Raw genomic sequence first — 56,842 nt, 5'->3', positions numbered from 1 at the left:
CCAGCCGTGGCTGGCCGCGGTGTTCTTCTACTTCGCGGCGCCGCTGATGTTCTCGCACGCGGCCACCACCACCGCGTTCATGCCCCTCATGGTGCACCTCGGGCTGCCGGCGATCGCGCTGGTCGCCAGCTACCCGGCCGTCGCCAACTACTACCTGCTGCCGAACTACCCGACGACGGTCGCGGCCATGGAGATGGACGACACCGGCTCCACCCGAGTCGGCAAGTTCGTGCTCGCACACCCGTTCGTCATCCCTGGCACCGTCGCGATCATCGTCACCGTCGCGCTCGGCTTCCTGCTCGGGGCGGTCCTCATCTGAGCGAATCCGCGCCCAACGACCGGCCGCGAGAGTTCAGCGGCCGGCCAGGGAGCGCAACACCTTCGGTGCCGAGCGCCAACCGGTGACGGGGCGGAAGTCGAGTGCCGCGCGCGTGAGAGCAGCGACTTCGTCGTCGCGCAGCCGCAACTCGGCGGCGGCCACATTGCTCTCCAGCTGCTCGACGCTGGAGGCTCCGGGGATCGCGGCGACCTGCGGGTCGCGGATCACCCAGGCGAGAGCGACCTGCGCGGGCGTCGCGTCGTGGGCGTCGGCGATCTCACGCAGCGTCGCGAACAACGGCCGCGCGGCGTCGAGATTCTCGGGCAGGAACAGCGGGTTGGCCGACCGCACCCCGCCGACCCGTTCGCCCGAGGTGTGCCGCGCCGACAGCAGTCCCTGCGCGAGCGGTGAGTACGCGATGACCAGGCGCTTCTCCCGGCGCGCGAACGGCAGCAGCTCGTCCTCCGGCCCGCGGTGCACGAGGCTGTACTGCACCTGGTTGGCCAGCACGACGGGGGCCGGTCCGGCGAGCGAGGCAGTGTCGTGCGCTTGCCGGTGCGCGACCGCCAGCGCGGCGTCGGCCTGCTGCCAGCGCCGCAGCGAGTAGTTGCTCACGCCCGCGTGCCCGACGACGCCGAGCTGGATCAGCGCGTGCATCCCGCGCATCGTCGTCGCGTCGCTCACGGCGGGGTTCGGCTGATGCACCTGGTAGAGGTCGAGTCGGCGCACGCCGAGCCGGCGCGCGCTCGCGATCGCCCGCTGTTCGACGACCGGGGCCACCGGCAACAGTGGAAACAGCTTGCTCGCCAGGAAGATCGCGTCGGGGTCGGCGCCGGCGTCCCGCAGCGCGCTGCCGAGGATGCGCTCGCTGGCGCCGCGGCCGTAGATCTCAGCGGTGTCGAAGAGCGTGACGCCGAGCTCGAGGGCGCGGCGCACGATGGCGGCGGCCTCGTGGTCGTCGTAGTCGGGCCCGTAGCCCCACTCCCGACCGGACCCGAACTGCCAGGTGCCCAGTCCGATCTGCGAGACGGGAACGGCGGTGTCGACGTGTGCATGGCGCATGCCGCCATCACACGCCGCGGTGGCGCGTTCGGCAAGTCAGGGCACGTCGAGGTTCAGCTCGAGGTCGACGAGCGGGGCGTGCTGCTGGGCGCCGTACACGTCGGTCTCACCGAGGTCGCCGGCGACGAGCGCGCGACGCAGCGTGATCTTCAGGGCATGGGCCGGGTCGAAGGCGATGATGTGCAGCACGTCGTCTTCGCCGACCCGGTAGAGCCGGGCGATCAGCTCCGCGTCGATGAACCGGGAGTCGACGACCCGGCGGTACCAGGCGGGGTCGTCGAAGATGACGTCGAGGGTCAGCTCGTAGGGGCCGGCGTTCTTGGAGCGGATCACGCCGGCGATGTCGCGCAGCCGCACGCTCATCCCTCGCCTCCGATCGTCGTCAGCTCGACGGGAAAGAGCGCCGTGGGGTCGTCGACCGCCAGCAGGTGGAACAGCGAGAACCGGTACACCTCGCCGGTGCGCACGTCCGACGGCGAGTACGGGAACGCGAGGTTGCCGGCAGTGCTGCGCCGTCCTGGGTAGCCCAGGTGCAGCAGCGTGGAGCGGGCGAACGCGCAGACCGTGTCGGCCAGTTCCGGTGTGCGCGCGACCGCCTCGAAGACGATGCCGAGTTCGTGAGCGGGCTGCGTCGTGGTCTCCAGCGGGCCGAGCACCCCGTTCTTGCCGTACAGGTGCAGCTGGAGCCGGTAGGCCTGCGGGTCGACGCCGGCGAAGTTGTCGGCGACGGCCGCGTGCACCGCGTCGACGAGGTCGTCGACCTGCTCAATGAACACGGGGTCGCGGGCGCCGGCGATCGACAGCGTCCGGTAGCCGACCGGCGCAGCGCCCTCGACCTTCACCGCGTACGGAGTCGGGGCGAAGGTCGTGCCGCGCACCCGCACCACCCGATCGGTCTCCGGCTCGAAGACCGTTGCGGTGAGGTCGAGCACGCCGCCCGGTCCGGGGAGCCGGTAGGGGTCGGATTTCTCGTACAGCGTGTGGGCCGCCACCGAGGTCGTCGTGCACGCCCGGGCGGGATTCAGCGGTTCGACGAGAAAGTGGTCGGCGCGCAGGGTGCCGAGCATGCAGTCTCCGCCGGAGCCGGGGGTGGCGGCGATCGCGGCGCACTCCAGGATCTTGCCCAGGTGCAGGGCGAGGGCCGCGTCGAACCCCGAGCGGATGGGCACGGCGGCGAAAACCGCCGGGTCGTAGGCGCGCCCGGTGACGATGACGTCGGCGCCGGCGTCGAGGGCGGCGACGACCGGTTCGACCCCCATCTGGGCCACCGCGTGGGTGCTGTCGGTGATGTCGTCGTCCGTGGCGTCCGGCGCGGCCGGGACGGGGGTGAGCCGCCCTGCGGCGAGCGCCCGCCGCAGGGTGTCCTTGTCGATGTCGGCACCGATCACCGCGAGGCGGCAGCTCAGCGCGAGCTCGCGGGCGACGGCGCGCACGATGTCGACGGTCCAGTCCAGGTGCGGCCGCGCCCCGGCTCCACCGGCGGAGCCGATGATGACGGGGATGCCGAGTTCGCGGGCCCCGGCGAGCATGAGCCGCAGGTCGCGCGCGACGGCCTCCTTGTCGGTGAACGACTTTCCCGCGCCGAGGTAGTAGGGCCCGGGATCGGTGGAGCCGGCGTCGACCGCGATGACGTGCGGGTCGCGTTCCAGCCCGGCCCGCCACGACGCCTCCGGAAAGCCGTAGCCCAGGATCGCCGTCGGCGACAGGATGCGGATCTCGTCCTGCGTCACGTGCCTCACCTCCGTGGGATCCGCCCATACTGGCAGCCTGATGGTCTGAAACGCGGCGTGAACGCGGTCCCGGCACAGTGGGAGGAGACATCATGACGGCACCCGAGGAGCGGTCACTGCGACTCGTGACGACGGTCGTGCCCGCGGGCCCGGCGGTGGCGATCCGGCTGACGCCGCAGCAGGTGGCCGAGCTGGGGTCGACGAAGACGCCGCCGGTCACGGTGACGATCGGCGGGCACACCGAGCGGTTGCGGATCGCCTCGATGGGCGACGGGCCGCTCATCGGGTTCAACAAGCAGGTCCGGGCGGCGTTCGGGGTGGCCGCCGGTGACGAGGTGGAGGCGGTGATCGCGCTCGACGTGGCCGAGCGCACGGTCGACGTGCCGCCGCTGCTCGCCCAGGCCCTCGCGGCCGATCCCGCCGCGGCGGCGGCCTTCGAGAAGCTCAGCTTCACGCGGCGCAAGGAGATCGCCCGCGGCATCGCGGACGCCAAGCAGGAGGCCACGCGGCAGCGGCGCCTGGAGAAGGTGCTCGCCGAGCTCCGCGGCTGATCGTCGCGACGCCGTGCCGGGCGCCGGCGCGGCTGCCAGGATGCCGTCATGGCGCGCGAACCCGGAAGCCCCCTAGCCCGCTCCTCCCGCGACCTCGTCGAGGCTGCCGACCAGGTGGTGCCGCCGCTGCCATTGGCGGAGGCGGCGGCGCTGCTCGGCGACGAGAGCGTGCTGTTCGTCGACATCCGGGAGCCGAAGGAGCTCGACCGGCTCGGCATGATCCCCGGTGCGTACTCGGCGCCCCGCGGCATGCTCGAGTTCTGGGTCGACCCGGCGAGCCCCTACTACCGGCCCGATCTCGACTACGGCCGACGTCTCGTGCTCTACTGCGGTTCCGCGTGGCGCTCCGCGCTCGCCGCGGCCGCCTTGCACGACATGGGATTCCACGACGTCACCCACATCGAGGGCGGCTTCACCGCCTGGCAGGAGGCGGGCCACCCCGTCGTCGAGCGCCCGCGCCGCGGGGCCTGAGCCTGCTGGCGCTGGTCGTCAGACGTGGCCGCTGAGTTGGGCCATACGTCGTTCGAGCGTCGCGAGCTGGTCGTCGCTGCGCCGGCGGGGGCCGGTGCCGCCCTCGGTGGGCACACTCATCGGCAGCACGTCGATGGAGATGTGCGCGCCGCCGGCCAACGCCCGTAGCTCGTCGATCTTCTTGCCGAAGGCCGAGCCGCTGCCGGGGGAGTAGTAGGTCACCGCCTCCTCGATGCGGTCGGGGAAGAGGTCGGCTTTGGTGACGACGATGATCAGCCACACCGGTTGGCCCCGGCGCACGGCCATGCCCGCGATGCGGTGCGCGGTGATCGCCCAGTCCTCCAGCTCGGCGGCCAGCAGTTCCTCGTGGGTCGCGGTGGCGGCACCGCTCGTGCCGCCGGTGCGGCGCGGGGTGGCGTGGCCGTAGGCGACGACGTGCAGCACGCCGTCGACAGGCTCCTCGTGGAAGACCTCGTCGAGCGCCCACAACCGGGAGGCGGCGTTGTCGCCGGGTACGACCCGGATCCGGAACCCGCGGCCCTTGGACGTGCGGCGGGTGCGCCGCTCCATGACCGCGGAGCCCGCGTCGTCGACCTCCGCGGTCGAGCGGCGCGCGAGCCGGTCGACGAGCCGGGTCTTGCCGATGCCGGTCATGCCGGTCACCGCGACCGTCGGGAAGCGGTGCCGGAACAGGTGCGCCACCTGGCCGGGCGCCGCGGACAGGGCCGACAGCGCGCCGCCCAGGGTCGAGCCGATGGTGGCGGCGCCATGCCCGGCGCGGGAAGCGGGTCGGTTCATGCGGCGTACCTCGCGGAATCTACGGTCAGGTGTCCCCACCTCATCACAACGACCCGGGGTTCCGCGCGCGCACCCGGATCACCGCCGGACAGGCTGGGGTCCACGCGCCCAGTAGGCCAGGTGGGCGCGGTGAAGCCAGTCGTTGACCCACGCCAGGTCGGGCTCGGCCGGTAACGCGGAGTCGTCGCGCAGCGCCGTCAGCCGCTCCTGCGCCCGCTGCGTCTGCGCGATCACCTCGGGCAGCGGCACCTCCCCGCGCCGCACCCGGCGCAGGTATTCCCGCTGCAGCCGCGGCACGGGCAACGTGATGCGCCCCGTGGTGAGCAGCTCCTCGCCCTGCAGGCCGAGCCGCAGGGCGTGCATGGCGAACTTCGTGTCGTATCCGTGCTTTTCGACCAGCTCCGGCCGGTTGGTGTGGGCGGCGCGCTCGCCGCTCATCGCGGCGCGCTGTGAACGCAGGTAGCCCAGGAACCGCGCCGCCGCCCGGCGGGAGACGAACCGGTGGGCGTTGTCGACGAGCTCGGCGCCCCATTCGTCCCGGTAGACGACCTCGTCGTCCGGCACGAACAAGGCCAACAGCACGGTGGGGTTACCGTCGACCGCCAGGCGGCACCACTTGCGAGCGGTGTAGACGACGACGTCGAGGTCGCCGGCGCCCGAGCGGTTCGCGAGGCCGCCGGCCCGGTCCCAGGCGGTGTGGCGCTGATACTGCTCGAACGGGATCCGGGTGTCGGTGTCGATGCCGCGCGGCACCCTCGACAGTCCGGTGACGAACTCCGCCGGCTCCAGGCAGATGCCCATCTCGTCGCGGTCGTCCTGGCCCCCGATCGCCGTTCCGTGCACCCCCGAACCCACCTGCACGCGCAGCACCAGGCCCGACTCTGCCAGCGCCCGCGCCTGCGGGGAAGCGTGCGGATGATCGAAGGCGGGGGGCAGGGTGCGATCTCCGGGGATCACGGCGGCGCGGGGCATGCGTTTGACGTTACGGCCTCGTCGTTCGGCGGCGCCGCAACCGGAACCGGTGGTCCGCCACTCAGAGAGGGTTCAGCGGCCGTGCGAGACGGTGTGTTGCCCGAAACGACGGTGTTCGGGCGCGAAGGAGCCCGAGATGACACGACCCGACCCGCGTTCGGGAGCCGCCGCCGGTGCCGCCCTCGGGGTGGCGGGCCTGGCGGCGGTGGCGGTGCATGACCTGGTGCAGAAGAAGCACGCCGTGCTGCGCAACTACCCGGTGCTCGGGCACGCCCGCTTCCTGCTCGAAGACATTCGCCCCGAACTGCAGCAGTACTTCATCGAACGCAACTGGGACGGTAGGCCGTACGACCGCGACGTCCGCTCGATCATCTACGAACGCGCCAAGGGCATCCACGGCGAGCAGGCGTTCGGCACCGAGCGCGACGTCAACGAGATGGGCTACGAATACCTCGTGCACTCGGTCGCGCCCGTGCCGGAGCTGAAGGAGCCGCCGCGGGTGCGCATCGGCGGCCCCGACTGCACCCAGCCGTACGACATGTCGCTGCTCAACGTGTCGGCGATGAGCTTCGGGGCGTTGTCGGCCAACGCGATCCGCGCGCTGAACAAGGGGGCGGCCCTCGGTGGGTTCGCGCACGACACCGGCGAGGGCGGGCTGTCTCCGTATCACGAGGAGAACGGCGGCGACCTGATCTGGGAGCTGGGCACCGGCTACTTCGGCGCGCGCACCAAGGACGGCGACTTCGACCCCGACGAGTTCGCCGACAAGGCGGGCAAGGAGCAGGTCAAGTGCGTCTCGCTGAAGCTCAGCCAGGGCGCCAAGCCCGGAGTCGGTGGCGTGCTGCCCGGCGCGAAGGTCACCAAGGAGATCGCGAAGATCCGCGACGTGCCGCGCGGCGAGAAGTGCGTGAGCCCGTCTGCGCATCGGGTGTTCTCCACCCCCACCGAGCTCATCGAGTTCGTCGCCCGCATGCGTGACCTGTCCGGCGGCAAGCCCGCGGGTTTCAAGCTGTGCGTGGGTTCGCGCGTCGAGGTGCTGGCGATCTGCAAGGCGATCCTCGAGGTCGGCACCGCGCCGGACTTCATCATCGTCGACGGCTCCGAGGGCGGCACGGGCGCGGCGCCGCTGGAGTTCGAGGACCACGTCGGCATGCCGCTGACCCAGGGCCTCATGCTCGTGCACAACGCGCTGGTCGGCACCGGTCTGCGCGACCGCATCCGCATCGGGGCCTCCGGCAAGGTCGCGGCGAGCAACGACATCGTCAAGCGGCTCATCCAGGGCGCCGACTACACCAACGCGGCCCGCGCGATGATGATGGCCGTCGGCTGCATCCAGGCGCAGATGTGCAACAGATAAGTGCCCGGTCGGGGTCGCCACGCAGAACAGGCGGCGGGCCCGCGCCCTCGACGTCGGCGACAAGAGCCAGCGGGTGCAGCGCTTCCAGGAGGCGACGGTCACCGAGGCGACCAAGCTCATGGCGGCGATGGGCGTGCAGCACCCCTCGCAGCTGCGACCGTGGATGCTGCGCCGCAACGTGAGCCAGACCCAGACCGCCTCCTACGCCGAGCTGTTCGAGTGGCTGGAGCCGGGGCAGCTGCTGGCCGAGCCGCCGCAGACGTGGGCCGACGACTGGCGCACTGCCAGCGCCCACACCTTCCGCACGCCGGGCTGAGCCGCCCCGCGCCCGTCATCCGCAGTCGTACGCATGAGTCTCAGGAGTCGCCGCATGGTCACCGTCGCCGAATCCGTGGTCACCGCGCTCGCCGAGCACGGGGTCACCCAGATGTGGGGTGTCGTCGGTGACGCCCTCAACCCGGTCACCGACGCGATCCGCACCGACGGGCGCATCGAGTGGATCGGGGTGCGTCACGAGGAGGCCGCGGCCTTCGCCGTCAGCGCGCAGGCCCAGCTCACCGGGCGTATCGGGGTGTGCCTGGGCACGGTAGGTCCGGGGTCGATCCACCTGCTCAACGGGCTGTACGACGCGAAGAAGTCGCACGCGCCGGTGCTGGCGATCTGCGGGCAGGTGCCGAGTGAGGAGATCGGCAGCGACTTCTTCCAGGAGGTCGACAACGACCGGCTGTTCGCCGACGTCGCGGTGTTCGCCCGCACGGTGAGCAGCGCCGCGCAGATGCCGCTGCTGCTGGAGCAGGCCGTCAACGCGGCCTACGCGGCTCACGGGGTGGCGGTGCTCACGCTGCCCGGCGACCTGGGTGGCCAGGAGCTGCCCGAGGGCTCCCGCACGCCGCGGTTCGCGCCCGGGCCGCGGTTCGCGCCCGGGCCGCGGTGGGCGGCGGCGCCGCAGGATCAGGTCGCGAAGGCGGCACAGGTGCTCTCCGGTTCGGAGACGGTGACGCTGCTCGTCGGCAAAGGCGCCCGGGAGGCGCGGGCCGAGGTGCTGGAGCTCGCGCAGACCCTGCAGGCGCCGATGGTGATCACGCTCAAGGGCAAGGAGGGGCTGGAGCACGACAACCCGTACCAGGTGGGGCAGTCCGGCCTCATCGGCAACTCGGCCGCGGCGCACGCGATGGACGACGCCGACGTGCTGTTCCTCGTCGGCACCGACTTTCCGTATCGCGACTGGTATCCCAGCGGCAAGACCGTCATCCAGCTCGACGCGCGGCAGGCGCACATCGGGCGCCGGGTGGCGGTCGATCACGCGCTCGTTGGTGACGTCGGGCACACGCTTCGCGCGCTGCTGCCGCGGTTGTCGAACGCCTCGGACCGCGACAGCAAGCACCTGGAGAAGGCGACGCGGGCGTACGCGTCGTGGCGGGACCGGCAGCTCGCGCTCGTCGACCCCGATTACGAGAAGACGTCGCTGGTCGGCAAGGTGCGCGGCGTCTTCGACAACCCCGACGACCGGATCCGCCCGGAGGTGCTCGCCGCGGCCGTCGACAGCCTGGCCGCGCCCGACGCGATCCTCACCAGCGACACCGGGATGTCGACGGCGTGGCTGGCCCGGTTCGTCACCCTGTCGGGCACGCGCCGGCTCGTCGGCTCCTACAACCTGGGGTCGATGGCGAACGCGATGCCGCAGGCCCTCGGTGCGCAGGCGCTCGACCGGGAGCGGCAGGTCATCTCGTTCAGCGGCGACGGCGGACTGATGATGCTGCTCGGTGACCTGCGCACGGCGGTGACGTACCGGCTCCCGATCAAGGTCGTGGTGTTCGACAACGGTCGCCTGGGCATGGTCAAGCTCGAGCAGGAGCAGGGCGGGTTGCCGGAGTTCGGCACGGAGCTGGATAACCCCGATATCGCCGCGGTCGCGGCGGCGCTGGGCTGGCACGGGCGCCGCGTGACGAACCCCGGCGACGTGGAGGAGTCGGTGCGCTGGGCCCTGGAGACGCCCGGCCCGGTGCTGCTCGACGTCGTCACCAACCCCGACGAGGTGTCGGTGCCGCCGGAGCCGACGCTCGCGCAGGGTTGGGGTTTCGCGATCGCCAAGATGAAGGAGTCGATCGAGAGCCGGTAGGCGCGCTATTCGCGCGACGCCGGCCGGCCGGGTGCGCGGGGTCGGTTGCCGATGGGGGTTCCGTCGGCTCTGCTCCATCTGACCTCGCCGTCGATGACGACGCCGATGAATCCGTAGCGGTGGACGACGGTGTGGTGGTGTCGGCAGAGCAGGGCGGTGTTGTGGCGGTCGGTGGGGCCGCCCATGAGCCAGCTGATGAGGTGGTGGCCGTCGCACCAGGCGGGTGGCATTGAGCAGCCGGGGAAGGTGCATCCGCCGTCTCGCATGGCCAGGTAGGTGGCCAGTCCCGGTGAGATCAGCCGCTTCCCGCGGCCCAGATCCAAGGGTTCGGAGCCAGTGCCGAGGACGGCGGGGATGATCTGCGCATCGCAGGACAGCACCCGCACCTGGCCGGGGGTCAGGGGGTGCCCGAAGGCGGTGGTGCCGCAGTCGTGGTTGTGGTCGGTGCGGAACCCGTCGCCGCCGACGCGCTCGCGGTGCTTTCGCACGAGGTCGGCGAACACGCGGGGCAGGGCTTCGGATTCGAGGCCAGCGACGAGGTCGGCGAGTTTGATGGTTACGACGACCTTGGCTTTGGCGCCGGTGCCGGGGGTGTTCTTGTCCGGCACCGCGGCATGCGCGGCCAACGCCACCAGGGCGTCCGCGCGGCGTTCACCCGCGGTTCGCAGATCGGGCTCGGACTTACCGGCGGTCGCCGAGTCCGTCGCTTCGGCCGCGTCAGCCGCGTCAGCGGCCGCTGGCTTAGTGGGCCGCGGCGCGCTCAGGGCGTTGATCGCGGCGATCACCGTCGCGGCCGACGCGGCGTCGAGCCGCACGCGGCCTTCGTACATCCCCGTCCGCGGATTGAGCGTGAGTTCGGTGAAGTCGCGCCGGTCATACCGGCGCTCCCGCTCCAGGTATTCCTGCTCGGTGCCGTACTGCCCGATGATCTGCTCTTCCATCGCGGCCATTTCACGCCTGGTCACCCCGTGCGCGGCCAGGCCGATCAGGGCGTCCATCACGCCGTCCCAGGACTTCACCGCGATCGAACCCTGCAACCGCCGATAAGTCGAGGCGAGCAGCTCTGCGGACTCGACCGTCACCCGACCCTCGAGAACTGCCTCCCGCAGCGGCGCCGCGTCCTGGCGATCGCAGATCCGCGCCAGCGCGCCCAGTGCCCGGGCGCGGCTGGGCGACACCGGCACCCCGGCCTCGACGTGGGATTGCTGCACCCACGCCGGCACCCGCGGGTGATCCGACTCGGCGATGACCCCGCGTCCTCGGCCTCCAGGACGACGGCCGCCTGCGCGGCACACGCCGCCGCGACGGCACCGGCAGCCGCAGCGGCCAGCTCAGGCAACTCATCCGACCCGACCCGCGACAGCAGCCCCGGCAACCCCGACAACGCCGCGCGAGCCGCCTTCACCTGCTCCAGCAGCGCTTCCCCGACGGGCTGGGTTGCCCGCACCTGCGCCGGCAGCGTTTCCCCCACGAGCTGGGGCACCCCGCCTCCGGACAGGTCGACGTCACCGGCCGGTGCCGCAGCACCGTCGGAGATGTCGACGTCAGGGTGAAGTCCATGCGCACAGGATATCGAACGTATGTTTGTTCGACCAGCTGTCCTAATCCCGAATACGTCTGCGCAACAGCGACATTCAAACGGTTCATGACGAGAGGGAGATCGATTGCGGCACAGTAAAACTCGGCGCTCACCAGCTATGTGATCTGCATCACAGACAGGTTGAGGCTTCCGGACATTGCGCGAGACCGACCGCCCGGGGGGGCCTGACGACCAACGTGCCCCAGGCGGGGCCGTCACCACGGGCGAGAGGCAGCCATGGGCACCTGGACGGCGGAGGAGCTCGACAGCATCGGCGCGGCGAGGGAACTCGACATCGCGACCGAGCGCAGGGACGGAACGCTGCGCTCTTACCTGCCGATCTGGGTGGTCCGGATCGGCGACGACCTCTACGTGCGCGCCTACCGCGGCCGCGGCGGCAGCTGGTTCCGGCAGGTGCAGCGCCATCCGAGGGCGAGCATCCGTGCCGGGGGAGTCGAGCGGTCGGTCTCCTTCGTCGAGGCCGACGACGACCTGCGCGCGGCGATGGACGACGCGTATCGGGCCAAGTACGGCAGCGGCATGTACGTCGACGCGATGGTGGCGCCGTCCGCGGCCGAAGCCGCGCTGAAGATGGTGCCCTGATCCTCAGGGGTTTTCGAGGCCGACCAATCCCGGGAGCCAACCCGGCGCCTCGCGCCGGAACGTCTCGGGTGCCGATCGCGGCGCGCCCTCGGGGATCGCGCCGAGGAGCGGGACGCCGAGCGCGCCGAGGTGGTCGCGGTTGTCGAGGGCGATCGCGTCCGGCTCGCGCGGCCACGACCCGATGACGATGCCCGCGACCGCGAGGCCCCGCGCGCGTAGGGCCTCCAGCGTCAGCTCGGTGTGGTTGAGCGTGCCGAGCCCGGCGCGCGCCACGACAACGACGCGGGAGTCGAGAGCTCGGTGCTGCTGGAGGGCGTGCGCGAAGTCGGCAATCGTGCGGCCCGACTCGTCGAGTTGCACGAGCAGGCCGCCCGAGCCCTCGACGAGCACCGTGTCGGCGCCCCGGGCATCCTTCGCCAGCGCGGCGAGCGCAGTGATCCGGGCGACGTGCTCGGCGAGGGTCGGCAGCGTCGCCGGCGCACCCTCGCGGCGGGCGGCCTGCACCGGCGCCATCGGTTGCTTGAGCCGGGCGCCCACGCTGATGGCGACCGCCCCGGCCAGGCGCGCGATCTCCTCGACGTCGCCGGGCTCGCCGGGTCGCACGCCGGTCTGCACCGGCTTGTCGACCGCGACGGAGCCGGTGCGCCCGAGGGCGGCGGCGATCGCGGCCGTCGCGACGGTCTTGCCGACGTCGGTGTCGGTGCCGGTGACGACGAGCACCCGGTTCATCGCGAACCGCCCTGCCCGACAGGCTCACTGCGCCGCCGCACGAGCACGGTGCGCGGCGCCTGGAACGACAGCAATCGCAGCCAGTCCGGAGCCGGGCCGGCCGGCACCACCTCGGGCAGCCCGGCCGCCGTCTCGGCGAGCACGGTGGAGGCCTCCAGGGGCGCGAGCCGCGCTCCGAGGCAACGGTGCACGCCGAAACCGAAGGCGAGGCTGTCGTCGATGTCGCCGCGATCGTGGCGACACAGCTCGACGAGCACCGGCGTGCCGGCCGCCACAGCCCGACCGCCGATCGTGGTGTCGCGCACCGCGATCCGGCGCCAGGTCGGCACGGACGAGGTAGTAGTGAGCATCCGCCGCACGAGCTGCTCGGCCTCGCTCGCCGGGCCCTGGGGGCTCTGCGCGATCGAGCGCCACGCGCCGGAGGTGAGCGCCTCGTGCAGCGCGATGTCGGTGAGCATCGCGGTCGTCTCCTGGCCCCCGATGAGCAGGAAGAACGCCAGCGACCGCAGCCGCGGCTCATCAATACCCGCCTCCCGGAGGGCGGCGAACAGCGAGGGGCGGCCGGGCGCCCGGGTGTGGACCGCGTCGGTCAGCCACGCGAACAGCTCGGCGGCGCTGTCGGCGAGGTCGACCTGACGCTGCGGGTCCGGGTAGCCCCAGAAGAGCTCGAGGGAGTGCCGGCTCCAGCGGTGCAGCACCGGCGTCGACGGCATCGCGAGCCCGACGAGGTGCCCGAACACGGCCGGGGCGACGTGCGCCGAGACCGTCTCGGCGAGGTCGACGGCGCGGCCGTCCGCCAGCTCGCGGCGAGCGGCGTCCACGCGCTCGTGGGTTAGCTCCACGACGAGCGGGCGCACCGCCTCCACCTGTGCGGGCGTGAGGAATCGGGCGACGACCCGGCGAACCCGGCGGTGCTCCGGGCCGGAGGCCGACGCGAGCACCGGTGGCAGCGCGAACCGCGCACGGGCCAGGCGGCGCAGGGCGTCCGGGCCCAGCGGGGTGACGGCGGTCAGGGCGTTGTCGGGCGCGAAGTTCTCGACCCGGCGCAACACCTCGCGCACCGCCTGTGGCTCGTTGACGCGCAGGAGGTCGCCGGCCCGCGCGTCGAGCAGCGGCCGCATGGGGCATGTATCAGGTGATTGCGACAACGGGACGGCGGTCATGGCCGGGGCCCGGCCGGTTCGAGAACTGTCGCCTCGCCGCGGAACTCGACTCCCGACGCGCCGTCGGGTGCACCCCGTGTCGACTCCGTCGCTGGCGGGTTCGCCCTCCCGTGGGCGTCGGCCACCCGAGCGACCAACTCGGCGGCCCGCGTCACCGCCTCGACGTCGAGACCGGCGTCGGCGCACAGCCGCAGCCGCGAGACGCCGTCGGGCACGCTCGGCGGGCGGAAGCAGCCGACGAGCACGCCGCGGGCCTCCAACTCGGCGGTCGCCGCGACCGCGGCCTCCGGGCTGCGCATCGGCAGCGACTGCACGGCCCCGGCCGCCTGCGGCACCCCGCACGTCTGCGCGACGATCCCCGCCCGCCGGGCGATTCCGGCCACCCGCTCGGGCTCGTCGGCGATGATGCGGCAGGCCCGGGCGGCGGCGGCCGCCGAGGCCGGAGCCAGCCCGGTGTCGAAGATGAACGCGCGCGCCACGTCGACGAGATGCCTTCGGAGTCGGGCCGGCCCGAGCACCGCCCCGCCCTGAGCGCCCACCGCTTTCGACAGCGTCGCGGTGAGGATGACGTGGTCGTGCCCGGCCAGACCCGCGGCGTGCACGCCGCCGCGTCCGTCGCCGACGACGCCGATCCCATGGGCCTCGTCGACGAGCAGCAGCGCGTCGTGGCGGGCGCACACCGCCGCCAGTGCGGGCAGGTCGGCGGCGTCGCCGAGCACCGAGTAGATCGACTCGACGACGACCAGCGCCCGCGGCTCGGCGCGTGCCGCGAGGGCCGCCTCGACGGCCTCGACGTCGCCGTGCGGGGTGGTGACCCGCGGGCTGCGGGAGAGGCGGGCCGCGTCGTGCACCGACGCGTGGATGTGCTCGTCGGTGACGAGCAGCGTGCCCGGGCCGCCGAGGGCGGTGACGACCGCGATGTTCGCGGCGTAGCCGGAGGCGAGCACGAGCGCGCTCTCCTGGCCGGTCAGCTCGCACAGCGCGCGCTCGGCCTCCTCGTGCGGCGGCAGCGTGCCGGTGACGACCCGCGAGGCCCGGGCACCGGCTCCGTAGGTGCGCAGCGCGGACAGGCCCGCCGCGACCACCCGCGGGTCGCGGGCCATCCCGAGGTAGTCGTTGGAGGCCAGGTCAACGAGCCCGCCGAGGCCGTCGGAGCCCGCGGAACCGTCAAGGCCGCCGGTGCCCTCGACCCGCACGCGAGCGGTCCGCGCCAGGCCCCGGGACTCCCGCGCCGCGCGCGTTGTCTCAAGCCATTGCCACATCGCGGTCATGCGGGGCGTCCTTCGTGCACCGCCTCGATGGCGCCGACGACCGCCGCCCCGATCGTCGCGAGGTCCGCCTCCGTGCTGACGTACGGGGGCATCGTGTAGACGAGGTCACGGAACGGGCGCACCCAGACCCCGCGTTCGAGCGCGGCCCGGGTCACCGCGGGCACGTCGACGGGCGCGGTCAGCTGCACGACGCCGACACCGCCGAGCACCCGCACCTCGTGCACGCAGTCCAGCGCCGCGGCCGGGGCGAGCGCCCGGCGCAGCCCGTCCTGCAGCGCGGGCACCTGACGCGCCCAGTGCTCCTGCACGAGCCCGAGCGAGGCGAGCGCCGCCGACGTGGCGAGCGGGTTGGCCATGAACGTCGGGCCGTGCAGCAGCGCCCGATGCTCCGAGGCGGTGATCGCCGCCCCGACCTCCCGGGTGCACGTCGTCGCGGCGAGCGTCAGGTAGCCGCCGGTGAGGGCCTTGCCGACGCACCTGATGTCGGGCGCCACGCCGGCCCACTCGCTGGCGAACAGCTTTCCGGTGCGGCCGAATCCGGTGGCGATCTCGTCGAGCAGCAGGAGCAGCCCGTGGTCGTCCGCCACCCGCCGCATCGCGGCCAGGCATTCCGGCGCCCACACGTGCATGCCGCCGGCGCCCTGCAGGATCGGCTCGGCGACGAGCGCGGCGAGGGTGTCGCTGTGCGCGGCGACGGTCGCCTCCAACTGGGTGATCCAGGCCTCGACCTCCGTTGGATCCGAACGCAGCTCGGCGACGCCATCGATGACCGGGCTCACCCCGGCACGCTGCCTGCGTCCGTCGACGAGCCGGGCCGCGGGTGGCCGGGGCAGGAACTCGTGCCGCGGCAGCAGCGCGGGGAACGCCGCGTGCATGCCGTCGACCGGGTCGCACACGCTCATCGCCCCGAGGGTGTCGCCGTGGTAGCCGCCGCGCAGCGCGAGGAACCGCCCGCGTCCGCGGCGTCCGCGCGCCGCCTGGTACTGCACGGCGAGCTTGAGCGCGACCTCCATCGACACCGACCCGGAGTCGGCGAAGAACACGTGCGCGATGTCGCGATCGCTGTCGTGTGCGTGCGAGGGCGACAGCGCGACGAGCCGCTCCGCGAGCGCGACCGCCGGCTCGTGGGTCAGGCCACCGAACATCACGTGCGAGAACTCCCCGACCCGCTCGCGAATCGCGTTGTCCAACACCTGGTTTTGGTAACCGTGGATCACGCTCCACCACGAGCTCATCGCATCGATCGCATCGAAGGCCGCGCCGTCGACGGCCTCCAGCTCCAGCCGCACGCCGCGGGCCGAGCGCACCGCGTACGGAGCCGGTCCGTCCAGCGGGGCGTACGGGTGCCACACGAGCCCCCGGTCCCGGGCGATGAGGCGGGGGCCGGCCTGCCCGGCCGCGCCCCGCCCGCTGCGCTGCACCGCCGTGTCGATGGCATGGTCGGTGGCGGTGCCGATGGCAGGGTCGGTCGCGGTGTCGGTCGCGGTGTCGACGGACATGATCAGCTCAGGCGTTGGGGGCCAGCGACGTGCCGGCGCCCCGGCGCCGCACGGGCGCGTGCACGCCGTCGGTCACCGGGCCCGACGCGCCGACGGTGACGAGCGCCTCGTCGCCCAGCTCGCCCGACTCCACCGGCTCAAGCGACTCGGCCGGCTCGGGCGCGTCGAACGCGTCGCTGGCCCCGGTCGACGCCGGGACTCCCTGGTGCTCACCGCAGCCGCCGGAGCCGCAGCCGCCGGTCCCGCACTGGTCGGCGACCGCGTCGGCCGAAGCGACGCGGCCGCCGACGTCCGCGCCGCCCCCGGGGTTCGCGGAGTTCGTTGCGGCGCCTGGCCGGTCGGCGCCGATGACGACGAACCCGGCGTCGGCGATCATCGCCAGGTCATCACGGGTGGCCTGCCCCTCGCTGGTCAGGTAGTCGCCGAGGAACAGGGAGTTGGCGATGTGCAGCGCGAGTGGCTGCAGCGAGCGCAGGTGCATCTCGCGGCCGCCGGCGATGCGCAGTTCCGCGGCGGGGGCGGCGAACCGGACGAGCGCGAGGATGCGCAGGCAGCGGGCCGGGGTGAGCCCGGTCAGCCGGGTCAGCTCGGTCCTGGCGGCCGCGTCGGACGGCGATCCGGTGTTGGTGAGCGCGGCGTCACCGAGCGGCGTGCCCTCGAACGGCATGAGGAAGTTCACCGGGATCGAGTCGCTGTCGATGTCGCGCAGCGCGAACACCGCCTCGACGATCTGCTCGTCGGTCTCGCCCATGCCGACGATGAGGCCCGAGCACGGCGACAAGCCCGCGCCCTTGGCCTGCCGCACGGTGTCGACGCGGTCGGCGTAGTCGTGCGTGGAACAGATGTCGTCGTAGTGCGATTCGGCGGTGTTGAGGTTGTGGTTGTAGGCGTCGACGCCAGCCTCGCGCAGCGTCTGCGCCTGCCCCTCCTTGAGCAGGCCGAGGCACGCGCACACCTCGAGGTCGGGGTGGCTCTCCTTGAGGCGGCCGACGATCGTGCCGACGCGGTCGACGTCGCGGTTGGTCGGTCCGCGGCCGCTGGAGACGAGGCACACGCGGGTGGCGCCGGCGTTGATGCCGTGGCCAGCCTGCTCGACGGCCTCGTCCGGCTTGAGCCAGGAGTAGACGGGGATGTCCGCGTTCGAGCCGAGCCGCTGGGAGCAGTAGGTGCAGTCCTCGGGGCACAGGCCCGACTTGAGGTTGACGAGGTAGTTGGCCTTGACGGTGGTGCCGAAGTACCGGCGCCGCAGCGTGCCGGCGGCCGCGACGAGACTCATCACGTCGGCGTCGTCGCCGCGCAGGATGGCCAGGGCATCATCGGTGGACAGCGGCGATCCTGCGAGGATGCGCTCGGCGAGCTCGGCGTAGGTCTTGAACATTGTTCAAGGCTACCGAGCCGGCTGAACGCTGTTCAAGAGTTCGCGAAGGGAGGTGTGGCTGTGGCCCTGAGCCGCGACGCGATCGGCGACGCCGCCCTGCGTCTCGTGCAGGCCGCGGGGCTGTCGTCGCTGTCGATGCGGGGCGTCGCGACCGAACTGAACGTCGCCCCCGGCGCCCTCTACTGGCACGTCGACAGCAAGCAAGAACTGCTGGCCCTGTTGGCCGAACGGATCCTGGCCGCACCGCCGTTCGCCGACGGAGCCGAGAGCGCCGGTGCTGAGGGAGCCGGTGCCGCCACCGGTGCCGCGGTCGGCGCGGAAGCCGTCCGCAGCGCCCATGAACTCGCCGTGGACCTGCGCGACTCGTTGCTGGCCGTGCGCGACGGTGCCGAGATCGTCTCGTTCTCCCGGGCGCTCCACCCGGACGCCCCCGTGCCGCTGCAGCCGTTTCGGCGAGTGCTGTCGAACGCACTACCGGAGCGCGAGGCCGACTGGGCCGCACGCACGCTCGTGCATTTCGTGCTCGGATCGGTCGCCGAGCAGCAGAACTACGCCGAACTCGCCCGCGCCGGCATCCGTAAGAGCGGCGCGAGCGGATCGGCCGATGCGGCAGACCCGACCGGTGACGCCGCCCGGCACGGGCAGTTCGACGACGAGTCGGCGAGAGCGGCCTTCGCCTACGGCGTCGACGCGATTCTGCGCGGCGCGGGCGCCTGAGGCGCCGCCGCGGCGCCCGGGGCGGCCGCGTCAGGCCGAAGTCAGGCCGAAGTCAGGCCCAGCGCCGCCTCCCGTACCTCGGCCAGCGGCACGCGAGCCCCGACACGGGCTCCGAGGGCGGCGGCGAGAGCTTCGTCGCGGATCGGCGCCGACAGATCGCCCTGCTGGAAGAGGAAGGCGACGTCGAGCACGACGTACCGCACAGTGCCGTCGTCCAACAGCTCCTGGAAACGCGAACGACCGGGCGCGAACTCGCAGTCGATCATGGGAAACGTGCGCTGCCGCTGAGTCTGTCGGTCCCAGGTGCGCACGGACGCGACGGTGTCGCTCGGCTGCTGCCCGTGGGCGGTGACGTTGTCGGCGACGACGGCGCCGACGCGACCCGGGATGCCGGCGAGGGCCTCCAGGCCCACCCAGCCGCTGTCGACGGCGAGGGTGACGAGGGCGTCCCAGTCCTGACCGGCGGCGACCGTCGCGACCGGCGCCCCGCAGAACGCCATGTCGTCGACCGCGCACCCGTCGGTGTTGACATCGATGCCCTGGTGATCGGGCTCCACGACGACGTCAGCGACATCGACGGCGTCGGCGGCGTCGGGGGCGCCCACCGAGCCCTGCCGGACGACCAGTCGGCTCCCCTCCTGAGCGGCACGCTGCAACGCCGCGACGAGTTCGGCCTCGGAGGCGGGGCGCAGCGTCTCGAGCGGGCGGGCGGTTCCTTGGCTCATACCACCGTCCTACGCTCGGCGAAGCGGATCCGGCAAGCGCGCGACGAGCCGCAGCGCGCCAGTAGCGAACCCAGGAGTCAGGCGATGCTGCGGGAGGCGCCGTCGATGCCGATCGTCTGGCCTGAGATCGACCGCGCCGCCGGCGATGACAGGAAGTACGCCAGCGCGCCGATGTCGGCGGGATCGACCATGTACTTCAGCGACTGCAGCGCCAGGGCCTGCGCGGTCACCTCCTCGACGCCGACGCCGGCGGCCTGCGCACGGCCGGCCATGACCTGTTGGATGCGCTCACCGTCGACGAGCCCGGGCGCGATGGCGTTGACCCGGATGCCGTGCTCGCCGAGCTCCATCGCGAGCGTCTCGACGAGCGCGAGGATGCCGCGTTTGACCACGGCGTACGGGGCCCGCCGCGGGTAGCCGTGCCGGCCGCCGAGGGAGGAGATGAACACCAGCGACCCCGACTCCGACCGCTTCAGATGCCGGATCGACTCGCGCGTCACGAGGAAGTGCCCGGTGAGGTTGACGTCGAGCACCCGCTGCCAGTCCGCCAGCGCCATCTCCTCGACCAGGCACGTCGGCCCGGCGATGCCCGCGTTGTTGACGACGACGTCGATCCCGCCGAGCCGCTGCGCGGCGTCCGCGACGAACGCGCGCACCGCCTCCTCGTCCGAGACGTCGCACACCTGCCCGGAGACGGTGCCACCGGCCGCGGTCAACTCGGCGGTGGCGGCGGTCAGCGCCGCCTCGTCGATGTCGCAGATGTGCACCCGGTCACCCGCCTGCGCGAAGGCCGCCGCGATCGAGCGCCCGATGCCCGCGGCACCCGCGGTGACGATGACGGCCCGTGGGTCGGGCCGTCGCGTGTCGAGCTCGGACATGGGGTTCCCCTTTCGTCGAACCGCATGACGACACTCGCACGTCGAGCGCCCCCGTGGAACCCACGGAGCGTCCGCGACGGGAAGCGGCGAAACCCCGACGCGGGGCGCTGCTCGCGCGTTACGTTGCGGCGAAAGGACACCTGACAGGGAAGGCAGAGCCATGGCCGCGATCCGCAAAGTCATCATCACGTGCGCCGTCACCGGCGGGATCCACACCCCGTCGATGTCGCCCTACCTGCCGTCGAACCCGGACGAGATCGCGGACTCGGCGCTGGCGGCGGCGGAGGCGGGCGCGGCGGTCGTGCACCTGCACACCCGCGACCCCAAGGACGGGCGGCCCTCGCAGGATCCGGAGCACTTCGAGCCGATCCTGCAGAAGCTCAAGGCCAACACCGACGCGGTGCTCAACATCACGACCGGCGGCAACCCGGCGATGACCGTCGAGGAGCGGCTGCGCCCCGTCAAGGCGTTCAAGCCCGAGCTGGCGTCGCTGAACATGGGGTCGATGAACTTCGGGCTCTACCCGATGCTCGACCGCTACCAGGAGTGGAAGTACGACTGGGAGGCCCCGGCGCTGGAGCGCTCCCGCGACGTCGTCTTCAAGAACACCTTCAAAGACATCGAGACGATCCTCGAACTCGGCGCCACCAACGGCACGAAGTTCGAGTTCGAGTGCTACGACATCTCGCACGTCTACACGCTCAAGCACATGCACGACCGCGGCCTGACCCGCGGCCCCCTGTTCGTGCAGTCGGTCTTCGGTCTGCTCGGCGGCATCGGCCCGCACCCCGAAGACCTCATGCACATGCGGCGCACGGCCGACCGTCTCCTCGGCGACGAGTACCTGTGGTCGATCCTCGGTGCCGGCAAGTCGCAGATGCTGCTCGCCACGCAGGGCGCCATGATGGGCTCCCACGTGCGCGTCGGTCTCGAGGACTCGCTGTGGATCGAGCCCGGTGAGCTCGCCGAGAGCAACGCCGCTCAGGTGAGCAAGATCCGGGCCGCCCTCGAGGCGTTGAGCTTCGAGATCGCCACCCCCGACGAGGCCCGGCAGATGCTCGGTCTCAAGGGCAAGGACAACGTCGGGTTCTGACGTCAGACGGGTCGTCAGCGGGGCCCGCGAGCAGCCGTGGCCCCGCGCGACGGTCACGATTCAGGGTTCGTCCACAGTGCTCGGGTGACTAGGCCGTCCGGGCGAACCGGCAGGGGGTAGCCTGTCGCACGCCGTACAGGTCCAGCGGCACAGCACAGCGATGCGTGCCGAACCGACGGTCGAGGAGGCCGAGGGTGGAAGCGAGCACGACTGTGTCGCAAATCGAACTGACCGCACCGTTGACGGGGATCATGGTGCCGATCGAGCAGGTGCCCGATCCGGTGTTCGCCAAGAAGATGGTGGGCGAGGGCTTCTCGATCGATCCGCTGAGCAACGAGCTCATCGCGCCGGTCGCCGGTGAGGTCGCCGATGTCCAGCCGTCCGGTCACGCGGTGACCGTGCGCTCCGCCGAGGGCCTCGAGGTGCTCATGCACATCGGGCTCGACACGGTGAAGATGCAGGGCGAGGGATTCACCCCGGCGGTCAAGGAGGGCGACCACGTCGAGGTCGGTGACCTCCTGGTCACCTTCGACCTCGACACCGTCGCCACCCACGCCAAGAGCCTGCTCACCCAGGTCGTCATCGCCAACTCGGACCGCATCTCGGGCATCGAGCCCCGCGAAGGCCTGGTCACCGCAGGCCAGGATGTCGCGGCCCAGGTGGATCTCGCCGAGCAGGCCGAGGGCGGCGCTGCCGTCGGAGGCCGAACGGTCACCTCCGAGGCGCTGCTCGTGCCGAACCCGACCGGCCTGCACGCCCGCCCGACGGCGACCCTGGTCAACCTCGCGAAGAAGTTCACCTCCGACATCCGGCTGCGCCGCGGCGACGACTCCGCGAACGCCAAGAGCATGGTCGGCATCATGGGCCTGGCCGTGGCCCGCGGCGACAAGATCGTCATCACCGCCACCGGTCCCGACGCCGAGGACGCCATCGCCCAGATCAGCGACGGCGTGCGCACCGGCCTCGGCGAGGACTGCCCCCCGATCACCACCGACGACACCGGCCCGGTGCCGGCCGTCGACGAGGCCGAACTCGAGCCGGAGCCGGAGCCGGAGGCCACCGGCCCGCGGTCGGGCGACCCGAACCTCCTGCTCGGTGTCTCGGCCTCCCCTGGCCTGGGCGTCGGCACCGTGCTGCAGCTGCGCCACGACGACATCCATGTCGAGGAGTTCGGCGAGGACCACCACAAGGAGCGCCGCAAGCTCAACGCGGCGATCGACCGGTCGATCCTCGACCTGTCCGCGCTGCAGAACCGCCTCGAGAAGGAATCCGACCCCGACAAGGCGGCGATCTTCGCGGCCCACGCCGAGCTGCTCAGCGACCCCGACCTGCTCGACCTCGCGGTCAGCGCGATCGACAAGGGCAAGAGCGCCCCGTACGCCTGGCGCGGCGCCTTCAACACGTACGCCGACCGGCTCGCCGGCCTGAAGAACGAGGTGCTCGCCGGGCGCGCCAACGACGTGCGCGACGTGGGCCAGCGCGTGCTGGAGGAGCTGACCGGGCAGCGCAGCGAGAAGCCGGAGTTGGCCGAGGGCACGATCCTCATCGCCGAGGACCTCACGCCCTCGGACACTGCGCAGCTCGACCGCACTAAGGTCGTCGGCTTCGCGACGACCAACGGTGGCGCCTCGTCGCACGTCGCGATCATCGCCCGCTCCCTCGACATCCCGGCGGTCGCCGGCATCGAGGGGCGCGCGCTGGAGATCGCCGACGGGGCCAAGGTCGTGCTCGACGGCTCGAAGGGCACCCTGCAGCAGAACCTCTCGGACGCCGAGATCGAGTCGATCCTCGGCCGCCAGCAGCGGATGGCGGAGCGCAAGGCGCGCGAGGAGTCGCACAAGGACGAGCCGGCGATCACCACCGACGGCCACCAGATCAAGGTCGTCGCGAACATCGGTGGCGTCGAGGATGCGCAGGACTCGCAGACCAGGGGCGCCGAGGGCGTCGGCCTGCTGCGCAGCGAGTTCGTCTTCCTCGGCCGCACGAAGGCGCCGACGGAGGACGAGCAGGCGCAGGTCTACGCCGACTGCGCCCGCGCGCTGGCCCCGGGGCAGCCGCTGGTCATCCGCACCCTCGACGTCGGCGGCGACAAGCCGCTGCCGTACCTGCCGATCCCGGCCGAGGAGAACCCGTTCCTGGGCATCCGCGGCGTGCGCGTCGGCCTCGAGAAGCCGGAGGTGCTGCGGGCCCAGTGCCGGGCAATCATGAAGGCCGCGGACGCCGGGGCCGAGCTCAACGTGATGTTCCCGATGATCGCGACCATCGACGACTGGAGGAACACCAAGCGGATCTGGGACGAGGAGTACGCCAAGCTCGGCGCCACGACCCACGTGCCCGTCGGCATCATGATGGAGGTGCCGTCGGTGGCCGTCATGGCCAAGCAGTTCGCCGCCGAAGAGGGTTGCGAGTTCTTCAGCGTCGGCACCAACGACCTGACCTCCTACACCCTCGCGATGGACCGCGGGCACCCGAAGCTCGCCGCGCAGGTCGACCCGTGCAACCCGGCGATCCTCGCGCTCATCGGCAACGCCTGTGACGCCCTGCACGAGCACGGCAAGTGGCTCGGCATCTGTGGTGGTGTCGCGTCCGACCCGCAGGCCGTGCCGATCCTCGTCGGCCTCGGCGTCGACGAGCTGTCCTGCTCGATTCCCGCGATCCCGTCGATCAAGGCGCAGGTGCGCGCCTACTCGCTCGATCACTGCAAGGAACTGGCGGCCCAGGCCGTGAGGTGTGCCACCCCCGCCGAAGTGCGTGCGCTCGTCCCCATGGACGAGGACTGACGCCGTCGCCATCTGATTGGACAAGGATCAGTCATGACTGAGAGAGCAACTCAGATCGTCGATGCCGTCGGCGGTGCCGACAACATCGTCAACCTGTCGCACTGCGCCACCCGACTGCGGTTCACCCTGCGCGACGCGACCGGCATCGACTCCGCCCAGGTGGAGCAGATCAAGGGCGTCATGGGCACGGTGCCGCAGGGCTCCGACCGCTACCAGATCATCATGGGTGGCGCCGTGCAGAGCGCGTACGAGGAGATCAACGCGCTGCCGGAGATGAGCAACAAGAAGGAGATGTCCGCCGACGACGTCAAGGCCGCCGCCCGCGCCGGCGGGCCGCGCGGCAAGTACGCCTGGCTGGACAACTTCTTCGAGTTCCTCTCCGACAGCTTCCGCCCGATCCTCGGCGCGCTGCTCGGCGCATCGCTGGTCATCACGTTCATGGCGCTGATGAGCTCGATCGGCGTCATCGGCAACTGGGCCGACCCGCGCACCGAACTGCCTCCGGGCTGGGCGTTCATCAACCTCATGTGGCAGGCGGTGTTCACGTTCCTGCCGCTGATGGTCGCCTACAACGCGAGCAAGAAGATCGGCGCCGACCCGTGGGTCGGGTTCGCGATCATGGCGATCTGCATGCTGCCCGGGTTCAGTGGCCTGGGTGACCGGCCCGAGACGTACCAGACCCACCTCTTCGGCAGCGACGTGCCGACGATCGACATCTTCGGGGTGCCGCTGCTCATCCGCGACTACGGCTCGCAGGTGTTCCCGCCGCTGCTCATGGCGGCGCTGCTCGGCCCGCTGTACAAGCTGCTGAAGAAGATCATCCCGGACAACCTGCAGCTGATCTTCGTGCCGTTCCTCGCGCTCATCATCATGGAGCCGCTGACGGCGTTCCTCATCGGCCCGATCGGCATCTTCGTCGGCGCCGGCCTCGGTGGCCTGCTGCAGTCGATCAACGCGTTCTCGCCGTTGCTGTTCGCGATCATCATTCCGCTGGCCTACCCGTTCATGGTGCCGCTGGGTCTGCACTGGCCGATCAACGCGATCATGCTCGCGAACATCGCCTCCACCGGCTCCGACTTCATCCAGGGACCGATGGGTGCGTGGAACTTCGCGTGCTTCGGCGCCACGGCGGGCGTGCTCTTCCACGCGGTCAAGGACCGCGACGCGCAGATGCGGCAGACGGCGACCGGTGCGTTGGCGGCGGGTCTGCTCGGTGGTATCTCCGAACCGTCTCTGTACGGTATCCACCTGCGGTTCAAGAAGATCTACCCGCGCATGCTCGTCGGCTGCGTGGTCGGCGGTCTGATCATCGGCTTCGGTGGCGGCGTGACGATCAACGCGTTCGTGTTCACGTCGCTGCTGACGATCCCGGCGTTCAGCAACATCCTGCTGTACGTCATCGCGGTCGCCGCGGCGTTCTTCACCTCGATGTTCATGGTGATCTTCTTCGACTACCGCTCGGCCGAGCAGAAGGCGGCCGGCAAGGCCGACCTCGACGCGCCGGAGCCGGAGCCGGTCGTGGTCGTCGTCGGTGACGAGGAGGCCAAGCAGGGTAAGGACTGGCTCGCCGGCGTCGGCGGTGCCGAGAACGTCGAGAAGGCCGACCTCGTCGCAGGCACCCGCGTGCGTCTGCAGCTCAAGGACTCTTCGCGCGTCGACCTTCCCGCGCTGCAGGCCGCCGGGCTGCCCGGCGCGGTGCAGGTCGGTCCGCAGACGTGGCACCTTGTGGCCGGCGCCAACGCCGACCAGTACGCCACGACGTTCAACAAGCTGCTGGCCGCGCACCGCAAGAACGACAAGCCGGCGGCGGTGGCCGCGGGAGTCTGACCTGTCGTACCGTCCGCGCCCGGCTCCCTCGGGGGGCCGGGCGCGGGTGTGTGTGCGCACCCATCCGCCGTTGATCCCCAGGTCGCGCGCCGGTGGGCCGGTTATTCTCCGGCCATGACGGAGCTCGAGACGGAAGACGTGGTCATCGCCCTCGCGGTCGGTCGGGACCGGTTGTCTCGGTTTCTCATGTCGTACAAGTTCGCGATCCAGGAGATCGAGACCAAGCTGTCGATCCTGCGTCAGGAGTTCCAGCAGGTCCACCGGTATAACCCGATCGAGCACGTCAGCTCGCGGCTGAAGGACCCGCAGCAGATGATCGCCAAGGCCCGACGCCGCGGCTGCGGCCCCGACGAGGATTCGATCCGGGAGAACATCTTCGACATCGCCGGCGTGCGCGTCGTGTGCAGTTTCATCAGCGACGCGTACCGGCTGCAGCAGATGCTGTGCTCGCAGGACGACGTCGAGCTGCTCAAGCTCAAGGACTACATCAAGAACCCCAAGCCGAGCGGCTACCGGTCGCTGCACGCGATCGTCGCCGTGCCGGTCTTCCTCTCCGACCGCCGCATCGTCGTTCCGGTGGAAATCCAGTTCCGCACGATCGCTCAGGATTTCTGGGCGTCGCTGGAGCACAAGATCTTTTACAAGTACGACAAACACGTGCCCGGTCAGCTGAACTCCGAACTCATCCAGGCCGCCGAGACTGCCGCCGAGCTCGACGCCAAGATGGAACGGCTCGCCCAGGAGCTGCAGCCGCAGTTCGCCGAGTCGCCCACGCCCGTCAGCGAGGAGTCGGTGCGCACCTTCCTGCGGTTCATCGGCGGCAACGGAGCCGGGCCCGGGTAGGCCGATTGACCGCTCGTGAGAGGTCAATCCGTGCGGCCTGCGCGTCTGCGCAGGTCAGCGGGCCGGCTCCGTCTCAGGATGGGGCAGTGACCGCTCGGTGAGCGTCGAGAGGTCACCCCCGGGCCGGCTGTGCGATGACGCCTCTCGTCTGCGGCTAGCGTGGGAGTGATGAGGGGCACAGGGCACCAAGGGGACGAGTCGTCGGTCGCCACCTCGCGAGGGCTTCCGCGGGGTCGCCGTCTCGTGGCGCTCGACGCGCTGGTGGCGGTCCTGGTGGTGCTGTACGGGCTCCCGCTCCTGCCGGTCATGGCCGACGGATGGCGTCTGGTCGCCGTGAGCATCGTCAGCGTGGCCATGGGGGCGGTGCTGCCGTGGCGACGGCATCGGCCCCTGACCGTGTTGATCTCGTTGGTCGCGCTCGCCACGGTGCATCTGCTGCTGGGGGCACCCGTGATCCCGGCGGACGTGCTGCTCGCCTTGGCGGTGTACACGCTGGCCTCCCGGCAGGAGCGCGTCCGGTCCGTGGCCGGCGCGGGGGCGGTGGTCGCGTGGGTGCTGCTGGCGATCCTGCCGAATCGTGCCGCGCTCTATCTGCGCTGGTCCGACATCGCCGCCCTGCTCGGATGCGTCGCGTGGGCCTGGACATGGGGCAGCCTCGTGCGCACGCGCCGGGCCTACATCGCCGGGTTGCAGGAACGTGCTCGGCAGGCCGAGCGGGAACGAGAAGCTCGCGCGCGAGCCGCCGTCTCCGAGGAGCGAGCCCGAATCTCCCGCGACCTGCACGACATCGTGTCGCACAGCCTCGGGGCGGTCGTGGTCATGGCGGACGGCGCGGCCGCCACCGTCGATCGGGATCCGCAGCGCGCGAAAGCTGCCATGCTCACCGTGCGCGACACCGGCCGAGGCGCACTCGATGAGGTGCGTGGTGTGCTCACCGGGCTGCGCGACGAGCTGCGTGACGAGCACGCATCACCCGTTCCGGGCCTGGCCCAGCTGGGCAACCTCGTCGGCCGTGCCCAGGAGGCGGGGTTGCCGGTCAGACTGACCGCCTCCGGGGCGACGTGCGACGTCCCGCCCGGAGTCGGGACCGCCGCCTACCGGGTGGTGCAGGAGGCGCTGACCAACGTGCGCAAGCACGCCGGCCGGGTGGGTGCCGTCGAGGTGCGGGTGGAGGGCACCGGCTCCGGGCTGCGGGTCCGGGTGCGTGACGACGGTTCGGGCTCGACCCGCCCGCCGACGACCGAGGGCGGAGTCGGGCTGGTCGGCATGCGCGAGCGCGTCACCATTCACGGGGGCAATCTGCGCGTCGGGCCCCGCCGCGAGGGTGGGTTCGAGGTCGACGCGACCTTTCCGTGCAAAGGGGACCGATGAGAATCCGAGTCGTACTCGTCGATGACCAGGACCTCGTCCGGGCGGGTTTCGCGATGCTGCTCGAGAGCCGACCCGAGTTCGAGGTCGTCGGGGAGGCCGACGACGGCGACAGCGCGCTCGACCTGCTGACGAGCGTGGCCGCCGACGTGGTGCTCATGGACGTGCGCATGCCGCGGATGAGCGGTGTGGAGGCGACCCGGCGGCTGGTCGAGCGGGGGGATGCGCCGAAGGTCCTCATGCTGACGACCTACGACCTCGACGAGTACGCCTACGAGGCGCTGGCCGCCGGCGCCGGGGGATTCCTCCTCAAGGACACCCCCGTCGACGAGCTGGCGGCCGCGATGCGACACGTGCACGACGGCGACGCCGTCGTCGCGCCGAGCACCACCCGGCGTCTCATCGAGCACGTCACCAGCGGCCGGCCGCCCTCGGATCGGGCCGGCCACACCGACTCCCGGTTAGACCGGCTCACCCCGCGGGAGCGGGAGGTGCTGCAGCTCATCGCGCGCGGCCTGTCGAACGCAGAGATCGCCGCCGAGTTCGTCATCAGCGAAGGCACCGTGAAGGTGCACGTCGGGCGCATCCTGCACAAGCTCGGCCTGCGTGATCGGGTGCAGGCCGTCGTCCTCGCGTACGAGACGGGCCTGGTCCGCCCCTCCTGACCCGACCCCATCGGGCCGCGACCGACGTATGGCCGGAGGCATACGCGCGGTTACCGCTGCGGGCAGACGACACACCGCGCGCCGGTGGCGAGGCTGAGGGCATGGCTTTTCTCGTGGAGACCGACGGGCTCACCAAGCGGTACGGCGACCGAACCGTCGTCGACGGTCTCGACCTGCGGATCCCGGCCGGCTGCGTGTACGGCTTCCTCGGGCCGAACGGGTCGGGCAAGTCGACGACGATGAAGATGCTGCTCGCACTCGTCTCACCCAGCGCGGGCGAGGCCCGAGTCTTCGGGCGGCCGGTCAACCGCGACACCCGCCGCGGGCTCCTGCGCGACATCGGTTCGCTCATCGAGTCACCGCCGGGGTACGCGCACCTGACAGGGCGCGAGAACATGCGCATCGTGCAGCGGCTGCTCGACGTTCCGCAGACGAACGTCGAGGACGCGGTGCGCACCGTGCGGATGCACGATCAGCTCGACAAGCGCGTGCGCGAGTACTCCCTGGGCATGAAGCAGCGCCTCGGCATCGCGATGGCGCTCGCCCGGCGTCCGCGGCTGCTCATTCTCGACGAACCGACCAACGGTCTCGACCCGGCCGGCATCGAGGAGATGCGCGACCTGCTGCGGCGCCTGGCCGACGACGGAGTCACGGTCATGGTGTCGAGTCATCAGCTGGGCGAGATCGATCGGACCGCCAGCGTGCTGGGCATCCTCGGCCGCGGCCGCCTGCTGTTCCAGGGCACCCGAGCCGAGCTGTTCTCCGCCTCGACACCGGATGTCGTCATCGAGTGCTTCGAGCCGGAGCGCGCGGCGAGCGCGGTGCCGGACGAGCTGGCCGCCCGGTTCGTGGACGGACGCCTGGTGGTCCCGGCCCTGGACGACCGGGAGACCCGCCGGTTGGTGGACCGATTGGTCGCCGCGGGCGCGGGGGTGTACGGCGTGCGTCGGACCGAGCAATCGCTGGAGGACCTGTTCATGGATCTCACCGCCGGGGGTGGATTGTGACCTCGTCGTCGAATGTCGAGATCGCCAAGACGCGTCGGCTGCGCGTGTGGCCGCTGCTGCTGCTGTTGCCCCTGGCCGTCTGGGGCGTCACGGTTGTCCAGACCTTCGGGTCCGCCGCGCTCGGCGCGCTCGAGACCCGGACGGGTACGTGTGGAAGCTCCTCCTCGCCTCGGAGGCGATGGCGTTCTGCCTCATCGCGCCGTTGCTGCTGGCGGTGCTCGCCAGCCGGGTCGTCGACATCGAACACACCGATGGGGGATGGTTGCTCTCCTCGACGGCAGGCGTGACGCCCGGGAGCCTGTTGCGCGCCAAGTTCGGGGTGCTCGGCTCTCTCGTGGCCCTCGGCACGCTCGTCCCGACCGCGGGGTTGGCGGTGTTCGGCCTGGTCATCGGGGTCAGCGCCCCGTTCCCCACCGCGCAATGGCTCGGCTTCGCGGCGATGACGGTGGTCATCAACCTGACGGTGCTGGCCTTTCACCTGGTGCTCAGCGCACGCGTGGAGAACCAACTCGTCGGCCTCGCGGTGGGAGTCGTCGGCATTCTCATCGCGACGTTCTCGCAGGTGTTCCCGCCGTGGGCGGCGCACCTGATCCCGTGGGGCTACTACGGGTTGGCCACGCCGGCCGACTTCGTCGGGACGGATCTCGTGTGGTTCGACGTGTCCTATGCCAGCGGGCTGGCGCTGGCGATCGCAGGCGCGGTGCTGTTCGGTGTCGTCACGCGCCGATTCGACCGGCTGGAGGGTTGAGATGGAAAGCGTTCGGGTGGAGTTCGCGAAGCTGAGGCGGTCCGCGGCCTGGGTCGTCGTCGTGCTGCTTCCGGTGCTCGCGGTGTTGTCCGGAGGTGGGAGCACGGCAGGGTCCGCCGCCGGGTTCGACCAGGGCTGGCACACGCTGTGGGTGCGCTCGATCGGGTTCTACGGCATGGCGCTGCTGCCGGTCGGAGTCGGTGTGCTCGCCTCGCTCGTCTGGCGTCCGGAGCATCGTGGCGGCAACTGGAACGCCCTCATGGGCGGGCCGACCTCGACACTGCGGATCGTCATCGGCAAGGCCGCCGCGGTCTGCGCGCTGGCCGCGACGATGCAGGTGGTGCTGCTCGGGACGGTCGCCGTCATGGGAACGGTCGTGTTCGGTCTCGACGGCGCACTGCCGGGGCGTTACGTGGCGGCCAGCCTCGTGGTGTCGGTGGCGTGCGCCCCGGTGGCGGCGTTGCAGTCCGGGGTCTCGGCGCTGAGCCGTTCGTTCGCGCCCCCGGTCGCGGTGGCCTTGCTCGGCGGCGGGATCGGCACCGTCCTGCTCCTCATCGCGGGGCCGGTCGCCACGATCCTGCCGTACGCGCTGGCGACCGACGCCACCCAGCTCGGCACCGTGCTGGCGAACGGCGTGGGGACGAGCTTCTCGGCCTCCTCGCTCAGCGTGGCCAGCGTGGTTCGGCTCGTCGGCTCATCGGTGCTGGCCACGGCGGTGATCGTCGCCCTCACCACCGTGATCCTCGAGCGCCGCGACGTGCGCACCTGACGAGCGTCGGCGGGCTCACGGCTCCCGGAGCGCGTGACCGGTCGGGGTGTCGGCTGTCGCGAGGCCGGCGACCGGCCCTTCGTAGATGACGCGGCCGCCGTGGCGGCCGGGCCCGGGACCGAGGTCGATGACGTGGTCGGCGCGGCGGATGACGTCGAGGTTGTGCTCGATGACGACGACCGTGTGGCCGGCGTCGAGGAGCGCGTCGAGCACGCCCAGCAGGGTGCCGATGTCGCGCAGGTGCAGGCCGGTGGTCGGCTCGTCGAGCACGTACCGGGTCGGGGTCGTCGCGTCGCGCAGCTCCTTGGCGATCTTGACGCGCTGCGCTTCGCCACCCGAGAGCGTCGACAGCGCCTGCCCGAGCCGCAGGTAGCCCAGGCCGACCCGCTCCAGCTGCGCCAGCCCGGCGCGGATCTTTGGATCAGGCAGACGCTGCAAGGCGTCGGAGACCGTGAGGTCGTCGACGTCGGCGATGGTCAGGCCGTCGACGGTGTGACGCAGCGCCTCGGGGGTGAACCGGCGCCCGTCGCAGGCGTGGCACACGGTCTCCTGGCCGTCCATGAACGCCAGGTCGGTGTAGATCACGCCGAGGCCGCGGCAGTCGGGGCAGCCGCCCTCGGAGTTGGCGCTGAACAGGCCGACCGGTGCGCCGGTTCGGCGGGCGAACAGGCGCCGGATCGCGGTGCCGACGCCGGTGTAGCTCACCGGGGTGGAGCGCCGGTTGGCCGCCCCCGGGCGTTGATCGATGACGACCGCCTCGTGCCGGTCGACCAGTTCGGCGGCCAGGCTCGACTTGCCGGAGCCGGCGACGCCCGTGAACACGGTGAGCACGCCGAGCGGGATGTCGACGGTGACGCCGGCCAGATTGTTGCGGGTGGCCGACACAAGGCGCGCGTGGCCGCGGGGTGGTCGCGGCTCGGTGGTGAGTGGCTCGCGGTGCGTCAGCGCCTTCGCCGTCGGGGTGCCGGTCAGCGCCGCCCACTGGCCCTGGAAGACGAGGTGACCGCCTCCGGCTCCGGCGTCGGGGCCGATCTCGACGATCTGGTCGGCGACCGCCATGACCGCGGGGTCGTGCTCGACGACGAGCACGCTGTTGCCCTTGTCGACGAGGGCCCGCAGCAGCCGGGTCATCGACTCGACGTCACGTGGGTGTAGCCCGACCGTGGGCTCGTCGAAGACGTACAGCATCTCGATGAGGCTGGAGCCGAGGTGCTTGACGGTCTTGATGCGCTGCGACTCCCCGCCCGACAGGGTTGTTGTCGCCCGGCCCAGGTGCAGGTAGCCGAGGCCGATCATCGTCATCGCCTCGAGCCGCTCGGTGAGCGCCTGCAGGACCGGCGCCACCGCGGGCTCGGAGACGCGGCGCACGACCTCGGTGAGCTCGGTGACCTCCAGACGTGCCAACTCGCCGATCGTGTGGCCGAGCAGCGTTGCGGTGCGGGCGTCTTCGGCGAGCCGGTCGCCGCCGCAGTCGGGGCAGGTCGCGGAGTCGGTGAAGCGCTCGATCGTCGCGCGCTTGCGGTCGGAGAGGTTGTCGGAGGTGTGCAGGTAGATGCGTTCGAAGCGCTCGACGACGCCCTCGTAGTCGGCCGGCGGGCGGGTGCCGAGCCGGGCCGCGGCCTCGTTGCCGTACAGCAGCGCCTCGCGTTGCGTCGAACTCCATTCGCGCAGCGGGGTGTTCGCGTCGAAGCTGCAGATGTCGGCGTACTGGGAGTACCAGTAGCCGCCGTTGCCGAACCCCGGCAGCCGGATCGCGCCCTGCGCCAGCGACTTGTCGAGGTCGAGAAAGCGGTCGACCGCGGAGACGACGACCTGCCCGAGGCCGGAGCAGCGCGGGCACATGCCGGCGGGGTCGTTGAACGAGAACCGGTTGCTGTCGCCGACGTGCGGCTCGCCGACGCGGGAGTACAGCAGCCGCAGGTAGGTCCACGTGTCGGTGATCGTGCCGACGGTCGAGCGGGCGTTGCCGCCGAGGCGGCGCTGATCGATGACGACGACCGGCGAAAGTCCCTCGATGTGTTCGACGTCGGGGCGCGTCCAGCGCGGCAGCCGGTTGCGGACGAACGGTGGATACGTCTCGTTGAGCTCGTGGCCCGCCTCCGCGGCGATCGTGTCGAACACCAGGCTGGACTTGCCCGACCCGGAGACCCCGACGACGACCACCAGTGCGCCGCGGGGGATGTCGATGTCCAGGCCCGCGAGGTTGTGGGTGCGGGCGCCTCGGATGCGGATGGAGCGGTCGCTCATGCCCGCGACCGTACGGGCCTCTGCGGACGGGCTGAGTCCGCAACCGCTCGGTCGGGCGCGACGGGTCGACTCAGCGCGTCGGCAGGATCGGCCCGTCGTCTCCTGAGCCGGGTTCCTCGGCCGGCGGGCGGTAGCGCGACGTGAGCAGCCAGGCCGTCCAGCCGAGCATGAGCACCATGAAGACGACCAGGGCCACCCACATGGAGGCGCTCATGCGCGGCGGATCGGACTCGTTCGCGAGCACGGTCTCGACCTGCATCCACGTGAGCAGCGCGCCGGTGAGCGCGGCCACCGTCAGCACGTCGTCGGTGAAGCGGCGGCGGAACTCGCGGCGGCGGTTCGGGTGGGCGTCGTCGAGCCAGTAGTCCTTGTGCGGCACATTGATGAACGTGCCGCTGCCGCGGCTCAGCACGGCCGCCAGCAGCGGCAACCCGGCGAGCATGCCGACTCCGAGCAGGCCTATGAACAGGAGGTGTTCGCCGCGGCTCGACCAGCCGTCGGCCGCGCCGCCGGCGCCGAAGTGGGAGGCCACCCGCTCCGGGAGCCGCCCCGCCGACCAGAGCAGCACCCCGGCGTACGCCGCACACGCCGCCGCCCACACCGCCCGCGCCCCGCTCATCACGCCCCCATTCTCCGCCGAAGGTGCTCCCCTTCTCTGCCGAAAGCTCCTCATACCCGATACTCGGCCGAAGGCTGCCCTTTCGGCCGAGAGCTCCTACGACAGCCCTAGCCCCCGACCGAAAGGGCAGCCTTCGGCAGGGTGTGGGGGTTACTCCGGGGCGGTCAGGGTGGCGAGTTCGTGGGCGTCGGCGTTGCCGCCGCTGACGATGGCCGCGCACCGGGCCGGCCGGTTCGGGTCGGCGAGCAGACCGGCGAGGGCGGCGGCACCGGCTCCCTCGGCGAGGGTGTGCGCGTGGGTCGCGAGCAGCCGTCGGGCCGCGTCGATCTCGTCGTCGTCGACGAGCAGGAAGTCGTCGAGCCGGGCCCGCAGCACGGCCTGGGTGCGCTCGAACGACGCCGCGGTGGCCAGGCCGCTGGCCCGCGTGGTGCACGGCGCGGTCGCGGGCTCCCCGCTCTGCCACGCGCGATGGGCGGCGGGTGCCTGGGCCGACTGCACGCCGATGATCCGGCAGTCCGGCGCGAGGGCGTCGCGCACGAGGCACGCCCCGGCGGCGCCGGTTCCGCTGCCGACGGGCAGGTACACGGCCTCCAGATCGGGGTGGGCGCGCAGCAGTTCGAGACTGACCGTGGCGTGCCCGTGCAGGATCTCGACGTCGTCGGGACTGACGAAGCGCCAGCCCCGCTCGTCCGCGACCGACCGCGCGTGCTCCAGCGCCTCCGACATCGTCGGCCCGTGCAGTTCGACGTCCGCGCCGAGCGCCTTCGTCGCGGCGATCTTGCCGTCGGGGGCGCTCGTCGGCATGACGATCACCGCCGGCAGCCCGTGGCGGGCGGCGGCGAACGCGATCGACTGGGCGTGGTTGCCGGTGGAGGCGGTCACGAGCCCGGCGGTGTCGGGCTCAGGGCCGCGAGCAGCGCCAGACCGCCGCGCACCTTGAACGCGCCGGTGGGCTGGGTGTTCTCGAGTTTGAGGACGACGCCGGCCCCGACGTACTCGTCGAGCGTCGGGTAACGCCAGGCGGGGGTGGGCGGCAGCTGCCTCGCGATGGCCTCGGCCGCGCGCAGCACGCCCTCGTACGTCGGGGGAGTCGGAGGTCATGCCTCGCACTCTGCGTCATGATCGCCCGCGAGTCCAGGCGCCGCACTGGCCCTGCCTATTGACTCGCGGCCTGGGGCTGCGCCGGGGCGTGCCGATCGTGGTGCTGCTCATCGTCGCGATGCCGATAGTGCAGGTCAACGCGATGACCGTCGCCCTGCAGGGAGGGCCACGGCGAGCGCGAGTTGCTCGACGGGCTCGGGCGCACCATCGCCGGACAGGGTCCATTGCTCGGGGCGTTGTTCGAGAGCCTGTGCACACTGTCCGTGCGGGTCATCGCCCAGAGCCTGGACGCCCGCGTGTCCCACGTGCGCACGCAGCGGGGTGAGCGGGAGGTCGACCTCGTCGTCGAAGCCGGGGCCGGGCGGCTCGTGGGCATCGAGGTCAAGCTCAGCGCCAGCGTGGAAGCGACCGACGTGCGAAACCTCCTCTGGCTGCGCTCCCAGCTCGGCGCACGGGTCCGCGACCTGGTGGTTCTGACTACCGGGTCGCAGGCCTACCGGCGATCCGACGGAGTCGCCGTCGTGCCCCTGGCGCTGCTCGGTCCCTAGTGTTCCGAGGCGGGGCGCCGGGTGGGCCGCCGCGTCGCGAGGGATCCTGTAGTCAGTCCAGTTCCACCGAAGAGGACCTATGACTCCCGAACCCGCCCCCGAGGCCATCGAGCACGTCGACGTCCTCGTCATCGGAGCCGGTATCTCCGGTATCGGCGCCGCGCGTTACCTCGCGCACGAACACCCCCGCCGCCGGGTCGTCGTCCTCGAGGCCCGGATGAGCTTCGGTGGCACGTGGGATCTGTTCCGCTACCCGGGCATTCGCTCCGACTCCGACCTGCACACGTTCGGCTACGAGTTCAAGCCGTGGCGCGAGAAGGAGGCGATCGCCGACGCCGATCAGATCCTGCGCTACCTGGGCCAGGCGCTGGCGGAGAACGACCTGGCGCAGCAGGTGCGTTACGGGCACCGCGTCGTGCGCGCCGACTGGCGCAGCGAGCGGGCGCACTGGGTCGTCACCGTCGAGCACGGCGGGCGGACGATCACGATGACCGCCGGGTGGATCTTCGCCGGCACCGGCTACTACCGCTACGACGAGGGATACACACCGGTGTTCCAGGGGCGGGAGCGGTTCGCCGGGCAGATCGTGCACCCGCAGTTCTGGCCCGAGGATCTCGACTACACCGGCAAGCGGGTCGTCGTCATCGGCAGCGGCGCCACCGCGGTCACCCTCGTGCCGGCGCTGGCGCAGCGGGCCGCGCACGTGACGATGTTGCAGCGCACCCCCACCTACGTGCTGCCCGTGCCGCGCGTCGACCGGCTCGCGACGCTCCTGCAGGCCTGGCTCGGCCCCGACCGCGGCTACGCCGTGAGCCGGCGCGTCAACATCGCCCGGCAGCGCGCGATCTGGAGCTTCTGCCAACGCCGACCCCGCCTGGCGCGCCGGCTCATCCGCTGGGTCAACACCAGGCAGCTGCCGCCGGGTTTCGACGTCGACCGGCACTTCAACCCGCCGTACGACCCGTGGGACCAGCGGCTGTGCGCGGTGCCCGACGGCGACCTGTTCCGCGTCATCCGCGAGGGCCGCGCCGACGTCGTCACCGACCGGATCGTCACGTTCACCGAGACGGGCGTGCAGCTCGCCGGCGGCGAGCACCTGGAGGCCGACGTCATCGTCACCGCCACCGGCCTGAACCTGCAGGTGTTCGGCGGCATCGAGTTGCGCGTCGACGGGGAGCCCGTCGAGGTCGCGCAGACCGTCGTGCACCGCGGCACGATGCTGTCCGGGGTGCCGAACCTGTCGCTGTCGGTCGGCTACACGAACTCCTCGTGGACCCTCAAGGTCGGCATCCTGTGCCGCTACTTGTGTCAACTGCTTGCTCATATGGACGCCCACGGGTACGACACCGCGTACGTGGTCGCCGACCCCGGCATGCCCACCCGCCCGCTGCTGGATTTCGGAGCCGGCTACGTGCAGCGCTCGCTGGGGGAGCTGCCCCGGCAAGGCCCGCACGCCCCCTGGCGGATGTCGATGAACTACCACGACGACCGCAAGCTGCTCGACGGTCCGCTGATCAGCGAGGGGTTGCACTTCCGGCGCTCCCGCGAGCACGCCGTCTCCGGAGGCCGGGGAGTCGTCGCATGACCGGCTCCCGTCGAGCGAGAGGTGTCCCGTGTGAGGTGCTCTGCCGTCCACTGCCACATGGTGAGACGGTCACAGGGCGCTGACCTGGGGTTTCGTCGGACCTGTCCCGATTGACCACTCGTGAGTGGTCAATCCGGCGCCTCACAGGACTCGCGCCGTCTCCGGTGTCGCGCGGCGACGGACCGCCTCGTCGGTGGCCGCGCGTCCAGGTGCCGCGGGCCCACGGGCGGCCGGTGACTACGGTGGGGGCGAGCCATCACGACGAGGGAGCTGCCATGCCACGCGATGCCGCGCCGCACGTCGACCACCCGGATTACGCGGACTGGCGGATCACCCGGCGGGCGCTGACGGTGGCCGCGTCGATCGCGGTGTCCATGATGCTCGTGACGACGTGGCTGAACTCGATCGTGTGGGCCCGGCCCGACGCCGCGTGGTGGGAGCGGACCGTCTCCCTCGCGTTGGTGGCCGCGGCGGTCGCGCAGGCCGTGTTCTGCTGGTGGCGTCGCCGGCAGCTCGACCTCGCCGGCCCCGGCGGTGCCTGGAGCCCGGTCGCGCAGGAGGGCTTCGCCGCCCCGCGGGTGCGCACGGCTCTCCTGGTCGCCGGCACCGTGGTCTTCGCCATGTGGGTGCTCTCCGGGGGCTGGGCGTTGACCGCAGCCTTCGCCGTCCTGGCCGTCGTCCTGCTCGTCCGCCTCGTCTGGGCCAACCGCGGCGCGCGCGGCTGACGGCCTTCGCGGGACTCGGTCTCCGGCTCGCGGTTGCGCATGGAGCTCGGCGGTGCGGTTGCAGTCGAAACGCCGAGCGCCGACCGCAACCGCCACGGTGCGGACGGCTCCGATCTGAGACTGTGGCGAGCCTGCCTGTGAGTGCATCGGGAAAGGCTGCCCGACAGTGGCGGTAAACCGACACCCTGCCAAGGAGACCGAAGGGTTCGCGCCGGTGAAACGCCCGCCTAAGCGAGCGGGCCGATGACCACACCACGTCTCGCCCTACAGTGTGTTTCCTGTTAGCCGAGGGGACGGGTGTGGAAGCCAAGGCAGTGACGGAATTCGACTGTGTCGTGATTGGGACAGGCACGGGCATGTTCGCCGCCCTCGCCGCGGCCGACGCGGGCATGTCGGTGCTGCTCGTCGAGAAGTCCGAGTACGTCGGGGGCTCCACGGCGCTGTCCGGAGGCGGCATCTGGGTGCCCGGCAACCGGGTGCTGGTCGAGGCGGGGGCGCGCGACTCGTCCGATCGCGTCGAGCGTTACCTCGACCACGTCACGGCCGGTGAAACCACGCGTGCACGGTGGGGCGCCGTCATCGACCACGGGCCCGCGGCCATCGACCTGTTGCGACGCCGAACCCCGTTGAGCCTTCAGTGGATCCCGGGCTACGCCGACTACCGCCCCGAGCTGCCCGGCGGGTCCGCGGCCGGGCGCACGATCGAGCCCCGACCGTTCGACGCCACGCGACTGGGCGCCGACCGGGCGTTGCTGCGGCCCTCCGACCTCACGTCGTCGTTCCCCTTTCCCGTCACCGGCCGCTCCTACCGCTGGCTCAACCTGCTCACCCGTCATCCCCGCGGCGTGCTCGAGGCCGTCAAGACCGTCGGCACCGGAGTCGGTGGCCTCGCCCTGCGACGCGAATACGTCGCCGGCGGAAGCGCCCTCGCCGCCGGGTTGTTCGCGGGCGTACGATCCGCCGGCATCCCGGTGTGGCGCAACACCCCGCTCGTCGAGCTCGTCGTGCGCGACGGGCGCGTCACCGGGGTCGTCGTCGAGCGTGACGGGCGGAACACCGAGGTCAGCGCCGCGCGCGGCGTGATCCTCGCCACCGGCGGCTTCGAGCACAACGCGGCGATGCGCCGGCGGTACCAGTCCGCGCGGCTGGCGGCCGACTGGAGCTTCGGCAACCCCGCCAACACCGGCGACGCGATCGCCCTGGCCCACGAACAGGTCGGCGCCGCACTGGCGTTCATGGACGAGGCCTGGTGGTTCCCGGCAATGCCGACCCCGGGTGGCCCGCCGCTGCCGTTGCTCGCCGAACGGTCCCTGCCCGGTCAGCTCATCGTCGACCGCGCCGGCCGGCGCTTCATGAACGAGGCCCTCGAATACATGAGCGCCGGGCACGAACTGCTGCGCCGCGACCTGCCCGTGTGGATGATCTTCGACCGGCGCTACCGCGAGCGGTACGTCGTGGGCGCCACCGTGCTGCCGCGCCAGCCGATGCCGCAATCCTGGTACGACGCCGGGATCGTCGTGCAGGCACCGACTCTGGGCGAGCTCGCGGACCGCCTCGACCTGCCGCACCTGCCGCAGACCGTCGACCGCTTCAACCTGCTGGCCGCCGCCGGCCGCGACGACGACTTCGAGCGCGGCGTCAGCGCCTACGACCGCTACTACGGCGACCCGGGCGTCACCCCGAACCCCTGCCTCGGCCCGGTCGAGCGCGCGCCGTTCTACGCGCTCCAGCTCGTGCCCGGCGACCTCGGCACCTGCGGCGGCGTGCAGGCCGACGGCGTGGCCCGCGCCCTGCGCGACGACGGCTCGGTCATTGACGGTCTGTACGCCATCGGCAACACCGCCGGTAACGCCTTCGGCCGCACCTACCCCGGAGCCGGTGCGACCATCGGTCAGGGCCTCACCTTCGGTTACGTGGCCGCCCGGCACGCGGCCGGCCTGGTCTGAACCCCCGTCTCCGGGCGGGGCGCCAGTGGGACGAACGGGCGAACACCGGGACACGTGCGCCACCTAGGCTTGGGGACCACACTCCGAACCGGCGAAGGGCCCCACATGTCGAACCGCGCCTCCAACCGCGCCGCCCGCGAGGCCGCCGCCGCACAGGATGCGCGCGACTACCGATTCAGTTGCACCGCACTGAAAATCACCGGCGTCGTCGGCGGTATCGCCACGATCGTCAGCCTCTGGCTCGTGGTCCGGGTGTGGACCGAGGGGCAGATGGCGACGCTGACGCGGTTCGTGCCCGTCATGGTCGTCATCGCGAGCGTGTACATCGTCGGGCTCTGCGTGCGCCGGTACCGCGCGCTCACCGCCTCCGGGCACGTGCGCGGCTGGCGCGACGACATGCCCGACGGTCCCCGCACCATCCTCAGCTACTCGCTCATGCTGCTCGGCGTCATCGCCAACATGGCCTCCAGCTTCTACCCCGCGTGGCGGGACGCCCTGTACTGGGACGGCTTCGGGCTCATCGTCCTCGCCGGCGTCGCGCTTTTCACCGAGCGCGGCTGGCGCGACCGCTCCTGACCGCCCTCTTTGTCGGCCGAAGGCTGCCCTGTCGGTCGAGGGCTCGTGTCGTAACAGGAGCCCTCGACCCACAGGGCAGCCTTCGGCCGGGTGGGGGGCGCGCGTGCTCAGGTCAGGCGACGCGGATCTGCGGGGCGATCCGGCCGGCCTCGGCGGCCTGCGCGATCGCGGCGCGGGCGCGGTCACGCACGCCCCACGGGTCGATGGTGTTGACGTAGATGCGTGACCCGCCCTCGAAACCGGCCGGCGTGGAGATGCGCCATTTCAGGCAGATCCGCAGCGGCATCGGCAGATCCAGCGTCGGCGGCCGGTAGTGCCACTCCTCGTTGCACGGCACGCTCGGGCCGCTGACCTCGTGGCACGCGTGCAGCAGCGCCGACATGTCGGCCAGCTCCTGCGGCTGCAGGTTCCACGGGTCCGCGTCGCCGCGGCGCGACCACACCTCCAGCGTCGGGTAGCGGTGCCCGAAGCCCGCGAAGGCGACGGCGTGCTCGGTGGTGGCGACGACGAGGTCACGGCTCTGCGCGAATTCGATGCCGAACCGGGTGAACAACTGCGGGTCGGCGCGCAGCCGCTCCACCTCGGAGTTGCGCCAGCGACCGAACTCGTCGATGCCCACCAGCTGCTTGTGCAGGTGGTCGAACGACGCCCCCGCCGGCCGCAGCCAGTTCTGAAAGGCGACGACGTTGCGGATGCTCGGGTTGGCGGCGAACAGGTCGCGCATCGCCTGCAGCGTGACGTCGACGAACTGCTCGTGCTCGACGACGGACAGCGTTGAGGTCGAGGCGAGCTCGTCGTCGCATCGGGCTCCGTCGACGTGGTGGCGGCGCGCCACGATGACGTCGTGGAAGCCGCCCATGAGGCTGTCCGCGATGATCGCCTCGTCGCCGCCGGTCAGCAGGTCGGCCGGCCGGTGGAGACCGATGAGCCGGAGCACGTGCTCGCGACCGGCGGGATCGGCCAGGTACGCACGACGGCGCTCCAGCTCGGTCTCCGGGAGCGCGAAGCCGTGGTTGTGCCGCCAGTAGTCCAGCGAGACGATCTCGAACAGGTTAGGGATCACCCGGAATTCGGCGATCGTGTCGCCGAGATGGGAGGCGGTCACGCCGCGTAGGTCGCGCCACGTGCCGTCGTCGTCGCGCACCCGCCGCAGCTTCTCCGGCGGCGTCTGCAGCAGGTTGCCGGAGCAGAACGCGCAGTGCCGCCCGGCGTCGGCCGGGTCGAGCCGCAGGTGCGGCGCCGGCGCCCCCGTCAGCGGCCGGTTGCCCCGCCGCGGCACCGTCCACACCTCCGTGCCGGTGAAGGGGTTGATCTGCTTGACCGTGCCGTCTGGCAACCGCCGCAGGTGGTCGTCGGCCTCCGGTACGTCGGGTGCACCGGCGGGGGGCGCGGCCGTCATGACTCCGGCTCCGGCTCCGGGTCGAGCTCCTTGACGACGCGGGCCGGAACCCCGGCGACGACGCAGTTCGACGGCACGTCCTTGGTGACGACGGCACCGGCGGCGACGATGACGTTGTCGCCGATGCTCACGCCCGACAGGATCACGCAGTTGCCGCCGATCCACACGTCGCTGCCGATCGTCACCGGGTCGGCCTTGGCCATCATGGCCCGCCGGCCGCGGCGCGAGAGCGGGTGCCCGACGGTGGTGATCACGGTGTTCGGGCCGATCATCACGTAATCGCCGATGTGCACCGGCGCGATGTCGAGGATCGTCACGTTGTAGTTCGTCAGGAAACCCTGCCCGACGTGGATGTTCGCGCCGTTGTCGCAACGGAACGGTTGCTGCACGGAGATGTCGGCGCCGCTCGACCCGAACAGCGCCGTGATGACCCGCACCTGCGCCTCGACGTCCCGTGGGTCCAGCGAATTGAACTCGTGGCAGGCAGCGGTCGCGGTCTCCTTGCGGGCGACGACGCCGGGGTCGAGGAAGTGGTACTCCTCGCCGGCGTCCAGCTTGTCCAGTTCGCTGCGCATTCGTCGAACCGCCCTTCTGAGGTCTGTGTCCCGCCCCGATGCGCTCTCACGGTAGCGAAGGCCAGGCATTGCCGGATCGGTGCGACGGTGGATGAATGGGCGCATGACGCCATCCCCGATCGAACCGGACGAGACGACGAACGAACAGGAGCAGGGGCAGTCGGCCCAGGAGTCGGCGCAGACCCAGGAGTCGGCGGCCGCGGCGGAGGCGAAGGCCGCCGGGGTCCCCACCGCCTCCGCGCAGGAGACGGAGAAGCCCGCCCCCGGCAGCGCACAGGTCGGGGTCATCGGCATGGCGGTCATGGGCAGCAACCTGGCGCGCAACATGGCCCACCACGGCTACCGCGTGGCGCTGTTCAACCGCACGCTGGCCCGCACGCAGACCGTCATGGCCGACCACGGCACCGAGGGCGAGTTCCTGCCCGCCGAGACCGTCGAGGACTTCGTGTCCTCGCTGGAGAAGCCGCGGCGCATCGTCATCATGGTCAAGGCGGGGGCCGGCACCGACGCGACGATCGACACGCTGCTGCCCCTGCTGGACGAGGGCGACATCATCGTCGACGGCGGCAACGCCTTCTACCAGGACACCCGTCGTCGGGAAGCGGCGTTGGCGCAGAAGGGATTTCGGTTCATCGGAGCCGGTATCTCCGGCGGTGAGGTCGGGGCCCTCGAAGGCCCGTCGATCATGCCCGGCGGCCCGGAGAGCTCCTACGAGTTCATGGGCCCGATCCTCGAGGACATCTCCGCCAAGATCGACGGCGAGCCGTGCTGCACCTACATCGGCGCGGACGGCGCCGGGCACTTCGTGAAGATGGTGCACAACGGCATCGAGTACGCCGACATGCAGTTCATCGGCGAGGCGTACGAGCTGCTCAAGGGCCTGGGCCTGAGCCACGACGAGATGGCCGACGTGTTCGAGCGCTGGAACACCGGCGACCTCGACTCCTACCTCATCGAGATCACCTCGCAGGTGCTGCGCCAGCGCGACGCCCGCACCGGCAAGGCCCTCGTCGAGGTCATCGTCGACGCCGCCGGCATGAAGGGCACCGGCACGTGGACCGTGCAGTCGGCACTCACCCTCGGCACCCCGGTCAACTCGATCTCGGAGGCGGTTTTCGCCCGCGCGATCTCCAGCCACCCCGAACTGCGGGCCGCCGCGCAGGCCGCCCTGACCGGCCCGGACGGGTCACTGACCGGCCCCGACGGTCCGCTGAGCGGGCCGGACCGGGACCGGTTCATCGACGACATCCGCGACGCCCTGTGGTGCGCCAAGGTCGTCGCCTACGCCCAGGGCCTCGACGAGATCCGCATGGCCGCGGCCGAATACGGCTGGCAGATCGACGTGGCCGCCGTTGCCCGGATCTGGCGGGCGGGCTGCATCATCCGCGCCAAGCTGCTCTCGCGCATCTCCGACGAGTACGCCGCGAACAACCTCGTCACGCTGCTGGAGGCGCCCTCGATCAAGGACGAACTCGGGCAGAAGCAGAAGGCGTGGCGCCGGGTCGTCGCGACGGCCACCACCGCGGGCGTGCCCGTGCCCGGCTTCTCCTCCGCGCTGGCCTACTACGACCAGGCCCGCGCTCCCCGGCTCAACGCCGCGCTCACCCAGGGCCTGCGCGACTACTTCGGGGCGCACACCTACCGACGGGTCGACGCCGAGGGCTCCTTCCACACCCTGTGGTCCGGCGACCGCTCCGAGATCGAGGCCTGAGGAGGCAGGATCGCAAAGAGTCACGTGTAGTGACCTCTCGCGAGTGGACACCTTTGTTGCGCTGAGCAACATAGCAGGTCACAAGCCCGAAAGCGCACACTGCTGTGTGCGGTGACCACTCAAGGCGCGTCGAGTGGTCAATTCTCGAGGGTCGGGTGCGCGTGCCGCCCCGAGATTCCGCTGCGCGTCCCTCCCGCGGCGGCACCGCGCGGGCCACCCGCCGCCTCTGGCCGGCTCGGGAGGCGGGCTGGCACAGTGGGGGTCCAACCGCCCCCAACCCCCGGCCGGCTGCCGGGGACGACACCTCTGAGGAAGATCGCCGCGCAGTGACCGACTCCATCGACGCCGCCCTCGCCGCCCGCCTGACCGCGGCCGCCGGCTCGCGCGGCGCGCTGCCGGAGGTCGGCGACGACCCGAGCGTCACCGACTCCGACCTGGAGCGCCTGTGGGCGGCCCAGCTCGCCGCGCGGGCCGTCGACCTGCACGCCCGGGAGCTGCAGGCCGCCGGCGAGGGGTTCTACACGATCGGGTCGCTCGGGCATGAGTCGAACGCCGCGGTGGCGCAGGCGCTGCGGCCGACCGATCCGGCTCTGCTGCACTACCGCTCGGCCGGGTTCTACTGCGCCCGCGCCGCCCAGATCGCCGGCCACGACCCCGTGCGCGACATCCTGCGTTCGCTGATGTGCAGCGTGGACGACCCGATCAGCGGCGGCCGCCACAAGGTCTTCGGCCACAAGGACCTGGCGATCATCCCGCAGACCAGCACCATCGCCTCGCACCTGCCGCGCGCCGTCGGCCTCGCCTTCGCGCACGACCGCGCCCACGAGCGCGGGCTGCCCGACGAGTGGCCGGCCGACGCGCTCGTCGTGACCTCCCTCGGTGACGCCTCGCTCAACCACTCCACGACCCTCGGGGCGCTCAACGCCGCCCAGCACGCCGCCCATCAAGGCGTGCCGGTGCCGCTGCTCGTCGTCGTCGAGGACAACGGCCTCGGCATCTCCGTGCGCACCCCGGCGCGGTGGATCGAGGAGAGCCTGGCCCGGCTCACCGGCTTCGCCCGGTTTGAGGCCGACGGCGTCGACCCCGCCGGGGTGCTCGCGACCGCGCGCCGCGCCGCCGAGCGCGTGCGCACGACCCGGCGCCCGGCCGTCGTGCATCTGCGCACCGTGCGCTATCAGGGGCATGCCGGCTCCGACGCCGAGGTCGCCTACCGATCGCCCCGCGAGATCACCGCCGACCGGGAGCGCGACCCGCTGCTGGCCACCGCCGCACTGCTCGCCCGTCGCGGACTGCGCGCGCCGACGGCACTGCTCGAGGACTACCGCGCCGCCCGTGCCGCGGCCGCCGAGACCGCGACCGAGCTGCTGCCCGTCACCCGGCTCGCGGGTGCCGAAGCCGTCACCGCGCCCCTGACCCGGCGCGCCCCGGCGGCCGTGCGCGCCGCCGCGACGGTCGTCGGCGAGGGCCGCGACGCCGCCTTCCGCGGCCGGCTCCCGGAGGAGGCCGGCCCGCTGACCCTCGCCCAGGCGATCAACGCCACCCTCACCGACCTGCTCCTCGCCGACCCCGGGGCGCTCGTGTTCGGCGAGGACGTCGGCGTCAAGGGCGGCGTCTACGGCGTCACCCGCGGGCTGCGTCGCGCGTTCGGCGCCCAGCGCGTGTTCGACACCCTGCTCGACGAACAGACGATCCTCGGCACCGCCCTCGGAGCCGGGCTCGCCGGCCTGCTCCCGATCCCCGAGATCCAGTACCTCGCCTACCTGCACAACGCGATCGACCAGCTGCGCGGCGAGGCCGCCACGCTCGGCTTCTTCAGCGACGGCCGGTACGCCAACGCGCTCGTCGTGCGGATCGCCGGCCTGGCCTACCAGCGCGGCTTCGGCGGGCACTTCCACAACGACAACTCCGTCGCCGCCCTGCTCGACATCCCCGGACTCGTCGTCGCCGTGCCCAGCGGCGCCGCCGAGGCGCCCGGGCTGCTGCGCTCGCTCGCCGGCATCGCCCGCGCCGAGGGGCGCCCGACGGTCTTCCTCGAACCGATCGCTTTGTATCATTCGCGCGATACATTGCCCGGAGACGGTGCGGCGCTGGCGCCCTACCCGCCGCCCGATCGCTGGGCCGAGTCGCTGCCCGACCGTGACGAGGGGCGGCTGCACGTGCTCGGCGAGCGGCCCGCCTCCGTGCTGGTCGTGACGTTCGGCAACGGCGTCGGCATGACCCATCGCGCGCTCGCCGCCGCCCGCGCGCTCGACCCGCACGCGCGTGCCGACCTGTACGACCTGCGCTGGCTCGCGCCGCTGCCGCGGGAACACCTGCTCGCGGCCGCGCGCGACTACGAGGGCGTGCTCGTCGTCGACGAGACCCGGCACAGCGGGGGCGTCGGCGAACGCGTCATCACCGCCCTCATCGAGGGCGGCTACCGCGGCGCGATCGCCCGGGTGGCCAGCATCGACTCCTTCATTCCGCTCGGGCCGGCGGCCGCCAGTGTGCTGCTCGGCGAGGGCGAGATCACCGACGCGCTTGTCTCAATGTGTCAGATGTTTACTACAAAGGAGATGTCTCGTGGGTCGTGAACTGCCTACGGACGCCGACGTCGTCGTTCTCGGGGGCGGCGTCATCGGGCTCGCCACCGCCTACCACCTGGCCCGCCGCGGCCTGCCACGGGTGGTGCTGCTCGACAAGGCGCAGTTCGGCTCGGGGTCGACGTGCAAGTCGGCCGGCGGCGTGCGCGCCCAGTTCTCCGACGAGATCAACATCGTGCTCGGCCAGCACGGACTGCGGGTCTTAGAGAACTTCGCGCAGACCTTCGGGCAGGAGATCGATCTGCACCAGGTCGGCTACCTGTTCCTCCTCGACGACCCGGGTGACGTCGCGACCTTCGAGGCGAGCGTCGCCCTGCAGAACTCCCTCGGCGTGCCCTCGCGCATGCTCACGCCCGCCGAGGCGCAGCGACTCTCCCCGCTCATCAGCACCGACGGCCTGCTCGCAGCCGCCTTCTCGCCCGAGGACGGGCACTGCACCCCGGAGTCGGTGTGCCTGGGGTACGCCGGGGCCGCCCGCCGCGCCGGCGCCACCCTGCTGCCCGGGTGCGCGGCCACCGGCGCCGACGTCGACCGCTCCGGTGCGGCGCCCCGGATCACGGCCGTGCACACCGAGGCCGGCACGGTGCGCACCGAGCAGGTGGTCATCGCCACCGGCGCCTGGTCGCGGGAGGTCGGCGGCTGGTTCGGCCTCGACCTGCCGGTCGAGCCGCTGCGCCGCCAGATCGTCACCACCGAACCCGTGCCAGGGCTGCGACCCGACACCCCGATGACCGTGGAGTTCTCCTCGACCTTCTACTTCCACAACGAGGGCCCCGGGCTGCTCATCGGCATGTCCGACCCGCAGGAGACCCCCGGCTTCAAGCTCGGCCGCGACGACGCCTGGCTGCCCGGCCTCATCGACGCGATGGAGCGGCGCGCGCCGTCGCTGGCGGAGGTCGGCATCGCCGGCGGCTGGGCCGGGCTGTACGAGGTGACCCCCGACGCGAACGGGCTCGTCGGCACCGCTGCCGACCTGCCCGGCCTGCACTACTGCACCGGCTTCTCCGGGCACGGGTTCCTGCTCGGCCCCGCGCTCGGGGAGGTCATGGCCGACCTCGTGCAGGGACGCGATCCGCTCGTCGACATCGGCGGGTTCGACGTGTCCCGCTTCGCCGGGCAACGCCTGCGCCCCGAGATCAACATCGTCTGAGCGCGCCGGTCGTCAGACTGGAGCGCACGCACGCACGAACACCCCGCCCGACCATGGAGGACGTCCCCCGATGAGCACCACGACCACGACCGAGCGCACCGACCTGCCCGGCGCCGACGAGCTGCGGCAGCGGGCCGAACGCGCCGCGCAAGCCTGCGGGCTCGACCTGTCCGCGCACGCGGGCGACGCGGCGGGTCGGTCGCCGCTGACCGGCTCCGTCGTCTCGTCGCTGGCCTGGTCGAGCGCCGCCGACGTCGAGGCGGCGGTGGGGCGCGCGCACGCGGCCTTCCCGGCCTTCCGTGACACCCCGGCTCCGGTGCGCGGCAACCTGGTCAAGCGCCTCGGTGAGCTGCTCACGCAGCACAAGGCCGATCTTGGCGAGCTCGTCAGCATCGAGGCGGGCAAGATCACCTCCGAGGCCCTCGGCGAGGTGCAGGAGATGATCGACATCTGCGACTACGCCGTGGGGCTGTCGCGGCAGCTGTTCGGGCGCACGATGACCAGCGAGCGGCCCGGACACCGGCTTATGGAGACGTGGCACCCGCTCGGCGTCGTCGGCGTCATCAGCGCGTTCAACTTTCCCGTCGCCGTGTGGTCGTGGAACACCGCGGTCGCCCTCGTGTGCGGCGACCCCGTCGTGTGGAAGCCCAGCGAGCAGACCCCGCTGTGCGCGCTGGCCGCCAACGCGCTGCTGCAGCGGGCCCTCGCCGAGTCCGACCTGAGCCCGGACCTCGCGCATGTCGTGCTCGGAGCCGGTGAGGTCGGCCAGGCGCTCGTCGACGACCCCCGGGTCGCGCTGCTGTCGGCGACCGGGTCGACCCGCATGGGCCGCGAGGTCGGGCCGCGGGTCGCCGCCCGATTCGGCCGGGTGCTGCTCGAACTCGGCGGCAACAACGCCGCGATCGTCGGCCCCAGCGCCGATCTCGACCTGACCACCCGCGGCATCGTCTTCGCCGCCGCTGGCACCGCCGGGCAGCGGTGCACGACGATGCGACGGGTCATCGCGCACCGTGACGTCGTCGATGACGTCGTCGAACGCGTCGGCGCCGCGTACCGCAAGCTGCCGGTCGGCAACCCGCTCGTCGAGGGAACCCTCGTCGGGCCGCTCGTGTCGAAGGCCGCGTTCGAGGGTTTCGAGGCCGCGATCGAGCAGGCCAAGGAGGCCGGGGGAGAGGTCATCGCCGGGGGCGCCCGCGTCGACGTCGGCGGGGCCGACGCGTACTACGTCGAGCCGACGGTCATCCGCATGCCGCAGCAGTCGCAGGTCGTGTGCACCGAGACGTTCGCGCCGATCCTGTACGTGCTCGACTACGCCGACCTCGACGAGGCGATTGCGCTGAACAACGGTGTGCCGCAAGGGTTGTCGTCGTCGATCTTCACCCAGGACCAGGCCGAGGCGGAGCGCTTCGTGGCCGCCTCCGGCTCCGACTGCGGAATCGTCAACGTCAACATCGGCACCTCCGGGGCCGAGATCGGCGGTGCGTTCGGCGGCGAGAAGGAGACCGGCGGCGGACGCGAGTCGGGCTCCGACGCCTGGCGCGCCTACATGCGCCGCGCGACGAACACGATCAACTACTCCGGGGAGTTGCCGCTGGCCCAGGGCGTCACCTTCGACGTCTGACGCTGGTCGTTCAGTCCCGAGCGGCGCGAGGTGCGCTCAGCGCCCGGTCGCCAAGGAGCGGCGCACCGACCTGGCCGCCCCGGCCAGATCCCCGGCACACATGGCCGAAGGCTGCCCTTTCGGTCGAGGGCTCGTACTGCAGCCCTAGCCTTCGGCCGAAAGGGCAGCCTTCGGCCGAATGGGGGGAGGGGTGAGGGGGTGGGTCAGTGGTGGCGGGGGTGGTACATCGACTCGATCTGGCGGGCGTAGCGCTCCTCGACGACGTGGCGTTTGACCTTCAGGGTGGCGGTGAGTTCGCCGGCCTCCTCGGTGAGGTCCTCCGGGAGGAGGGTGAAGGCGCGGACCGCCTCGGCCCGCGACACCTGGGCCGATGCTTCGTCGACGGCGCTCTGCACGAGGGCCCGTAGCTGCTGGTTGTCACACAACTGTGTGAGGTCTGACCCGTCGATGCCGTTGTCGCGGGCCCACGCCCGGGCGCCGTCGGCGTCGAGGGTGATGAGGGCGCTGACGAACGGGCGGCCCTCGCCGACGAGCAGCGCGTGCCCGATGACCGGGTGGGCGCGCAGCGCCTCCTCGATCGGCCCGGGCACGACGTTCTTGCCGCCCGCGGTGACGATGATCTCCTTGCTGCGGCCGGTGATCCACACGAAGCCGTCGGCGTCGATGGAGCCGAGGTCACCGGTGCGAAACCAGCCGTCGTCGAAGGCCTCGACGCTCGCCTGGTGGTTGCCCCAGTACTCCTCGAACACGACCCGTCCGCGCACCTGCAGCTCCCCGGAGCCGGTGACCCGCACCGCGTTGCCGCCGACGGGCCGTCCGACGCTGCCGACGCGGGTCGCACCGCGCTCGTTGACGGTGATCGCCGCGCACGTCTCGGTGAGCCCGTACCCCTCGTAGATCGGCACCCCGAGGCCGCGGAAGAAGTGCGTGAGGTCGGGCCGCAGCGCGCCGCCGCCGGAGATCGCATACTCGCACTGCCCCCCGAGCGCGGACCGCACCGCGCGGTAGACGAGCCGGTCGAAGACCGCGTGCTCGGCGCGCAGCCGCAGACCGGGCCCCGCCGCACCGGAGTCCGACGGCTCCTGCGCCCGGCTCCACTCGATCGCGACGCGCTCGGCGCGGCGGAAGATCTCGGCCTTCGCCGGGCCGCCGTGCCGGGCCGCGGATCGGACTCCGGCGTGCACCTTTTCGAACACCCGCGGCACGCCGAGCACGACGTGCGGTCGGAAGACGCCCAGCTGCTCGACGAGCGTGGCGGTGTCGGCCCAGAAACCGACGGTCGCGCCGCCGGCGCTCAGCGCGTAGGTGACCGCGCGGGCCAGCACGTGCGCCAGCGGCAGGAACATCAGCGTGCGCCGGCCGGGCACCGCGACCTCGCCGATCGGTTGGGAGAGCAGCGCGCGGGTCTCGGCGGCGAGGTTCGCGTGGGTGAGCACGCAGCCCTTGGGGCGCCCGGTCGTCCCCGAGGTGTAGACGATCGAGGCGGGGGCCGCGAGCGTCACCCCCGAGGCCCGCTCCTCGACGCGCTCGGCGGGCACGTCGCGACCGGCCGCCCGCAGCCGCTGGAGCGCACCCGCGGCGGAGTCGTCGATGACGAGCACCTCCACGTGCCCGAGGTCGGCGCGCTCGACGAGGCGGCGCATCGCCTCGGTCTCCACGATGATGAGGCGGGCGCCGGAGTCGCGCACGATCCACTCGACCTGGGCGGCCGAGGAGGTGGGGTAGATCGGCACGGTGACACCGCCGACGGCCCAGACCGCCGAGTCGAGCAGCAGCCACTCGTACCGGGTGCCCGACATGAGGGCGACGCGGGAGCCGGTGTCGACGCCGAATCCGAGCAGCCCGCGGGCGGATTCGACGACGGCGCCGAGGTGGTCGGCGGCGCTGCGCACGCGCCAGGCGCCGTCGGTGTAGAGCTCGAACGAGGCGTGCTGCGGGCGCAGGGCCGCCTGCCGCCAGGCCAGCCGCGCGAGGTTGTCGCGCTCGGTCAGCTCGAACGTCGGCGGCCGGTCCGTCTCGCGGCGGGTGCGCTCGGGGGCGTGCGGGCTGGGCGGCGTGGACACGCACGGCACGCTACCTCGCGCACGCGCAGCGGCCCGCACCCGTCGAGGGCGCGGGCCGTGCCGGTGAGAGGCGCGGTTGGATCAGGAGCGCGGCTCGATCTCACCCATCGGGCCGAAGCCGGTGATCTCCTCGGCGTCGACGTAGATGATCTGCGGCTGCGCCGAGACGATGTCGGGCATGTCCTCGACGAACCGGGAGAAGTGCTCGGTCTTCGTGTGCGCGCCGCCGGCGTCGGAGTTGGTGAACCCCTCGATGCAGATGTACGTCTGCGGCTCCAGCACGCTCTGCGCGAACTCGAAGAACTCGCACCCCGGCTCGGCGTTGACCGCCTCGGCGTAGTAGCTCGACAGCTCCTTCCACTCCGCGAGCTTGTCGGTGCGGATCGGGAACTTCACGGTGATGAGGATCATGCGGTCTCCTTCGCTCGCTTCCTGCCAGTGCGCGCGCCGGCGCGCCGGCCTGGCTTACCTGCTCGAATCTAGCCGCCGGCCGCGCCGGGCTCTCGTCGAGCCGGTGTCTCACTCTGCGACGGTGACGCCCTATGCGCTAATTTATCCAATATAACTGGTAGAAAATGAAGGAGACCGAGATGGCCGACACCGAACTCGACGTGCGCGACGAGCCGCCCGCCCGCCGTCACCAGCTGATCTTCGAGACCTACGGGGCGCTCGCGCGGGGCGCGGCGTTCGTGCTCGTCAACGACCACGACCCCAAGCCGCTCTACTACCAGTTCGCGGCCGAGCACGCCGGCGAGTTCACCTGGGACTACCTCGAGCAGGGCCCGGAGCGCTGGCAGGTGCGGATCGGCCGACCGGACGCCGCCTGACGTGGCCGGCCTGCCGAACCACGGCCCGATCGGCGAACTCGACGTCACCGAATGGGTCGGGGAGCCGCCCGGTTCGCTCGCCGAACTACGCGGCCGGGTGGTGGCCATCGAGGCCTTCCAGATGCTGTGCCCGGGGTGCGTGCAGCACCACGGCCTGCCGCAGGCGCAGCGGCTGCACCGGCTGTTTCGCCCCGAGGACGTCGTGGTCCTCGGGCTGCACACGGTCTTCGAGCATCACGACGTCATGGGGCCCGAGGCGCTGCGGGTGTTCCTCAGCGAGTTCGCGATCACCTTTCCCGTGGCGATCGACCGGCCGCAGCCGGGCGGCATGCCCGCGACGATGAGCCGGCTCGGGCTGCCGGGCACGCCCTCGCTGCTGCTCCTCGACCGGGCCGGTGACCTGCGCTTCCACCGGTTCGGGCAGGTCGACGACCTCACCCTCGGCGCCGCCGTCGGTGCGCTCGTCGCGTGAGCGCCGGAACCTGGCGTCGTCAGCCGATCGTGAGCTCGGAGTCGGTGTAGACCGCGACGGGCGTCGCCGCGAAGACGAGCCGGGTGTCGCCGCCGCGGGTGCGTGGCACGTACGCCGCCACCCGGAGGCCGGGGCGAACGTCGGGCTCCAGCCAGACCTCGCGCACGCCGCTCCACCCCGGGCAGCCCTCCGTCAACTCCCAGGTCCACACGGGCTCGTTGCCGGCACCCGGCGAGCGGTCGGCCGGTGCGAGGCGGGCGCGCACCATCTGGTCGGTGGCGTACGGCGAGCGGGCGCGCTGGTCGTTGATCTGGGCGCGCACGAGCCGAGGCGACCGCAGTAACCGCCAGGCCGGCACGGCCCTGGCGACACCCGCGACGCTGATATGCATCGAGAAGACGGACATCTGGGCGGTGAACAGCTCGTCGAGACCTCCGCCCATGCTCAGATCGACCACCGCCACGGCCAGTGTGCCGCCGATGAACACCGCGAGCAGCCCGCCCCACAGGAGCACGGTGTTGCGGGCCTTGCGCCGCAGGTCGGTGAGCCGGGCCGGGTCGAGCCGGTCGGGCGCGTCGACCGGGTCGCTCGAGTCGCTCGGGTCGCGTTCGCTCGATTCGGTCGGCGCGAACCGGGTGGGGTGATCGGCCTCGGGGGTGGTGTACGGCCAAATCACCTGCGCCTGCCCGTCCGTCTCCACGACGACCGGCGTGCGGCGGGCCATCGAGAACTGCGCGTCCACCCACACGCGCCGGCCCGGCTCCGGAGGCGTGGGGCGCAGGCCGATGCGCCAGCCCCACCGACTCCCCGGCTCCGGGTGGTGCTTGCGGTCGTCGGGTCGTGCCGGGGAGGGCTCGGGCTCGTCGTCGAGGCGCACCGCGATGCGCGCGCCGCCGCTCGCGACGACCGTGGCCGGCCGCAGGTCGGTGACGTGCCGACACACGGATCCCGCCGCGTACTGCCAACGCGGTACCGACGCCCAGGCAAACACGGTCGCAGCGACGAGAAAATGCCGGTGACCAGGGGCGCTGAGCCGAACCCGCCCCCGTAGGGAGGCGGGAACGCCGCCCAGGCCGCGACGCCCAGTACGAGCAGCACGAGGGGCCACACCGTCCAACGCCACCGGTTCAGCCGGCGGCGCTGCTCGCGCAGTGCGGTGAGCGCGGCCTCGCGCGTCAACCCGTCGACCCCCTGCGCAGACGGGCGCGGTGTGGGCCCGGCTGTGGCTTGGGTTGGCCGCCCCGCCGGTGTCTTGTCGCTCATCTCGCCCCCTGACCCGCTCTCGACGGACCGCCCCCGCAACACCCCATCGCCGCGGTCCGGGCGAACAGGATAGGCAGTTCCACGCGCCGCGCAGGCCCGCGCGCCACTCCCGGGCGGATGCGCAAGCGGGCTTCGCTGCAGGTCAGCCGGTTTCGTCGCCGCCGGGGCCGGTCCCGTCGGCCACACTCGCCGGCGGCGACGGCACCAGCAGCGGGCTGCCGCCGGCACCCGGCCGAGCCGCCCGCCGCGGGTACCATGACGTCATGGCCGCCACCCCGCGCCCGACGAGGCCCGAATTCCCCGACGGATACGGACTCCCCGAGACCACCGACGGGTTGCTCGACTGGAGCCGGGTCGAGCAGCGGCTGCGCGAAGCGCAGCACTACTGGATCGCCAGCGTGCGCACCGACGGCCGGCCGCATTCGGTGCCGCGCTGGGGCGTCTGGCTCGACGGCGCGTTCTGGTACGACGGCGCCCCGACGACCCGGCACACCCGCAACGTCGAAGCCAACCCGCACGTCACGCTCACGCTGGAGAGCGGCACCCAGGTGGTCATCGTCGAGGGCGAATCCCACGCCACGCGAGCCGATCCCGAGGGCCTAGGGGCGAGGCTCGCGCAGGCCTTCGGCAAGTACGCCGACGGCGGCTACAGCCCGGCTCCCGATGCCTGGTCCGGCGCCGACGGCGGCGGCCTGCGCGTCATCACCCCGCGCCTCGTGCTCGCCTGGTTCGACTTTCCGACCGACTGCACCCGCTTCACGTTCTGACCCGCCGAGCCGCCGAGCGGCCGAGCACCGAGCCACCGAGCCGGCGAGCTGCCGAGCCGCCGAGCCGCTGACGCGCCGAGCCGGAGACCAGGCAGCCAACCGCCGAGCCAGCCAACCACCGAGCCAGCCAGACGTCGAGCCGGCGAGCCGGCACCCGCACGACACCGCCTCCTGACCGCACGTGAACCTGTGCCGTCGGCCCGGACCGCCCGGCTGCCGCGGAACCGACTCCGCGGAGGGCGTCCGGCGGCAACCGCCCGGTCCGGTCCCGGCCGCCGAGACCGCCCGCTCACACCCCGAGACGGAGGCGGAGTCAGACGACGACCTTGGGCCGAGGGCAAAGGCGCAGGTCACGCAGCGCCGAAACGCACAGTTTGGCCAAGTGGCCAAACTTTGCCACACTAGAGCCTGTCAACGCCTCGGCGTCCCGCGGCCGCGCATTCGTGCCACCCGCCACCTGCGACGTGCCACGCGCCAAGGGCCACCCGCCGCCGCACCCGAGGCCCGAATCGACTCCCGAAGGTGCCCTGTGTCCGCCGTCCGCCGCTGGTCCGCGCTCGCCGTGCTCGCGCTGCCGGTGCTGCTCATCAGCATCGACATGAGCGTGCTCGGCATCGCCGTGCCCGCGCTCAGCGCCGATCTGCAGCCCAGCTCCACGCAGCTGCTGTGGATCATCGACCTTTACTCGTTCCTGCTCGCGGGCCTGCTCGTGCTCGCCGGCAGCCTCGGCGACCGCTTCGGCCGCCGGCTGCTGCTGCTCATCGGGGCGCCCGCGTTCGGGCTCGCCTCGGTGCTGGCGGCCTTCGCGACGAGCCCGGAGATGCTCATCGCCGCCCGCGCCCTGCTCGGCGTCGGCGGCGCCACGCTCATGCCCTCGACGCTCGGCCTGCTGCGCACGATCTTCCCCGACCGCCGCGAGCGCCGCACCGCCATCGCCGTGTGGGCCACCGCCTTCTCCGGCGGCGCCGCGCTCGGCCCGGTGCTCGGCGGTGTGCTGCTCGAACACTTCTGGTGGGGCTCGGTCTTCCTCATCAACGCCCCGGTCATGGTCGTCTTCCTCGCGGCCGCGGTGTGGCTGCTGCCCGAGTCGAAGGACCCGCACCCCGGACCCTTCGATATCCCCTCGGCGCTGCTGTCGATCGCCGGTCTGCTGCCGGTCGTGTACGCCCTGAAGTCCGGTGTGCGCCACCCGAGCTGGACCGCCCTGGCCGCCCTCGTCGTCGGCCTCGCGCTGCTCGTCGTCTTCGTCCGCCGCCAGCGCCGCCTGGCCCACCCGATGATCGACGTCGGCCTCTTCGCGCGGCCCGGCTTCTCGGCGGCGGTGCTCACCAACGTCATCGCGGTCTTCAGCATGCTCGGCGCCCTGTTCTTCTTCCCGCAGTACCTCATGCTCGTGCAGGGCATGGGCTCGGCCGAGGCGGGTCTGTGGTTGCTGCCGCTGGCGGCCGCCACGGTCGCCGGCACCTTGACGTCGCCGCAACTCGCCAAGGTGCTGCCGGTGCGCATCGTCATCGTCATCGGGCTCGTGCTCATCGGCGTGGGCTTCGTCGTCGCCACCGGGCTCGACGCGGGCGCCGGCATCGGCACGTTCGCCGCGGCCTCCGTGCTCATCGGCGTCGGCGCCGGGCTCGCCGAGACCCTCACCAACGACGTCATCCTCACGACCGCGCCGCCCGCCCGCGCCGGGGCCGCCGCGGCGATCTCGGAGACGGGGTACGAGTTCGGCGGAGCGTTGGGCACCGCGGTCCTCGGCACGATCGGCATGGCCGTCTACGCCCGCGGCCTCGCCGCGCTCGAGGGGCTGCCGGGGCTGGGTGCGGCCGATCTGGCCTCCGCGCAGGAGACGCTCGGCGCCGCCCACGACCGGGCCGCGCACCTGCCGGAGCCGGTGGCCTCGACCCTGCGCGACGCCGCCTCCTCGGCCTTCGTCACCGGCATGGACACCGTCGCCCTCGTCTGCGCGATCGCCATGCTCGGCGCCCTCGTCATCGCCTGGCGCGGCCTGGCAGTGCCCGCCGTCGACGGGGCCACCGCCGACCGCGCC

At 72.0% G+C, this 56,842-nt stretch carries 48 protein-coding genes and 2 pseudogenes (1 of these 50 cut by a window edge); 29 read left to right on the top strand and 21 right to left on the bottom strand.

All coding sequences use genetic code 11. The features are described from left to right. Positions 1-319 carry the 3' portion of an anaerobic C4-dicarboxylate transporter family protein gene (locus tag PINTE_RS00890; RefSeq protein WP_068424890.1) on the top strand. 998 nt of this gene lie to the left of the window's left edge, so 319 of the gene's 1,317 nt are visible here — the last part of the coding sequence; its start codon lies beyond the left edge, outside the window; its stop codon occupies positions 317-319. A gap of 33 nt (positions 320-352) precedes the next feature. Here the strand turns inward: PINTE_RS00890 and PINTE_RS00885 are convergent, their stop codons facing one another. The 3 genes from PINTE_RS00885 to PINTE_RS00875 are packed head-to-tail and all read right to left on the bottom strand — an operon-like array spanning position 353 to position 3,111. Continuing rightward, positions 353-1,381 carry an aldo/keto reductase gene (locus tag PINTE_RS00885; RefSeq protein ID WP_068424888.1) on the bottom strand — a complete coding sequence of 343 codons (1,029 nt, stop codon included), beginning with the start codon at positions 1,379-1,381 and terminating at the stop codon, positions 353-355. Between the two features lie 36 nt (positions 1,382-1,417). After that, on the bottom strand, positions 1,418-1,744 hold the full coding sequence (locus PINTE_RS00880) for a DUF4387 domain-containing protein (RefSeq protein ID WP_068424885.1): 327 nt from the start codon (positions 1,742-1,744) through the stop codon (positions 1,418-1,420). Further along, positions 1,741-3,111: an acyclic terpene utilization AtuA family protein gene (locus tag PINTE_RS00875; protein WP_245642731.1), complete on the bottom strand. Its 1,371-nt coding sequence runs from the start codon at positions 3,109-3,111 to the stop codon at positions 1,741-1,743. Before PINTE_RS00875 ends, PINTE_RS00880 begins: the two co-directional genes overlap by 4 nt. A gap of 92 nt (positions 3,112-3,203) precedes the next feature. Here PINTE_RS00875 and PINTE_RS00870 point away from each other — a divergent pair, with 92 nt between their 5' ends. Continuing rightward, a complete protein-coding gene (locus PINTE_RS00870) occupies positions 3,204-3,662 on the top strand; it encodes a YdeI/OmpD-associated family protein (protein ID WP_068424879.1) in 459 nt (152 codons plus the stop codon). Positions 3,663-3,710: 48 nt separating this feature from the next. Beyond that, complete coding sequence (locus tag PINTE_RS00865) at positions 3,711-4,133, top strand: rhodanese-like domain-containing protein (protein ID WP_068424875.1); 423 nt, start codon at positions 3,711-3,713, stop codon at positions 4,131-4,133. An 18-nt stretch (positions 4,134-4,151) separates the two neighbouring features. On the opposite strand, the gene PINTE_RS00860 is transcribed toward PINTE_RS00865, so the two are convergent. Next, a complete protein-coding gene (locus PINTE_RS00860) occupies positions 4,152-4,931 on the bottom strand; it encodes a GTPase domain-containing protein (protein WP_068424873.1) in 780 nt (259 codons plus the stop codon). A gap of 78 nt (positions 4,932-5,009) precedes the next feature. Further along, positions 5,010-5,903 (bottom strand): nucleotidyltransferase domain-containing protein, encoded by an 894-nt coding sequence (locus PINTE_RS00855; protein ID WP_068424870.1) that lies wholly within the window; start codon positions 5,901-5,903, stop codon positions 5,010-5,012. Between the two features lie 136 nt (positions 5,904-6,039). On the opposite strand from PINTE_RS00855, the pseudogene PINTE_RS00850 reads away from it, so the two are divergent. Together PINTE_RS00850 and PINTE_RS00845 are read left to right on the top strand one after the other, a co-directional pair. Then, positions 6,040-7,576 (top strand): annotated as a pseudogene (locus PINTE_RS00850) (FMN-binding glutamate synthase family protein). Positions 7,577-7,609: 33 nt separating this feature from the next. Next, positions 7,610-9,379, top strand: a complete 1,770-nt coding sequence (locus PINTE_RS00845; protein WP_245642730.1) for a thiamine pyrophosphate-dependent enzyme — start codon at positions 7,610-7,612, stop codon at positions 9,377-9,379. A 5-nt stretch (positions 9,380-9,384) separates the two neighbouring features. On the opposite strand, the gene PINTE_RS00840 is transcribed toward PINTE_RS00845, so the two are convergent. Beyond that, positions 9,385-10,590, bottom strand: coding sequence for an HNH endonuclease signature motif containing protein (locus PINTE_RS00840; RefSeq protein ID WP_169798429.1), 1,206 nt, complete (start codon positions 10,588-10,590; stop codon positions 9,385-9,387). Between the two features lie 605 nt (positions 10,591-11,195). Here PINTE_RS00840 and PINTE_RS00835 point away from each other — a divergent pair. Further along, a complete protein-coding gene (locus PINTE_RS00835) occupies positions 11,196-11,561 on the top strand; it encodes a DUF2255 family protein (RefSeq protein WP_068424858.1) in 366 nt (121 codons plus the stop codon). A gap of 3 nt (positions 11,562-11,564) precedes the next feature. Here PINTE_RS00835 and bioD read toward each other — a convergent pair whose 3' ends face one another. From bioD to bioB, 5 genes are read right to left on the bottom strand one after another with little or no spacing between them, the layout of a single operon-like run. Continuing rightward, positions 11,565-12,290 carry a dethiobiotin synthase gene (bioD, locus tag PINTE_RS00830; RefSeq protein ID WP_068424856.1) on the bottom strand — a complete coding sequence of 242 codons (726 nt, stop codon included), beginning with the start codon at positions 12,288-12,290 and terminating at the stop codon, positions 11,565-11,567. Next, a complete protein-coding gene (locus PINTE_RS00825; protein ID WP_068424853.1) occupies positions 12,287-13,411 on the bottom strand; it encodes a cytochrome P450 in 1,125 nt (374 codons plus the stop codon). Before PINTE_RS00825 ends, bioD begins: the two co-directional genes overlap by 4 nt. Before the next feature lie 38 nt (positions 13,412-13,449). Further along, entirely contained in the window at positions 13,450-14,724 is a 1,275-nt protein-coding gene (locus PINTE_RS00820) for an aminotransferase class I/II-fold pyridoxal phosphate-dependent enzyme (RefSeq protein ID WP_245642729.1), read from the bottom strand. Continuing rightward, positions 14,721-16,223, bottom strand: coding sequence for an adenosylmethionine--8-amino-7-oxononanoate transaminase (bioA, locus tag PINTE_RS00815; RefSeq protein ID WP_084343059.1), 1,503 nt, complete (start codon positions 16,221-16,223; stop codon positions 14,721-14,723). The genes PINTE_RS00820 and bioA overlap by 4 nt, the downstream gene beginning before the upstream one ends. A 7-nt stretch (positions 16,224-16,230) precedes the next feature. After that, positions 16,231-17,601: a biotin synthase BioB gene (bioB, locus tag PINTE_RS00810; protein WP_068424850.1), complete on the bottom strand. Its 1,371-nt coding sequence runs from the start codon at positions 17,599-17,601 to the stop codon at positions 16,231-16,233. Positions 17,602-17,661: 60 nt separating this feature from the next. On the opposite strand from bioB, the gene PINTE_RS00805 reads away from it, so the two are divergent. After that, entirely contained in the window at positions 17,662-18,318 is a 657-nt protein-coding gene (locus PINTE_RS00805; protein ID WP_068424847.1) for a TetR family transcriptional regulator, read from the top strand. Positions 18,319-18,359: 41 nt separating this feature from the next. Here PINTE_RS00805 and PINTE_RS00800 read toward each other — a convergent pair whose 3' ends face one another. Continuing rightward, positions 18,360-19,043, bottom strand: a complete 684-nt coding sequence (locus PINTE_RS00800) for an FAD-binding protein (RefSeq protein WP_068424844.1) — start codon at positions 19,041-19,043, stop codon at positions 18,360-18,362. A gap of 77 nt (positions 19,044-19,120) precedes the next feature. Further along, positions 19,121-19,921 carry an SDR family oxidoreductase gene (locus PINTE_RS00795; protein ID WP_068424841.1) on the bottom strand — a complete coding sequence of 267 codons (801 nt, stop codon included), beginning with the start codon at positions 19,919-19,921 and terminating at the stop codon, positions 19,121-19,123. A gap of 160 nt (positions 19,922-20,081) precedes the next feature. On the opposite strand from PINTE_RS00795, the gene kce reads away from it, so the two are divergent. The 9 genes from kce (at position 20,082) to PINTE_RS00750 (ending at position 31,021) form a co-directional block, all read left to right on the top strand. Further along, positions 20,082-21,014: a 3,5-dioxohexanoate:acetyl-CoA acetone transferase gene (gene kce, locus PINTE_RS00790; protein WP_068424839.1), complete on the top strand. Its 933-nt coding sequence runs from the start codon at positions 20,082-20,084 to the stop codon at positions 21,012-21,014. 212 nt (positions 21,015-21,226) lie between these two features. Next, entirely contained in the window at positions 21,227-23,794 is a 2,568-nt protein-coding gene (ptsP, locus tag PINTE_RS00785) for a phosphoenolpyruvate--protein phosphotransferase (protein ID WP_245642728.1), read from the top strand. Positions 23,795-23,827: 33 nt separating this feature from the next. Next, entirely contained in the window at positions 23,828-25,621 is a 1,794-nt protein-coding gene (locus PINTE_RS00780; protein WP_068424833.1) for a PTS transporter subunit EIIC, read from the top strand. A gap of 114 nt (positions 25,622-25,735) precedes the next feature. Then, positions 25,736-26,464, top strand: a complete 729-nt coding sequence (locus PINTE_RS00775; RefSeq protein WP_068424830.1) for a GTP pyrophosphokinase — start codon at positions 25,736-25,738, stop codon at positions 26,462-26,464. A 243-nt stretch (positions 26,465-26,707) separates the two neighbouring features. Continuing rightward, the gene (locus PINTE_RS00770) at positions 26,708-27,835 is read left to right on the top strand and encodes a sensor histidine kinase (protein ID WP_084343055.1); all 1,128 of its coding nucleotides are present in this window, start codon (positions 26,708-26,710) and stop codon (positions 27,833-27,835) included. Continuing rightward, positions 27,832-28,497, top strand: a complete 666-nt coding sequence (locus tag PINTE_RS00765; RefSeq protein WP_068424826.1) for a response regulator — start codon at positions 27,832-27,834, stop codon at positions 28,495-28,497. The genes PINTE_RS00770 and PINTE_RS00765 overlap by 4 nt, the downstream gene beginning before the upstream one ends. Before the next feature lie 101 nt (positions 28,498-28,598). After that, positions 28,599-29,504 carry an ABC transporter ATP-binding protein gene (locus PINTE_RS00760; protein WP_068424823.1) on the top strand — a complete coding sequence of 302 codons (906 nt, stop codon included), beginning with the start codon at positions 28,599-28,601 and terminating at the stop codon, positions 29,502-29,504. A gap of 148 nt (positions 29,505-29,652) precedes the next feature. Beyond that, complete coding sequence (locus tag PINTE_RS00755) at positions 29,653-30,252, top strand: ABC transporter permease (protein WP_068424820.1); 600 nt, start codon at positions 29,653-29,655, stop codon at positions 30,250-30,252. 1 nt (position 30,253) lies between these two features. Further along, positions 30,254-31,021: an ABC transporter permease gene (locus tag PINTE_RS00750; RefSeq protein WP_068424817.1), complete on the top strand. Its 768-nt coding sequence runs from the start codon at positions 30,254-30,256 to the stop codon at positions 31,019-31,021. A 15-nt stretch (positions 31,022-31,036) separates the two neighbouring features. Here PINTE_RS00750 and PINTE_RS00745 read toward each other — a convergent pair whose 3' ends face one another. The 3 genes and pseudogenes from PINTE_RS00745 to PINTE_RS00735 all read right to left on the bottom strand — a co-directional run bounded on the left by PINTE_RS00745 (position 31,037) and on the right by PINTE_RS00735 (position 34,957). Continuing rightward, positions 31,037-33,268 carry an excinuclease ABC subunit UvrA gene (locus PINTE_RS00745; protein ID WP_068424814.1) on the bottom strand — a complete coding sequence of 744 codons (2,232 nt, stop codon included), beginning with the start codon at positions 33,266-33,268 and terminating at the stop codon, positions 31,037-31,039. 70 nt (positions 33,269-33,338) lie between these two features. Further along, positions 33,339-33,887: a DUF1648 domain-containing protein gene (locus tag PINTE_RS00740; protein ID WP_068424811.1), complete on the bottom strand. Its 549-nt coding sequence runs from the start codon at positions 33,885-33,887 to the stop codon at positions 33,339-33,341. Positions 33,888-34,037: 150 nt separating this feature from the next. After that, a pseudogene (locus PINTE_RS00735) lies at positions 34,038-34,957 on the bottom strand (threonine ammonia-lyase). 213 nt (positions 34,958-35,170) lie between these two features. Here PINTE_RS00735 and PINTE_RS00730 point away from each other — a divergent pair. The 5 genes from PINTE_RS00730 (at position 35,171) to PINTE_RS00710 (ending at position 40,368) form a co-directional block, all read left to right on the top strand. Further along, the gene (locus tag PINTE_RS00730) at positions 35,171-35,536 is read left to right on the top strand and encodes a DUF4143 domain-containing protein (protein WP_068424808.1); all 366 of its coding nucleotides are present in this window, start codon (positions 35,171-35,173) and stop codon (positions 35,534-35,536) included. Positions 35,537-35,615: 79 nt separating this feature from the next. Further along, entirely contained in the window at positions 35,616-37,121 is a 1,506-nt protein-coding gene (locus tag PINTE_RS00725; RefSeq protein ID WP_068424805.1) for a flavin-containing monooxygenase, read from the top strand. Between the two features lie 275 nt (positions 37,122-37,396). Continuing rightward, positions 37,397-37,846 carry a hypothetical protein gene (locus PINTE_RS00720; RefSeq protein ID WP_068424802.1) on the top strand — a complete coding sequence of 150 codons (450 nt, stop codon included), beginning with the start codon at positions 37,397-37,399 and terminating at the stop codon, positions 37,844-37,846. Between the two features lie 269 nt (positions 37,847-38,115). Next, positions 38,116-39,792 carry an FAD-dependent oxidoreductase gene (locus PINTE_RS00715; protein WP_306304833.1) on the top strand — a complete coding sequence of 559 codons (1,677 nt, stop codon included), beginning with the start codon at positions 38,116-38,118 and terminating at the stop codon, positions 39,790-39,792. Positions 39,793-39,897: 105 nt separating this feature from the next. Then, on the top strand, positions 39,898-40,368 hold the full coding sequence (locus PINTE_RS00710; protein WP_068424797.1) for a hypothetical protein: 471 nt from the start codon (positions 39,898-39,900) through the stop codon (positions 40,366-40,368). Positions 40,369-40,480: 112 nt separating this feature from the next. On the opposite strand, the gene PINTE_RS00705 is transcribed toward PINTE_RS00710, so the two are convergent. After that, positions 40,481-41,767: a DUF4921 family protein gene (locus PINTE_RS00705; protein WP_068424794.1), complete on the bottom strand. Its 1,287-nt coding sequence runs from the start codon at positions 41,765-41,767 to the stop codon at positions 40,481-40,483. Beyond that, a complete protein-coding gene (locus PINTE_RS00700; RefSeq protein ID WP_068424791.1) occupies positions 41,764-42,342 on the bottom strand; it encodes a sugar O-acetyltransferase in 579 nt (192 codons plus the stop codon). The genes PINTE_RS00705 and PINTE_RS00700 overlap by 4 nt, the downstream gene beginning before the upstream one ends. A gap of 103 nt (positions 42,343-42,445) precedes the next feature. On the opposite strand from PINTE_RS00700, the gene gnd reads away from it, so the two are divergent. The 4 genes from gnd (at position 42,446) to amaB (ending at position 49,406) form a co-directional block, all read left to right on the top strand. Continuing rightward, complete coding sequence (gnd, locus tag PINTE_RS00695; RefSeq protein WP_084343052.1) at positions 42,446-44,053, top strand: NADP-dependent phosphogluconate dehydrogenase; 1,608 nt, start codon at positions 42,446-42,448, stop codon at positions 44,051-44,053. Positions 44,054-44,379: 326 nt separating this feature from the next. Beyond that, the gene (locus tag PINTE_RS00690; RefSeq protein ID WP_068424788.1) at positions 44,380-46,626 is read left to right on the top strand and encodes a thiamine pyrophosphate-dependent enzyme; all 2,247 of its coding nucleotides are present in this window, start codon (positions 44,380-44,382) and stop codon (positions 46,624-46,626) included. After that, positions 46,616-47,785, top strand: coding sequence for an NAD(P)/FAD-dependent oxidoreductase (locus PINTE_RS00685; RefSeq protein WP_217996450.1), 1,170 nt, complete (start codon positions 46,616-46,618; stop codon positions 47,783-47,785). Before PINTE_RS00690 ends, PINTE_RS00685 begins: the two co-directional genes overlap by 11 nt. Before the next feature lie 70 nt (positions 47,786-47,855). Beyond that, positions 47,856-49,406 (top strand): L-piperidine-6-carboxylate dehydrogenase, encoded by a 1,551-nt coding sequence (gene amaB / locus PINTE_RS00680; protein WP_068424785.1) that lies wholly within the window; start codon positions 47,856-47,858, stop codon positions 49,404-49,406. A 203-nt stretch (positions 49,407-49,609) separates the two neighbouring features. Here the strand turns inward: amaB and PINTE_RS00675 are convergent, their stop codons facing one another. Next, the gene (locus PINTE_RS00675) at positions 49,610-51,469 is read right to left on the bottom strand and encodes an AMP-dependent synthetase/ligase (RefSeq protein ID WP_084343071.1); all 1,860 of its coding nucleotides are present in this window, start codon (positions 51,467-51,469) and stop codon (positions 49,610-49,612) included. A gap of 81 nt (positions 51,470-51,550) precedes the next feature. Beyond that, the gene (locus PINTE_RS00670) at positions 51,551-51,880 is read right to left on the bottom strand and encodes a putative quinol monooxygenase (protein ID WP_068424782.1); all 330 of its coding nucleotides are present in this window, start codon (positions 51,878-51,880) and stop codon (positions 51,551-51,553) included. A 179-nt stretch (positions 51,881-52,059) separates the two neighbouring features. On the opposite strand from PINTE_RS00670, the gene PINTE_RS00665 reads away from it, so the two are divergent. Both PINTE_RS00665 and PINTE_RS00660 read left to right on the top strand, forming a co-directional pair. Further along, entirely contained in the window at positions 52,060-52,296 is a 237-nt protein-coding gene (locus PINTE_RS00665; protein ID WP_068425041.1) for a DUF2249 domain-containing protein, read from the top strand. A 1-nt stretch (position 52,297) separates the two neighbouring features. Then, the gene (locus PINTE_RS00660) at positions 52,298-52,768 is read left to right on the top strand and encodes a peroxiredoxin family protein (protein ID WP_068424779.1); all 471 of its coding nucleotides are present in this window, start codon (positions 52,298-52,300) and stop codon (positions 52,766-52,768) included. Positions 52,769-52,787: 19 nt separating this feature from the next. Here the strand turns inward: PINTE_RS00660 and PINTE_RS00655 are convergent, their stop codons facing one another. Continuing rightward, positions 52,788-53,759 (bottom strand): hypothetical protein, encoded by a 972-nt coding sequence (locus PINTE_RS00655; RefSeq protein WP_157087007.1) that lies wholly within the window; start codon positions 53,757-53,759, stop codon positions 52,788-52,790. A gap of 535 nt (positions 53,760-54,294) precedes the next feature. Here PINTE_RS00655 and PINTE_RS00650 point away from each other — a divergent pair. Beyond that, entirely contained in the window at positions 54,295-54,798 is a 504-nt protein-coding gene (locus tag PINTE_RS00650) for a pyridoxamine 5'-phosphate oxidase family protein (RefSeq protein ID WP_068424773.1), read from the top strand. Between the two features lie 529 nt (positions 54,799-55,327). Next, a partial coding sequence (locus tag PINTE_RS00645; protein WP_068424770.1) for an MFS transporter occupies positions 55,328-56,842 on the top strand: 1,515 nt, incomplete at its 3' end.

Origin of the sequence: Piscicoccus intestinalis NBRC 104926 (genome assembly GCF_001515525.1) — a bacterium.
Taxonomy (GTDB): domain Bacteria; phylum Actinomycetota; class Actinomycetes; order Actinomycetales; family Dermatophilaceae; genus Kineosphaera; species Kineosphaera intestinalis.
This window is presented reverse-complemented; position numbering and strand designations above follow the sequence as displayed.

What these genes read in the sequence shown, in the direction of transcription:
- PINTE_RS00720 (WP_068424802.1), top strand. Translation starts at nt 37,397, where the DNA reads ATGCCACGCGATGCCGCGCCGCACGTCGACCACCCGGATTACGCGGAC.
- PINTE_RS00795 (WP_068424841.1), bottom strand. Translation starts at nt 19,921, where the DNA reads ATGTCCGAGCTCGACACGCGACGGCCCGACCCACGGGCCGTCATCGTC.
- bioD (WP_068424856.1), bottom strand. Translation starts at nt 12,290, where the DNA reads ATGAACCGGGTGCTCGTCGTCACCGGCACCGACACCGACGTCGGCAAG.
- PINTE_RS00665 (WP_068425041.1), top strand. Translation starts at nt 52,060, where the DNA reads ATGGCCGACACCGAACTCGACGTGCGCGACGAGCCGCCCGCCCGCCGT.
- PINTE_RS00835 (WP_068424858.1), top strand. Translation starts at nt 11,196, where the DNA reads ATGGGCACCTGGACGGCGGAGGAGCTCGACAGCATCGGCGCGGCGAGG.
- PINTE_RS00775 (WP_068424830.1), top strand. Translation starts at nt 25,736, where the DNA reads ATGACGGAGCTCGAGACGGAAGACGTGGTCATCGCCCTCGCGGTCGGT.
- PINTE_RS00855 (WP_068424870.1), bottom strand. Translation starts at nt 5,903, where the DNA reads ATGCCCCGCGCCGCCGTGATCCCCGGAGATCGCACCCTGCCCCCCGCC.
- PINTE_RS00870 (WP_068424879.1), top strand. Translation starts at nt 3,204, where the DNA reads ATGACGGCACCCGAGGAGCGGTCACTGCGACTCGTGACGACGGTCGTG.
- PINTE_RS00800 (WP_068424844.1), bottom strand. Translation starts at nt 19,043, where the DNA reads ATGAGCCAAGGAACCGCCCGCCCGCTCGAGACGCTGCGCCCCGCCTCC.
- bioB (WP_068424850.1), bottom strand. Translation starts at nt 17,601, where the DNA reads ATGTTCAAGACCTACGCCGAGCTCGCCGAGCGCATCCTCGCAGGATCG.
- PINTE_RS00710 (WP_068424797.1), top strand. Translation starts at nt 39,898, where the DNA reads ATGTCGAACCGCGCCTCCAACCGCGCCGCCCGCGAGGCCGCCGCCGCA.
- PINTE_RS00865 (WP_068424875.1), top strand. Translation starts at nt 3,711, where the DNA reads ATGGCGCGCGAACCCGGAAGCCCCCTAGCCCGCTCCTCCCGCGACCTC.
- PINTE_RS00880 (WP_068424885.1), bottom strand. Translation starts at nt 1,744, where the DNA reads ATGAGCGTGCGGCTGCGCGACATCGCCGGCGTGATCCGCTCCAAGAAC.
- amaB (WP_068424785.1), top strand. Translation starts at nt 47,856, where the DNA reads ATGAGCACCACGACCACGACCGAGCGCACCGACCTGCCCGGCGCCGAC.
- gnd (WP_084343052.1), top strand. Translation starts at nt 42,446, where the DNA reads ATGACGCCATCCCCGATCGAACCGGACGAGACGACGAACGAACAGGAG.
- PINTE_RS00705 (WP_068424794.1), bottom strand. Translation starts at nt 41,767, where the DNA reads ATGACGGCCGCGCCCCCCGCCGGTGCACCCGACGTACCGGAGGCCGAC.
- PINTE_RS00760 (WP_068424823.1), top strand. Translation starts at nt 28,599, where the DNA reads ATGGCTTTTCTCGTGGAGACCGACGGGCTCACCAAGCGGTACGGCGAC.
- PINTE_RS00860 (WP_068424873.1), bottom strand. Translation starts at nt 4,931, where the DNA reads ATGAACCGACCCGCTTCCCGCGCCGGGCATGGCGCCGCCACCATCGGC.
- PINTE_RS00820 (WP_245642729.1), bottom strand. Translation starts at nt 14,724, where the DNA reads ATGACCGCGATGTGGCAATGGCTTGAGACAACGCGCGCGGCGCGGGAG.
- PINTE_RS00825 (WP_068424853.1), bottom strand. Translation starts at nt 13,411, where the DNA reads ATGCGGCCGCTGCTCGACGCGCGGGCCGGCGACCTCCTGCGCGTCAAC.
- kce (WP_068424839.1), top strand. Translation starts at nt 20,082, where the DNA reads ATGGCCGCGATCCGCAAAGTCATCATCACGTGCGCCGTCACCGGCGGG.
- PINTE_RS00765 (WP_068424826.1), top strand. Translation starts at nt 27,832, where the DNA reads ATGAGAATCCGAGTCGTACTCGTCGATGACCAGGACCTCGTCCGGGCG.
- PINTE_RS00650 (WP_068424773.1), top strand. Translation starts at nt 54,295, where the DNA reads ATGGCCGCCACCCCGCGCCCGACGAGGCCCGAATTCCCCGACGGATAC.
- PINTE_RS00740 (WP_068424811.1), bottom strand. Translation starts at nt 33,887, where the DNA reads ATGAGCGGGGCGCGGGCGGTGTGGGCGGCGGCGTGTGCGGCGTACGCC.
- PINTE_RS00750 (WP_068424817.1), top strand. Translation starts at nt 30,254, where the DNA reads ATGGAAAGCGTTCGGGTGGAGTTCGCGAAGCTGAGGCGGTCCGCGGCC.
- PINTE_RS00780 (WP_068424833.1), top strand. Translation starts at nt 23,828, where the DNA reads ATGACTGAGAGAGCAACTCAGATCGTCGATGCCGTCGGCGGTGCCGAC.
- PINTE_RS00670 (WP_068424782.1), bottom strand. Translation starts at nt 51,880, where the DNA reads ATGATCCTCATCACCGTGAAGTTCCCGATCCGCACCGACAAGCTCGCG.
- PINTE_RS00885 (WP_068424888.1), bottom strand. Translation starts at nt 1,381, where the DNA reads ATGCGCCATGCACACGTCGACACCGCCGTTCCCGTCTCGCAGATCGGA.
- PINTE_RS00700 (WP_068424791.1), bottom strand. Translation starts at nt 42,342, where the DNA reads ATGCGCAGCGAACTGGACAAGCTGGACGCCGGCGAGGAGTACCACTTC.
- PINTE_RS00745 (WP_068424814.1), bottom strand. Translation starts at nt 33,268, where the DNA reads ATGAGCGACCGCTCCATCCGCATCCGAGGCGCCCGCACCCACAACCTC.
- PINTE_RS00725 (WP_068424805.1), top strand. Translation starts at nt 35,616, where the DNA reads ATGACTCCCGAACCCGCCCCCGAGGCCATCGAGCACGTCGACGTCCTC.
- bioA (WP_084343059.1), bottom strand. Translation starts at nt 16,223, where the DNA reads ATGTCCGTCGACACCGCGACCGACACCGCGACCGACCCTGCCATCGGC.
- PINTE_RS00845 (WP_245642730.1), top strand. Translation starts at nt 7,610, where the DNA reads ATGAGTCTCAGGAGTCGCCGCATGGTCACCGTCGCCGAATCCGTGGTC.